The organism is Streptomyces sp. NPDC032198, from assembly GCF_040636975.1.
Classification (GTDB): domain Bacteria; phylum Actinomycetota; class Actinomycetes; order Streptomycetales; family Streptomycetaceae; genus Streptomyces.
The window spans coordinates 103,134-158,852 of the sequence record NZ_JBEZVL010000017.1; the positions used below are offsets into that span (position 1 = coordinate 103,134).

General features: G+C 69.0%; 53 protein-coding genes and 2 pseudogenes (1 of these 55 cut by a window edge). 33 read left to right on the top strand and 22 right to left on the bottom strand.

The window, feature by feature from the left end:
• Positions 1-205: 205 nt before the first annotated feature.
• Positions 206-928 carry a hypothetical protein gene (locus tag AB0E78_RS36105; RefSeq protein WP_361842076.1) on the top strand — a complete coding sequence of 241 codons (723 nt, stop codon included), beginning with the start codon at positions 206-208 and terminating at the stop codon, positions 926-928.
• Between the two features lie 245 nt (positions 929-1,173).
• On the opposite strand, the gene AB0E78_RS36110 is transcribed toward AB0E78_RS36105, so the two are convergent.
• The 3 genes from AB0E78_RS36110 to AB0E78_RS36120 all read right to left on the bottom strand — a co-directional run bounded on the left by AB0E78_RS36110 (position 1,174) and on the right by AB0E78_RS36120 (position 4,459).
• On the bottom strand, positions 1,174-2,214 hold the full coding sequence (locus AB0E78_RS36110) for a LacI family DNA-binding transcriptional regulator (protein ID WP_361842402.1): 1,041 nt from the start codon (positions 2,212-2,214) through the stop codon (positions 1,174-1,176).
• Positions 2,215-3,302: 1,088 nt separating this feature from the next.
• Complete coding sequence (locus tag AB0E78_RS36115; RefSeq protein ID WP_361842079.1) at positions 3,303-4,151, bottom strand: trypsin-like serine protease; 849 nt, start codon at positions 4,149-4,151, stop codon at positions 3,303-3,305.
• The gene (locus AB0E78_RS36120; RefSeq protein WP_361842082.1) at positions 4,148-4,459 is read right to left on the bottom strand and encodes a CU044_2847 family protein; all 312 of its coding nucleotides are present in this window, start codon (positions 4,457-4,459) and stop codon (positions 4,148-4,150) included. The genes AB0E78_RS36115 and AB0E78_RS36120 overlap by 4 nt, the downstream gene beginning before the upstream one ends.
• A gap of 519 nt (positions 4,460-4,978) precedes the next feature.
• Here AB0E78_RS36120 and AB0E78_RS36125 point away from each other — a divergent pair.
• From AB0E78_RS36125 to snpA, 4 genes are all read left to right on the top strand, one after another.
• The gene (locus AB0E78_RS36125) at positions 4,979-5,596 is read left to right on the top strand and encodes an RNA polymerase sigma factor (RefSeq protein WP_361842085.1); all 618 of its coding nucleotides are present in this window, start codon (positions 4,979-4,981) and stop codon (positions 5,594-5,596) included.
• Positions 5,589-6,575, top strand: a complete 987-nt coding sequence (locus AB0E78_RS36130; RefSeq protein WP_361842087.1) for a CU044_5270 family protein — start codon at positions 5,589-5,591, stop codon at positions 6,573-6,575. Before AB0E78_RS36125 ends, AB0E78_RS36130 begins: the two co-directional genes overlap by 8 nt.
• A gap of 395 nt (positions 6,576-6,970) precedes the next feature.
• Positions 6,971-7,450, top strand: a complete 480-nt coding sequence (locus AB0E78_RS36135; protein ID WP_361842090.1) for a hypothetical protein — start codon at positions 6,971-6,973, stop codon at positions 7,448-7,450.
• Between the two features lie 522 nt (positions 7,451-7,972).
• Positions 7,973-8,653, top strand: coding sequence for a snapalysin (gene snpA, locus AB0E78_RS36140; RefSeq protein ID WP_361842093.1), 681 nt, complete (start codon positions 7,973-7,975; stop codon positions 8,651-8,653).
• A 341-nt stretch (positions 8,654-8,994) separates the two neighbouring features.
• On the opposite strand, the gene AB0E78_RS36145 is transcribed toward snpA, so the two are convergent.
• From AB0E78_RS36145 to AB0E78_RS36165, 5 genes are all read right to left on the bottom strand, one after another.
• Entirely contained in the window at positions 8,995-9,423 is a 429-nt protein-coding gene (locus AB0E78_RS36145) for an FKBP-type peptidyl-prolyl cis-trans isomerase (protein WP_361842095.1), read from the bottom strand.
• Positions 9,424-9,699: 276 nt separating this feature from the next.
• Positions 9,700-10,437, bottom strand: a complete 738-nt coding sequence (locus tag AB0E78_RS36150; RefSeq protein ID WP_361842098.1) for a dienelactone hydrolase family protein — start codon at positions 10,435-10,437, stop codon at positions 9,700-9,702.
• A gap of 191 nt (positions 10,438-10,628) precedes the next feature.
• On the bottom strand, positions 10,629-10,886 hold the full coding sequence (locus AB0E78_RS36155; RefSeq protein WP_361842100.1) for a hypothetical protein: 258 nt from the start codon (positions 10,884-10,886) through the stop codon (positions 10,629-10,631).
• Positions 10,856-11,464 carry a hypothetical protein gene (locus AB0E78_RS36160; protein WP_361842103.1) on the bottom strand — a complete coding sequence of 203 codons (609 nt, stop codon included), beginning with the start codon at positions 11,462-11,464 and terminating at the stop codon, positions 10,856-10,858. The genes AB0E78_RS36155 and AB0E78_RS36160 overlap by 31 nt, the downstream gene beginning before the upstream one ends.
• A complete protein-coding gene (locus AB0E78_RS36165; protein WP_361842106.1) occupies positions 11,415-11,732 on the bottom strand; it encodes a hypothetical protein in 318 nt (105 codons plus the stop codon). The genes AB0E78_RS36160 and AB0E78_RS36165 overlap by 50 nt, the downstream gene beginning before the upstream one ends.
• 331 nt (positions 11,733-12,063) lie before the next feature.
• Here AB0E78_RS36165 and AB0E78_RS36170 point away from each other — a divergent pair, with 331 nt between their 5' ends.
• Genes AB0E78_RS36170 through AB0E78_RS36180 form a run of 3 tightly spaced genes read left to right on the top strand, consistent with a single transcriptional unit; the run spans position 12,064 to position 15,379 of the window.
• Positions 12,064-13,572, top strand: a complete 1,509-nt coding sequence (locus tag AB0E78_RS36170; RefSeq protein WP_361842109.1) for a hypothetical protein — start codon at positions 12,064-12,066, stop codon at positions 13,570-13,572.
• A 15-nt stretch (positions 13,573-13,587) separates the two neighbouring features.
• Complete coding sequence (locus AB0E78_RS36175) at positions 13,588-14,715, top strand: hypothetical protein (RefSeq protein ID WP_361842112.1); 1,128 nt, start codon at positions 13,588-13,590, stop codon at positions 14,713-14,715.
• A 4-nt stretch (positions 14,716-14,719) separates the two neighbouring features.
• On the top strand, positions 14,720-15,379 hold the full coding sequence (locus AB0E78_RS36180) for a TetR/AcrR family transcriptional regulator (RefSeq protein WP_361842115.1): 660 nt from the start codon (positions 14,720-14,722) through the stop codon (positions 15,377-15,379).
• A gap of 274 nt (positions 15,380-15,653) precedes the next feature.
• Here the strand turns inward: AB0E78_RS36180 and AB0E78_RS36185 are convergent.
• A pseudogene (locus AB0E78_RS36185) lies at positions 15,654-15,956 on the bottom strand (transposase); the annotation flags it as partial.
• A 237-nt stretch (positions 15,957-16,193) separates the two neighbouring features.
• Here AB0E78_RS36185 and AB0E78_RS36190 point away from each other — a divergent pair.
• Positions 16,194-16,829 (top strand): maleylpyruvate isomerase N-terminal domain-containing protein, encoded by a 636-nt coding sequence (locus AB0E78_RS36190; protein ID WP_361842118.1) that lies wholly within the window; start codon positions 16,194-16,196, stop codon positions 16,827-16,829.
• Between the two features lie 278 nt (positions 16,830-17,107).
• Here the strand turns inward: AB0E78_RS36190 and AB0E78_RS36195 are convergent, their stop codons facing one another.
• Positions 17,108-17,974 (bottom strand): GNAT family N-acetyltransferase, encoded by an 867-nt coding sequence (locus AB0E78_RS36195; protein WP_361842121.1) that lies wholly within the window; start codon positions 17,972-17,974, stop codon positions 17,108-17,110.
• 248 nt (positions 17,975-18,222) lie between these two features.
• Between AB0E78_RS36195 and AB0E78_RS36200 the strand changes: the two genes are divergently transcribed.
• On the top strand, positions 18,223-19,176 hold the full coding sequence (locus AB0E78_RS36200) for a threonine/serine dehydratase (protein WP_361842124.1): 954 nt from the start codon (positions 18,223-18,225) through the stop codon (positions 19,174-19,176).
• Positions 19,177-19,390: 214 nt separating this feature from the next.
• On the opposite strand, the gene AB0E78_RS36205 is transcribed toward AB0E78_RS36200, so the two are convergent.
• Positions 19,391-20,113 (bottom strand): DUF4386 domain-containing protein, encoded by a 723-nt coding sequence (locus AB0E78_RS36205; protein WP_361842127.1) that lies wholly within the window; start codon positions 20,111-20,113, stop codon positions 19,391-19,393.
• Positions 20,110-20,745, bottom strand: coding sequence for a DUF4386 domain-containing protein (locus AB0E78_RS36210; RefSeq protein WP_361842130.1), 636 nt, complete (start codon positions 20,743-20,745; stop codon positions 20,110-20,112). Before AB0E78_RS36210 ends, AB0E78_RS36205 begins: the two co-directional genes overlap by 4 nt.
• A gap of 599 nt (positions 20,746-21,344) precedes the next feature.
• Between AB0E78_RS36210 and AB0E78_RS36215 the strand changes: the two genes are divergently transcribed.
• From AB0E78_RS36215 to AB0E78_RS36230, 4 genes are all read left to right on the top strand, one after another.
• Positions 21,345-22,547: a pentapeptide repeat-containing protein gene (locus AB0E78_RS36215; protein ID WP_361842133.1), complete on the top strand. Its 1,203-nt coding sequence runs from the start codon at positions 21,345-21,347 to the stop codon at positions 22,545-22,547.
• Positions 22,548-22,661: 114 nt separating this feature from the next.
• Complete coding sequence (locus AB0E78_RS36220; RefSeq protein ID WP_361842136.1) at positions 22,662-23,306, top strand: sigma-70 family RNA polymerase sigma factor; 645 nt, start codon at positions 22,662-22,664, stop codon at positions 23,304-23,306.
• Positions 23,307-23,383: 77 nt separating this feature from the next.
• The gene (locus tag AB0E78_RS36225) at positions 23,384-24,220 is read left to right on the top strand and encodes a hypothetical protein (protein WP_361842139.1); all 837 of its coding nucleotides are present in this window, start codon (positions 23,384-23,386) and stop codon (positions 24,218-24,220) included.
• 408 nt (positions 24,221-24,628) lie between these two features.
• Positions 24,629-24,850, top strand: a complete 222-nt coding sequence (locus AB0E78_RS36230; RefSeq protein ID WP_361842141.1) for a hypothetical protein — start codon at positions 24,629-24,631, stop codon at positions 24,848-24,850.
• Positions 24,851-24,928: 78 nt separating this feature from the next.
• Here AB0E78_RS36230 and AB0E78_RS36235 read toward each other — a convergent pair whose 3' ends face one another.
• Positions 24,929-25,597: a TetR/AcrR family transcriptional regulator gene (locus tag AB0E78_RS36235; protein ID WP_361842144.1), complete on the bottom strand. Its 669-nt coding sequence runs from the start codon at positions 25,595-25,597 to the stop codon at positions 24,929-24,931.
• Positions 25,598-25,654: 57 nt separating this feature from the next.
• Here AB0E78_RS36235 and AB0E78_RS36240 point away from each other — a divergent pair, with 57 nt between their 5' ends.
• The 5 genes from AB0E78_RS36240 to AB0E78_RS36260 all read left to right on the top strand — a co-directional run bounded on the left by AB0E78_RS36240 (position 25,655) and on the right by AB0E78_RS36260 (position 29,091).
• Positions 25,655-27,103 carry an MFS transporter gene (locus AB0E78_RS36240; protein WP_361842147.1) on the top strand — a complete coding sequence of 483 codons (1,449 nt, stop codon included), beginning with the start codon at positions 25,655-25,657 and terminating at the stop codon, positions 27,101-27,103.
• Positions 27,100-27,495 (top strand): cupin, encoded by a 396-nt coding sequence (locus AB0E78_RS36245; RefSeq protein WP_361842150.1) that lies wholly within the window; start codon positions 27,100-27,102, stop codon positions 27,493-27,495. Before AB0E78_RS36240 ends, AB0E78_RS36245 begins: the two co-directional genes overlap by 4 nt.
• A 456-nt stretch (positions 27,496-27,951) precedes the next feature.
• Positions 27,952-28,224: a hypothetical protein gene (locus AB0E78_RS36250; protein WP_361842153.1), complete on the top strand. Its 273-nt coding sequence runs from the start codon at positions 27,952-27,954 to the stop codon at positions 28,222-28,224.
• A 211-nt stretch (positions 28,225-28,435) separates the two neighbouring features.
• The gene (locus tag AB0E78_RS36255) at positions 28,436-28,711 is read left to right on the top strand and encodes a hypothetical protein (RefSeq protein WP_361842156.1); all 276 of its coding nucleotides are present in this window, start codon (positions 28,436-28,438) and stop codon (positions 28,709-28,711) included.
• A complete protein-coding gene (locus AB0E78_RS36260; protein ID WP_361842159.1) occupies positions 28,708-29,091 on the top strand; it encodes a hypothetical protein in 384 nt (127 codons plus the stop codon). The genes AB0E78_RS36255 and AB0E78_RS36260 overlap by 4 nt, the downstream gene beginning before the upstream one ends.
• A gap of 437 nt (positions 29,092-29,528) precedes the next feature.
• On the opposite strand, the gene AB0E78_RS36265 is transcribed toward AB0E78_RS36260, so the two are convergent.
• Positions 29,529-31,010, bottom strand: coding sequence for an MFS transporter (locus AB0E78_RS36265; RefSeq protein ID WP_361842162.1), 1,482 nt, complete (start codon positions 31,008-31,010; stop codon positions 29,529-29,531).
• A 621-nt stretch (positions 31,011-31,631) separates the two neighbouring features.
• On the opposite strand from AB0E78_RS36265, the gene AB0E78_RS36270 reads away from it, so the two are divergent.
• Entirely contained in the window at positions 31,632-32,735 is a 1,104-nt protein-coding gene (locus AB0E78_RS36270) for a DNA alkylation repair protein (protein WP_361842165.1), read from the top strand.
• Between the two features lie 313 nt (positions 32,736-33,048).
• Here the strand turns inward: AB0E78_RS36270 and AB0E78_RS36275 are convergent, their stop codons facing one another.
• From AB0E78_RS36275 to AB0E78_RS36290, 4 genes are all read right to left on the bottom strand, one after another.
• A complete protein-coding gene (locus AB0E78_RS36275; protein WP_361842168.1) occupies positions 33,049-33,312 on the bottom strand; it encodes a hypothetical protein in 264 nt (87 codons plus the stop codon).
• A 188-nt stretch (positions 33,313-33,500) separates the two neighbouring features.
• Positions 33,501-33,863, bottom strand: coding sequence for an SDR family NAD(P)-dependent oxidoreductase (locus AB0E78_RS36280; RefSeq protein ID WP_361842170.1), 363 nt, complete (start codon positions 33,861-33,863; stop codon positions 33,501-33,503).
• A 51-nt stretch (positions 33,864-33,914) separates the two neighbouring features.
• On the bottom strand, positions 33,915-34,565 hold the full coding sequence (locus AB0E78_RS36285; protein ID WP_361842173.1) for an NAD(P)H-binding protein: 651 nt from the start codon (positions 34,563-34,565) through the stop codon (positions 33,915-33,917).
• Between the two features lie 52 nt (positions 34,566-34,617).
• Positions 34,618-35,049 (bottom strand): VOC family protein, encoded by a 432-nt coding sequence (locus AB0E78_RS36290; protein WP_361842176.1) that lies wholly within the window; start codon positions 35,047-35,049, stop codon positions 34,618-34,620.
• A 116-nt stretch (positions 35,050-35,165) separates the two neighbouring features.
• Between AB0E78_RS36290 and AB0E78_RS36295 the strand changes: the two genes are divergently transcribed.
• The 5 genes and pseudogenes from AB0E78_RS36295 (at position 35,166) to AB0E78_RS36315 (ending at position 38,744) form a co-directional block, all read left to right on the top strand.
• Positions 35,166-35,834: a GntR family transcriptional regulator gene (locus tag AB0E78_RS36295; protein ID WP_361842179.1), complete on the top strand. Its 669-nt coding sequence runs from the start codon at positions 35,166-35,168 to the stop codon at positions 35,832-35,834.
• 181 nt (positions 35,835-36,015) lie between these two features.
• Positions 36,016-36,592 (top strand): annotated as a pseudogene (locus tag AB0E78_RS36300) (MMPL family transporter); the annotation flags it as partial.
• A gap of 332 nt (positions 36,593-36,924) precedes the next feature.
• The gene (locus AB0E78_RS36305) at positions 36,925-37,503 is read left to right on the top strand and encodes a DUF5994 family protein (protein ID WP_361842182.1); all 579 of its coding nucleotides are present in this window, start codon (positions 36,925-36,927) and stop codon (positions 37,501-37,503) included.
• Between the two features lie 5 nt (positions 37,504-37,508).
• Complete coding sequence (locus AB0E78_RS36310; protein ID WP_361842405.1) at positions 37,509-37,784, top strand: hypothetical protein; 276 nt, start codon at positions 37,509-37,511, stop codon at positions 37,782-37,784.
• Positions 37,785-37,856: 72 nt separating this feature from the next.
• Positions 37,857-38,744, top strand: coding sequence for a slipin family protein (locus AB0E78_RS36315; protein WP_361842185.1), 888 nt, complete (start codon positions 37,857-37,859; stop codon positions 38,742-38,744).
• Between the two features lie 892 nt (positions 38,745-39,636).
• On the opposite strand, the gene AB0E78_RS36320 is transcribed toward AB0E78_RS36315, so the two are convergent.
• Together AB0E78_RS36320 and AB0E78_RS36325 are read right to left on the bottom strand one after the other, a co-directional pair.
• Positions 39,637-40,518 (bottom strand): carbon-nitrogen hydrolase family protein, encoded by an 882-nt coding sequence (locus AB0E78_RS36320; RefSeq protein ID WP_361842188.1) that lies wholly within the window; start codon positions 40,516-40,518, stop codon positions 39,637-39,639.
• A gap of 7 nt (positions 40,519-40,525) precedes the next feature.
• Positions 40,526-42,031 carry an APC family permease gene (locus AB0E78_RS36325; RefSeq protein ID WP_361842191.1) on the bottom strand — a complete coding sequence of 502 codons (1,506 nt, stop codon included), beginning with the start codon at positions 42,029-42,031 and terminating at the stop codon, positions 40,526-40,528.
• 118 nt (positions 42,032-42,149) lie between these two features.
• On the opposite strand from AB0E78_RS36325, the gene AB0E78_RS36330 reads away from it, so the two are divergent.
• The gene (locus AB0E78_RS36330) at positions 42,150-42,758 is read left to right on the top strand and encodes a TetR/AcrR family transcriptional regulator (RefSeq protein ID WP_361842194.1); all 609 of its coding nucleotides are present in this window, start codon (positions 42,150-42,152) and stop codon (positions 42,756-42,758) included.
• A 4-nt stretch (positions 42,759-42,762) separates the two neighbouring features.
• Here the strand turns inward: AB0E78_RS36330 and AB0E78_RS36335 are convergent, their stop codons facing one another.
• Entirely contained in the window at positions 42,763-43,377 is a 615-nt protein-coding gene (locus AB0E78_RS36335; RefSeq protein WP_361842197.1) for a TetR/AcrR family transcriptional regulator, read from the bottom strand.
• A 122-nt stretch (positions 43,378-43,499) separates the two neighbouring features.
• On the opposite strand from AB0E78_RS36335, the gene AB0E78_RS36340 reads away from it, so the two are divergent.
• Together AB0E78_RS36340 and AB0E78_RS36345 are read left to right on the top strand one after the other, a co-directional pair.
• Positions 43,500-44,810, top strand: a complete 1,311-nt coding sequence (locus AB0E78_RS36340) for an MFS transporter (RefSeq protein WP_361842200.1) — start codon at positions 43,500-43,502, stop codon at positions 44,808-44,810.
• 65 nt (positions 44,811-44,875) lie between these two features.
• A complete protein-coding gene (locus AB0E78_RS36345; RefSeq protein ID WP_361842202.1) occupies positions 44,876-47,188 on the top strand; it encodes a glycoside hydrolase family 3 C-terminal domain-containing protein in 2,313 nt (770 codons plus the stop codon).
• A gap of 14 nt (positions 47,189-47,202) precedes the next feature.
• On the opposite strand, the gene AB0E78_RS36350 is transcribed toward AB0E78_RS36345, so the two are convergent.
• Positions 47,203-48,129 carry a formylglycine-generating enzyme family protein gene (locus AB0E78_RS36350; protein WP_361842205.1) on the bottom strand — a complete coding sequence of 309 codons (927 nt, stop codon included), beginning with the start codon at positions 48,127-48,129 and terminating at the stop codon, positions 47,203-47,205.
• 86 nt (positions 48,130-48,215) lie between these two features.
• Here AB0E78_RS36350 and AB0E78_RS36355 point away from each other — a divergent pair, with 86 nt between their 5' ends.
• From AB0E78_RS36355 to AB0E78_RS36375, 5 genes are all read left to right on the top strand, one after another.
• Entirely contained in the window at positions 48,216-48,785 is a 570-nt protein-coding gene (locus tag AB0E78_RS36355) for a PadR family transcriptional regulator (protein WP_361842208.1), read from the top strand.
• The gene (locus AB0E78_RS36360) at positions 48,782-50,545 is read left to right on the top strand and encodes a sulfatase (protein WP_361842211.1); all 1,764 of its coding nucleotides are present in this window, start codon (positions 48,782-48,784) and stop codon (positions 50,543-50,545) included. Before AB0E78_RS36355 ends, AB0E78_RS36360 begins: the two co-directional genes overlap by 4 nt.
• Before the next feature lie 113 nt (positions 50,546-50,658).
• A complete protein-coding gene (locus AB0E78_RS36365) occupies positions 50,659-52,002 on the top strand; it encodes an MFS transporter (RefSeq protein WP_361842214.1) in 1,344 nt (447 codons plus the stop codon).
• A 69-nt stretch (positions 52,003-52,071) separates the two neighbouring features.
• Positions 52,072-53,274: a family 1 glycosylhydrolase gene (locus tag AB0E78_RS36370; protein ID WP_361842217.1), complete on the top strand. Its 1,203-nt coding sequence runs from the start codon at positions 52,072-52,074 to the stop codon at positions 53,272-53,274.
• 606 nt (positions 53,275-53,880) lie between these two features.
• Positions 53,881-55,719: the 5' portion of a molybdopterin-dependent oxidoreductase gene (locus tag AB0E78_RS36375; protein WP_361842408.1), read on the top strand. Its footprint extends 462 nt past the window's final position; the window shows 1,839 of its 2,301 coding nt (coding positions 1-1,839); its start codon is at positions 53,881-53,883; its stop codon lies off the right edge, out of view.

The following is a 55,719-nucleotide window of genomic DNA, read 5'->3' on the forward strand; positions in this document are numbered from 1 at the left end:
GTTGGCGAACCTCTGGGCGGAGTTGGCCTGGGTGCCGGGCTGCGCCTCGGCGCAGCCGGACACCGCGGCAAAGCCGCTGCCGAAGCCGCCCGCGTTCAGCGGGCGGTTGAGCCCCGAGGCGCTAGACATGGTGACCCGGTCGGGAAGTTGGCCGCGAGCCCAGCAGACCCTGGATACGGCAGTCAACAAGCTTGTCCACCGGTGCATGAAGGACAAGGGCTTCACCTACCCCGCCAAACGGGCCCCGCTCCCCACGTCGCTCGACGACACCGCCGCGGTCGTTGACCTCCCCGGCCGCAGGAGGCACGGCTACGCCATCTCCGCCACTCCCCGGCAGTCGGGACCGCCACCGGCCCCGTACTACACCGCCCTGCCACCGGACCGGAAACGCTCCTTCGACCTGGCCTTCTCCGGCCCGGCGGATTCTGGCGACGACGTCTCGACAGGCACCGGGACCGTACGAGTACGGCGCCAGGGCTGCGACGCCGAGGCCCGCCGCGCTCTGACCGGCGACGTCACGGTGTGGGCCCGCATGTACTACACACCCGAAGCCCTCAACGGCCGCCTCGACGCCAAGGTGCCCAAAGCCCGGGAGTACACAGCCGCGATGTCTGCCTGGCGTTCGTGCATGGCGGCACGCGGACACGCATACCGGACTCCAGAGGAGGCGCGAGATTCACTCAACCGGCGCTTCCTGGAGAACAAACACCGAAAGGGGTCGTCGAAGGAAGAATTCCGGAAGCGCGAGAAACAGGTCGCCGTGGCAGACGGAGAATGCGCCATCGAGGCTGATGTCCCCGGAGCAGCTGTGCGGGTGCGACGCGGACTCATCGCCACTCTTCCCAAGAAGGACCAAGCGGTCTTGGCCGAGTTGGCGAGTTACCAGAGCGAAGCGATCAAACGGGCAGAGGCGATCCTCGGCCGGTGAGGCGGCCCGCGGCAGCGGGGGGGCCTCGAAGATGCCGGGGCCAACGAATCAACGAGGACGGCTCGGTCCGCCGCAGCGAGGGCCGGGAGTCCAGTGACCCCCTGCTCGGCAGGGTGCTGAGTGAGTCCCGGCCCGTCGGCTTCGTCCTCGGCGACCGCTTTCCCCGCTCGCCGTCAAGCTGAGGTGCCTGCAGGCCAAGCGGACCCGAGGGCGCGGAGCTCGACCGTGGGGAAGGTGGGGCAAATTCAACGTCGCGACGAATGGCGCACCATGAGCTCGGTCGGTATCACGTGTTCGACCGGTTGGTGTGACTCGATCCCCTCGATGGCATCGATGAGGAGCTGGATCGCGGTCGTGCCGATGCGCTTCGGTTTGAGGGAGAGTGTGGTGACGGGCGGTTCGGTGGTGGCGTACATGGTGGACTCGCTGCAGCACACGAGCAGCAGGTCGTCCGGGACGCGCAGTCCATAGCGCCGGGCGGTAGCGAGGAGATCGGCGCCGTTCGGGTCGAAGAGCCCGTAGACGGCGTCGGGCCGGTCGGGGCGAGCCAGGAGCCGGTCGGCGGCGACGGCGCCTGCGCACGGATCGTGTGCGGGATAGGACTCATAGACCGGGTCTTGGCCCACACGCTCGCACCAGCGCAGGTATGTGGTCGTGGACAGGCCGGTGTACGTGTCCGTGGTCGTCCCGGTGAGCATGCCGATGCGGCGGGCGCCGGCGTCGGCCAGGTGGTCGAGGACGCCGAGTACGGCGGCCTCGTGGTCGTTGTCGACCCAGGCGGTGACCTGGGGTGCGCCGGCCGGACGGCCTACGGAGACGACCGGCAGTCCCTGCCGCATCAGTTCACTGACGACGGGATCCTGGTCGGAGGGGCCGATGACGACCGTGCCGTCGAGAGCCACGTTGGACCACACGTCGTGGCGCGAGGCCGCGGGCAGGGTGACGAGGGCATAGCCGCGGGCGAGAGCGGCCGAGGTGGCGGCGCGGGTCATCTCGGCGAAGCATGAGTACTCGGTGAAGGTGAAGGGCTCCTCTCCGTACGTGGTCACGGTCAGGCCGAGGAGCCCTGACGTGCCGGTACGGAGCATCCGGGCCGCGGCCGAGGGGCGGTAGCCGAGCCGGTCGGCGACTTCTCGGACATGGCGCCGGGTGGCGTCGGGAATCCGGCCCTTGCCGCTCAATGCATCGGACACGGTCGTGATGGAGACCCCGGCGGCCGCCGCAACGTCTCTGATGCCCGCTCGACCCGGGCGGCGTCCGGGACGTGCCAGCGGGGCCCGCTGCAGGGCCGTGGCCAGGGAGGCTGCGGGGGCAAGCCGTGCCCTATCTGCGTCTTCCGAAGGTGCTCGCCTTGGTGACGAGCTGCGTCGCTCCACCGGCCGCCGGATCGGTGCGTCCGCAGTCGGCCGATCGGCCTGCTCGTGGTCTTCGGCGGTTGCTGCCGGGCCGGGCGCGGACGGTCGTGCCGAGGATTCTGCCGCTTGCGCTGCGTCGAGGCTCGTCCTCTCTTGTGCCATCCGTGAGAGGTGGAGGCCGGCCGTGGCCAGGCCATCTGCACTCGTCAGACTCACGGGGTGGCGCGTACCCAATGTCGCGGAGGACTTCTGCGCGGCAATGGCAAGGACATCGGTCGATCGTTGCATCCGGTCCTGGTCCTGCGCGGCGAGAGCCGAGGCGAATTCGGCCTGGGCGAGAGCGACCAGTGCGGAGAGCGAGGCGGGGTGGTCGCCGCCGAGGTCGCGCACCAGACGCCGGACGCTGCTGTCGAGTGCGTCCAGCATGCGGTCTGCGGCAGCGTGGTCGCCCTGGCGGCGGCTCACCTCGCAGAGTACTGATTGCGCCAGCAGCCGGACCTCGCGGTGCCGCACGTGACGTCGCGATGTGTTGTCCAGGACATCGAGCATGCCCGAGGCCTCCGCGGCGAGGGTCCGGGCCGCCGGAAGGTGCCCCATACGCAATTGGAGCGCCGCGAGGTTCGCCAGCGACCGAGCGTCGGAGGCGCCGGCCGGGCCCCCGAGGCTGTGCGGCCCGGGGACCGCTGTCGTCGACAACACGGTGATGGCCGCCACGACACAGCCGCGTTCTGACAGTGCGGCGGCCAGTTCGTTCCTGATGTCTACTGGCAGCGTCAACGCCTTCGGGTCCCACAGGAGTCGGGACACCACGTGTTCAAGGAGTGTGTGCACCTCGCCGCTGCAGCCGAGGGCTTCCAGCAGTGCTGACAGCCGCGCGACGTCTTTGCCGATGCCGGGGTGCCGCAGTACGTCGGGATCACGGCACAGGTCTTCCACGGTTGCCAGGGCGCGTCGGCGTTCCCCGAACTGGCCCCGCAGAGCGTCCTCGGCTTCCGTGATGGCCTGTTGCCAGAGGCCGGTCATGCCGTGTCCTTCCCCAGCCGGCCTTCGATGGCAGCCTTGGCGGCCACGAACTTGAGGTCGGCGACCTGTGCTGGATCAAGGACCTGGCGACTGGCCCATATGTCGATCTGCCGGAACCACGACTCCACCGATGCCGCGGCCGCGTCGATGGCTGAGCACTCGACCGCTGCATCACCCGTGCTGTATTGGGCTCGCTCTACGCGGTGAGGCGGCGAATTCCTGGGACGTAGAACGTCGATGAGATGCTCCACGTCGAAGTGGTCGAAGCGGCGCATGGCTTCGCCGACCGTAGCGCCGAAAAGCACGTTCGCCGCTTCACCCACTGCCCCGCGCTTCGGGAGTTGTTCCAGGAGAATGCCGAGGACGACGGGATCCTCATCCTCGGGCCCGCCTTTGACCACCGGCCCTCCGGAGTAGCCCGAGTAGTCCCCCAGATGCTGCTCGACCGTCAGTTGCAAGGCCTCGATGACGGCTCCACCCTCGCACTCATACGTGGTTGCTCCGTGATCCACTCGGCCGGATAGCTGTGCCTCCATCTGTGCGGGACGATACGGCCCATGCCAGCCGTCCCCGCCGAAGGCGACCCCGGCTCGGGGGATGGGGACGCTGACCCCGCAAGCGGGAGAAAGCATGATCAGAGCCAGATCGGCGCTCTTGTCGTACTGACATACCCGACCGGAAAGACTGTTGCCGTCCGCTAGGACAACGTCCAGCTGGCTGTCCGACGCGGCCAGACCACGCAGGCAGTGGAGTGCGGTGAGAACGAAACGGCGCGTCAGCAGGAAGCCTGCGCCGAGCCGCTGCTGGGACACGTGGAGCTCGACCCAGTAGGCCTCATCTGTCACTGGGTCTCCGCAACCCGTTCCACGGTCAGGCTGACTTCGAAGGATGCCTCGGCCGACGCCTTGCTGAGCAGCACCCCGGCTTCCGCGGCCAGCGTCAGTCCGAATGTCACCTCCATACTGGCCACTTGCCAGCCGTTGCGCTGCGGAACCTGTGACAGAGAATCCTGCGCGATGGAGGCGGCTTGCGTGATCGCCTCTTCCAGCTCCGCCGCACGCTCGTGGAGAGCGGCACTGGTGCGAACACGGTTGGAGATCTGGCGAGTTCCTGCCTCCACCGTAACCGTCTCGACCCGGATTTCAGCCGCCATGCTTCCCCCGATGCTCCAGGCCGACAGACTGTCACCAGCCGTGTGGAAAGCGTAGCTAGGGACGTATGCCTACGCGACCGGTTCGGCGCACATCGGTACGACGGCTTGGCCGGACCTGCGGCGTGCTCGGTGAGCGACACCATCTCCTTGAGCGCCTCGCGATCATGGGCGCTACCGACAACGGCCGTCACGGGGGAACGACGGTTCACCCGCCACAGGCGAGCGACGGGCGTGTGTTTTGGAAGTAGGCGACCAGAGTGCGTATGAGCCACCCGAGGAGAAAGGCAAGGAGGGACGCAACGAGGTTGACCAGCAGCGGTTGCTCCCGGGCGCTCTGGCCGGGCGTCGTCTCAACAGCGATGCGCCGGCGCCGCCCGCTGGCGCAGATCAGCGGCCGGGGGAGCAGCGAGTGAAGGACAGGTGTCAGGGCTCTGGAGGGAACTCGATGGGGGTGAGCGGCGAAGGAGAGGTGTGAGCCCAAGCTTTCGGAGCGTGTTGTGGTGGATGAGAGGAGCCCCGATGACCGTCGAGCCAGGTGTCCGCGCGGGGGCGGAGAGTGATGCCTCGGTGATTGCGCGGTCCCGGGATGAGCCCGAGGTATTCGCCGTGCTCTTCGACCGGTACGCGGATGCGGTACACCGCTATCTGGCCCGCAGGCTCGGCGGTGAGCCGGCCGATGACCTCATGGCGGAGACCTTCACCACCGCCTTTCAGCAAAGGCACCGGTATGACCCGTCGCGGGCCACGGGCGAGGGTGCCCGGCCCTGGCTGTTCGGCATAGCCACCAACCTGGTCGGCCGGCACCGGCGGGCCGAGGCCCGGCGCTTCAGAGCCATGGCCCGTATCCCGGCTCCTGCCGATCATGAGGAGCCGCTGGCCGACCGGGCCGCGGCACGGGTGGGGGCACAGGCCCTGCGCCAGGAGTTGGCGGGGGCGCTGGCCGCGCTGCCCGCGCGGCACCGGGATGTGTTGCTGCTGGTGGCGTGGGGCGGTCTCGGCTATGAGGAGGCTGCCCAGGCCCTCGATGTCCCCATCGGCACGGTCAGATCACGGCTGCACCGGGCTCGCGGCAAGCTCCGCGAAGCGTTGGGCGGATCCGATCCGACACTACTGCGAGAGGTACCCGGCCATGACTGACGAACTCGAACTCCTGCGGGACTGGGACGCGGACACGGCCCCGCTGAGCGAAGCGGCGCGAGTGAAGGCCCGCCACCGGCTGCTCAACACGATGGCGCACGTGCAGCGCCGCCCCGACAGTGCCCCCAGCCGCCGCCACGCGCTGCGCCTCGCGACCGCCGCAGTGGTCGCTGTGGCGGTGACGGGAACGGCGGTGCTGATGACCGAGGACGGTGCCGCCGAGGGTGATCGCCCCGACCGTGCTGACCGCGCACCGGGCGCGGCGAGCCCGCGGATGGGCAACGTCAGTGCCGCAACGGTACTGAACGGTGCAGCAGCGCAGACGGGTGAGGACGAGAAGACCGTGGCGCCGCGCGACGACCAGTTCGTCTACTCGAAGCGGATCATCAAGGAGACGGAGCGCAAGACCGGTGCGGTCAAGACGTACGAGGATGTCAACTGGGACTCGGTGGACGGCTCCAAGCGCTCCTTGACCATGGAGCTCGGCCGGGTGATCTGGGAAGAGCCCCTGAAGAAGGGCGAAGGCGTGTGGCCCCCTCGGGAGTGGAGCAAGCTGAAGAAGCTGCCCACCGACCCGAAGAAGCTCATCCCGGTCATCGTCGGTGTCGGAACGTCCAGCATGCGCCTCAGTGACTTCACCGCACATGAGTGGTTCGACGCCTACTTCATGCTCGGTGAGCTCCTGAAGTCGCCGGTGTTGCCCCAGGGGCTGCGTCCGGCCGCGTACGAGGCGCTGGCCCTGATCCCCGGGGTCAAGGCGATTGCGGGGGTGAAGGACTCCGCCGGGCGCATGGGGGTGGGGATCTCCTTCCCCAAGAGTCCGTTGGGGAAGGGCAGGTACCTCATCTTCGACGCGAAATCCTACGAATTCCTGGGCTTCCGTGACGAGCGGACTTCAGCCTCCGGCGACAAGACGTACATCCAGCTGTCGCACGTGGTGGACTGGGCGATCGTAGACCGGTTGAAGCAGCTCCCCTGAAGAGCTGTCCCGTAACCGTTGGCCGGTGTGGACGGGTTATGCCGGCCAACGGTTACCAGACAGCGGGCCGGCGTCCCTCTCGACGCAGTGCTGGGAGGGGAGCGAGCGGGGAGACGGTGATGCTCGGCCGGTGGCCGCCGACAGCAGGATCACAGACACCGGCCTCCAGCCCCCGGTCGTCAGCACGATGGCCACCGTGCCCGGTGTCCAGCGTGGACGGGCCCGCGCCGAGGCAGGTCTTGCCCGGCTGGTGCAGCGTGCGAAGCGTCCGCCCGGGGGGCGAGCCGGAACGGATGCGCTCGCTCCCATTTGGTGAGACCACCGGCTGCTGTGTAAGGGCCTGTGGGCGCTCTCTATGGTGAGTGTGTTCTGGCTGGCCCGGGGTGGGGATATGAGTGAACGCTTCAGTGAGGCGATGGTTGTTTCTGGTCGCCGTTTTGGCATGGGGAGGCGTTGCTTGCGCCCACGCGGGCGGAGAGGCGGCCCGCGTTGATCGGTCGCTGCTCGCGGGAGGGTGGAGCAATGCGGGCGGCGAACGTCTTCGCCTGGGCGCCGACGGCAGCATGGAGTGGGAAAGGCTGAACAGCGCGGTGCTGGGAGGGGCAGCGTGCCCTGACGCGGCGGCCGGGAACTGGAAGTTCTTCACCCCGCCGAACGAGGTGGGTCTCTCCGTCGTCGATGACGCGGCCACCAGCGGCGACACGGTCGCGCTGAACATCGACGGGGCGGAGGACACCTGCCTGTTGTCGGCTCAGGTCCGGCGAGACGGGCAAGGGCTCAACCTCTGCCTGGTAGTTGATGATGACTCGGACTGTTCCACCGAAGAGCTTCTGCGCCGTGAGTCGGCGAGGCCCACCGAGCGGGGAGCGAAGTAGCTCAGCTTTCATGCCCCACTGGCCGGCACAGATCAGGGACAGAGCTCGTTTTCCGTACACGCCACCATTGAGGTCGTCGGCGGGGAGGGGGCCGCTGCCGGATGCCGCGCTCGGTGACGATCGCGTCGGATATCTCGCGGCGGCACCATCGCGCTTCATGCCCCCACCGCACCCAGGGGATGGAAATCTGCGACACCCATCGCCGCCACTGTCCTGGGCCTGTGCCGCTTCTGCGCGCGTGGCATCCACCGGGCCGGGTGTCACTGACAGGCGCAGCGCCGGGCATGCGGGGTGGCAAGTCGCCGATGGCGCATACCAGTTGATGCTCTGCTCCTATCGCCGGATGGTATCGGTGCGAACGAGCCCTCCCTTCTCGATACTCGTCCCGACCACAGGCCGCACCCGCGTGCCTCCGGTCCCGGGATCCGGGGCGCCTTCGTGCTCCCGAGGTTCCCGGACACCCCGGCCCCCCAAGGCCACTGGCCATCCCGGCCACCGGACATCCGGAAGGGACACACCCCCATGAACAGATCCCGCACCAGCCTCCTCGCCATCCTGGGCGCCGCCGCCATGGTCGGCTCACTGGCCGCCGCGCCCTCGGCGTTCGCAGCGCCCGCGCCCGACGCGGTCAAGGCCGCCTCCGTGAACGCCACGTCGGCGTACGCGGGTTCGGCCGAGGAGCAGGCCGCAAACCGGGAGTTCTTCGACGCTGTCATGAAGTCGGCGCTGAAGAAGCAGGCGGCGCAGCCGGGCATCCAGGTCGTCACCGTGCGCTACCGCACGTCGCGGGCGCCGAGCTTCCGCAGCCAGATATCGCAGAGCACGCAGATATGGAACTCTTCGGTCAGCAACGTGAAGCTGCAGGAGACCAGTTCGAGCGCGGACTTCGAGTACCGCGAGGGCAACGACTCGCGCGGCTCGTACGCTTCCACCGACGGGCGCGGGCACGGGTACATCTTCCTGGACTACCGGCAGAACCAGCAGTACAACTCCACGCGGGTGGCGGCCCACGAGACGGGTCACGTGCTCGGTCTGCCCGATCACTACTCGGGCCCGTGCAGCGAGCTGATGTCGGGCGGCGGCCCCGGCACGTCCTGCACCAACGCCTACCCCAACGCGCAGGAGCGCCAGCGGGTCAACAGCCTGTGGGCCCAGGGGGTTGCCACCCTCCAGGACAAGGGTGAGCTGACCAAGGTCCGCTGACCCCCGCACACCACCGCCGGGCGCCCAGTCACCTTCCGCAGACGGCCTGCGTGCCGACCCCGGCCGCGTGCGGCGCGGCCTCCTCGCCACTTGGGTACGCATACTCGGGGGAGGAGGTCGTGCCGCCGTGGCCGACGGAGGTTCGTGGACTGTCCGTGTGCCGCCGATCGGTGGTCGGGCAAAGTGGGGATGCAGGCATGGGCGCCTGGGAGGGCAGGGTCGGTTGCGCGGACAGCGGCGCGGGAGTGCTGGCTGCCGGTGCTCCTTCGGCTGCGCCTGTTCCGCGGTGCTCGAAGGGCCCCGGGCAGCTGATCGAGGTTGCTGACACCGGGGCGTCGGGCTCAGGACGGTCCGGGCGCGCGGGCCGGGCCGGGGCGTGCTGGGGTGGTGCCGTCGGCGACCGAGAGCAGGTCCACGATGAAGATCAGTGTTGAGCCTGCGGGGATCAGCGTGGAGGGTGATTGCTGGCCGTAGGCGAGGCGCGGGGGGATGATGATCTCGCGTCGGCCGCCGGCTTTCATTCCTCGGATTCCCCGGTCCCAGCCCTTAATGGCCCTGCCGCCGCCCAGGGCGAACTTGAACGGCCGGTCCTCTTCCCAGGACGAGTCGAATTCCTTTCCGGAGGCGAAGGTGGCTCCTACGTAGTGCACTCGCACGACTGCGCCCGGCTTGGCCTGGGGCCCGTCTCCCACCACGAGGTCCCGGGTGGTCAGTTCGGCGGGTGCTTCACCTTCCGGAACTGTGATGGTGGGCTTGGTCGGTTCGCTCATCTCGGTCCCATCGCTCGCCACCGCCACCCAAGTCTCTTGTCCGGGGCCGGCCGGCTGCATTCGCTTTCCACGCGTTAGGCGATCACGCTACCGGCTACGCCTGCCTGTCAGGTGCCCCCGTGCCACGGGACACGGCGCTCGGGCATTTTGAGCAGGGCGAGAAGAACTCGATGATCGCGAAAGACCTTCACGTGAGTGTCCGTTCGGTTGAGCGGTGAGGGCGGGCGTGGAGGGAGAACAGCACTGCTGGCCTGCGCCGTTCGACGTTCGCCTGGGTCATGTCCCCAAATCCTCCGTCACGGGCAGGCACTCGGCGAGCAGGTCGACTACATCGCGCCAGGCGCGCTGCGCGTGCCGTGGGTGGTAGCCGACGCCGGGGACCGTGGGGTGGTCGACCGGCGGGTGGTGGAAGGCGTGCAAGGCGCCGCCATAGACCGTGAGGCGCCAGTCGACGCCCGCGTCCTGCATCTCAGCGGTGAACGCGTTGCGTTGCGCGGGCGGCATGATCGGGTCTTGTGACCCGACCCCGGCCCACACCGGGCAGCGAATGCGCGCTGCCTCGCCCGGTCGGCCCGTGGTAGTTGCGTTGACTGTGCCGATCGCGCGCAGGTTGGCGCCGTCGCGCCCGAGTTCCAGCCCGATGGCGCCCCCGGTGCCGTAGCCGATGGCGGCGATCCGGTCGGAATCGGTCCGCGGTTCGGCGCGCAGCACGTCGAGCGCCGCATGGCCGATGCCCCGCATCCGGTCGGGATCAGAGAGCAGCGGCATGCAACGGGCCAGCATCTCCTCGGGGTCACCCACATAACGCCCGCCGTGGAGGTCGAAGGCCAGCGCTACATATCCCAGCTCGGCGAGAGCATCGGCCCGGCGGCGCTCGACGTCACTGAGCCCCATGCCCTCTGGTCCGAGCAGCACCGCGGGCCGGCGGTCGACACCTGCCGGGAGCGCGAGGTGCCCGATCATCGTCAGACCGTCGGCCGGGTACGCGACCGTACGCGTCGTAATCGTCGTCATGAGACGGGACTGTAGTGATCGTCGAGCCCGGTCCAGCCGTTGTTCTGCCGCTGGCAGAGCAGCGCGGGTATTCCCTTGCAATACGGCGAGGGCTCACAAGAACCGTCACAAACCGCGTCCCCACGGCCGCTATCCATCCTGTTGCCCCTTTGACCCGTACCTCGGGCAGGCCTCTCACCGGCGCGGGGCGCTCACAGGTCGTGGAAGTCCTTGGCGGCGGGGTAGGTGATGTGGGTACAGCCGCGTCGAGTGGTGATGTCGTCGACGTAGGCGCGGAACAGGGAGCGGCGCGCCTTGTAGCCGAGGACGTCGCTGTAGAGGCGGTCGGCCGTGAGGGCGTGCAGTGCGGGCTTGCCGTCGCAGATCGAGGACGCCCACCAGATACCGTCGCCGCCTCCTGCCGTACCCGGCTCGAGTCTTACGTCGTCGCCCGTCGCGTCGTAACCCACGGAGTTGGCGTGACCCGAACGGGGCCGACCGCCAGCAGGTAGCCTTCGACGGGGTTCGCCTCACGGGCGGGGATCGTCAGAGCGCGGTCGGGCAGTCGGCCTGGGCCGTGCTCCTTGCCCAGTTGGCCGGCCCAGCGGCAGGAGCCGGTGGCCGAGGCGGCCGGGCGCAGTTTCAGGGAGACCGCGGTCATCCGAGCGGACAGGGAAGGGAGTTGGGTCCGGCAGCCGATCCGTGGGGTGAGTTGCTGCATGGCCGAGCGGGCCAGGCGTTGGCGGTCCTCTGCGGAGACTTCCGGGTACCGGCCCACGGCAGTCACGTGCAGCGGCCTCGGCACCGCTTTGCCACTGGCGGGCCGGCACTCGGCACGGATGGTGGTGCGGATGTTCGTGTAGGAGCCCAGCGTGCCGTCGCCCAGCGGCCATGCTTCAGGCTCGCGGTCGGCGGCCGCGGTGACGTTGCCCTTCGGGTAGGAGCCGTCGCGGGTGAAGAACGGGGAGCCGTTGCCGATCATGTTCACCGGCTCGGCATCATCGCTGCTCTCGACGATCAGCCGGAACAGATGTCTCCCGCGAGCCACTCACCCTGTAGATGGTGCAGGCGCTGGGCAGATGCCGCGCATCGAGCCGGTAATCGTCATCGTCGTCGGACCGTGCTCGGACCATGCCGCCCTGCAGATCCATCACCTGCGCCCCCGACACCAAGTGGTCGCAGGCCGCGGCGATGTCGCGTTCGCTGGAAGCCCGGTCGCGGAAGTCGTCGACGGTCAGCCAGAGCGCGTACAAGCTCAGCCCGATCCCGCCCACAGCCATCGTCAGCCACAGCCGGCGCCGGCCCGCACCCATCATGGTCTTCCCCCCCGTCACTCCCTGCCGCGGCGGCCACCGCGTCGATCACCGAGGGCAGAGGGGGTCGCCTGAGCGCCATCATCGGCCCGGCCGGCCGGGCCCACACCAACCGCTGCGAGCGGAGACTCCCCTCTCGAAGTGCTCGGGGACTTGGACCACTCCGGCAGATAGCCCCGCGGGCGGACCCGGAACTCGCGCCGGTCCCCGTCCAACGGCCTCCGGGCGTCCAGTGGTTCACCTCGTGCGAAGTCTGGCTCGTTGCGGCCGCCCCTGTTAGCCTCCCCACCCACTGATCATACATTCACGCGGTATGTGTATGAATGGAGGAAGTATGCGAGGACAGAGAGCCGTGGTGCTCGGCGGAAGCGTGGCGGGGTTGTGCGCCGCGGGAGTGCTCGCCAGGCATTTCGACGAGGTGATCGTCCTGGAGCGGGACCGGCTCCCGCCCGACGCGCAGCATCGGCGGGGTGTGCCGCAGAGCAAACACCCGCACTTCCTGCTCAACTCCGGGCGTCGTGCGATCGGCGAAATCTTCCCTGGGTTCGAGGAAGGACTGATCGCAGCGGGCGGGATGCACCTGATGCCGTCGATGGACGCGGCGTACTGCGAGAACGATGGCTGGGCCCCGCGCAAAACCGGGTCGATGACGATGGTCTACAGCTCCCGCGTGCTCATCGAGCGGGTCCTGCGCGACAACGTGCGTGGGCTTCCGGCCATCGAGATCCGCGAAGGCGTGACGGTCACCGGACTTCGTTCCACCGCGGGCGGCACCGCGTTCGGTCGCGTCGAAGGAGTCGAGTACCGCATGGGCGACGACGCGGTGCACCTCTCCGCCGACCTGGTCGTCGACGCCCTCGGGCGTGGCTCCTCCGTCGCCGAGTGGCTGCACACGGCCGGGTGGCCGACACCGCCGGAGAAGACTCTCGACGCCAAGGTCACCTACACCTCGCGGTGGTACGACCTGCCCCCCGCCGGCCGGCGTCCGCAGTCGTGGTGGTGGAAGCACCTGGTCGTCACTCCGGCACAGGACACCCGCGAACAGCCCGAGGAGCACGAGTTCCTCAGCAACTTCTTCCCGATCGAGGGGGACCGCGCCATCGTGTGCATGGGGTCGTGGGGCATCCGGATGCCGCGCGAAGTCACCACCTTCGAAGCCTCGGTGGACCGCGTGCGTGCCACGGCCTTCGGCGCCGCGACGCGTGCCTGCACTCCGACCTCCGAAGTGCACCTCACCCGTTCGACCGGCAACAAGTGGCGCCGCTTCGACCTGCTCGAACAGCACCCGCTCGGGCTGGTCTGCGTCGGTGACTCGATCTGTGCGTTCAACCCCTTCTACGCCCAGGGAATGAGCTCGGCAGCCCGTTCCGCCCTCATTCTCGCCGACTTGCTGCAGAGCCGCGACGTTCTCGATGTCGCCTTCTTCCGCGAGTTCCTGGCCCGGCAGAAGAAGTCCCTCGACGTGCCGTGGATGCTCGCGATGGCCCGTGACCAGGCCTATGACTTCGCGACCGGGAGTGAGGTCGTCCCCGCCTGGCGCCGCAGGCTGGCCGCCCGGTTCAGCTGGCCGGTCTTCAACGCCATCACCGCCGCGAGCCGCGAGGACGCGTACGTCGAGCGGACGTTCGCCCAGGTCTTCAACCTCGACAAGTCGCTGAAGGAGATGGCCACCGACCCGCGGTTCTGGTTCGGCATCGTGCGCCACAAGGTGCGTCAGCGCCTCGGGCGCGCGGTCGTGCCCGGCGGGTTCGACGATCAGCAGGATCCGCCCGGCACCGACTACAGCAACCGCACCCGGACCGGCACCGAGCCGTCCGCCGCGACCGGACTCGTCGACCACTGACCCGAGGAGCTGGCAATGGGTTACTCCTGCGACGCAGCGGCCGAGCGCCTGGCTGAGAGGCTTGGCCACTCCTGTCACCACGCCGACCCCATCGTGGACTTCCGCAACCCGTTCGGCCTCGAGAACGCCACCATGCCGTTCCTCGAGCTGCTCATCATCGGCGGCGCGGTGTTCGCCCTCGTCCATGCGTGGCGACGGTGGCGCCGCGACGGCGACCCGATCAACATCTCGCTGTGGTTCGCCTCGATCGTCTACCTGGCGGTGATCGAGCCGCCGCTCTACTTCCCGGGCTGGTTCGGCCTGCAGGAGCACGTCGGGCTCATCTTCTCCCACAACGTGTTCACCGTGCAGTTCATGTACGACCGGCTGCCTCTCTACATCGTGGCGTTCTATCCGGCGCTGTCCCAACTCGCCTACGAGGTGATCCGCGCCCTCGGCGTCTTCACGCGACGCGGTCCGCTGGCCGGGTCCCTGGCGGTCGCGTTCACCTGCCAGGCGTTCTACGAGATCTTCGATCAGGTCGGGCCCCAGCTGAAGTGGTGGGCCTGGAACCCCGGCAACGAGATGATCAACGCTCCCGCGCTCGCCTCGGTCCCGATGAACAGCATGTTCCTGTTCGCCTCGGTGTCGTTCGGCGCGATGACCTACCTCGTCGTCCTGCTGACCGGCGCGAAGGCGGGACGGGGCCCGCTGACCGGCCGGCAGATCAGCCTGCGCACCGTCGCGGCCGGTGCCCTTACCCCCTTGGCGATGGCGGTCGCGGGCGTGCCGAGCAATCTCTTTCGCGGCGGGGACCAGCTCGGCATACAACAGGCCATCCTCACCACCGAACTGGCCCTGGTGTGGATGGTGGGTCTCAGTCTCCTCGCGGACGCCTGGCGCGCGCCGCGGACCGGTCAACCTCCGCTTCCCTCACCGCAGTTCGCGCGGATCTATCCGGCGCTGTACCTCGGCGTCCACATCGCTCTGTGGCTGATCGCATTGCCGGCCTACTTCGCGGCGGCCGACGGCATCACCGAGCAGGGCACCCCCATCGGCAGCCTCTGGTACACCGTGCTGTGCACCATCGCCGCGGCCGGGCTCATCGCGGCTGTACTCCGCGCGACCACCTCCCGAAGAACCGAGGAGCCTGTGCGATCCTAGGGCCATGGGGCACCACGGCTGGGGAGGCAGGCCTCCCGCATCGGACGCGGAGGCCCGGCAGCGCATCGTTGACGCGACCGCCCGTTGCATCGACCGGCACGGCGTCACGAAAACCACCCTGTCCGACGTCGCCGGCGAGCTCGGCGTCACCCGCCAGACCGTTTACCGTCACTTCGGCCGTATCAGCGACATCATCGGCGAAGTGGCGGCCCAGGGCGCCGAGTCGTTCGTAGACCTGATGATCGCGCACCTGAACGGAATCACCGACCCAGCCGAAGCCGTGGTCGAAGGCATGGTTTTCTGTATACGGACCATCCCCGCCGAGCCCCGCCTGAGCCTGCTGCTGCAGCTCAAAGACACCACCGCTTTCGGCCGCGGCACCACGACCCAGGACACCATCGCCTACGGCGCCAAGATGCTGCAGCGCTTTCCTGTCGACTGGGCCGCCGTCGGCATCGAAGAGGAAGAGCTCCAAGGGCTCGCCGAGATCATCATGCGTCTTCTGGCGTCGCTGCTGCAGCACCCGAGCGAACCGCCGCACGACGAAGACCAACTCCGCACGTTCCTCAGCCGCTGGCTCGCCCCGGCGCTGTCCCGGACCGAGCCCGCCAAGAAGCGGGGCACGCCTCATCGAGGATCGTCGTCAGCCCCGACTTCAGCATGATCCAGCCGCCACCGACACCCCCGGGCATCGTGGAGTAGGCCGAGGCGAAGCCATCGTGGGTGCCGCTCAGCAGATGATGCGGCCGATCAGGCGAAGGGAGTTAAGCCGGACGTCTCCTGCGCCACCGACTCCCTGCGCCCGGGCCGCAACCCGGTGGCTCCGCACGCTCGCAGAATGCCCGGCCGCCGGATGGGCCGGTGTCACCGGCACTGGATGCACCCGCCCGCTGCTCTGGTATGCGTGATTCCTCCCCCTCGTGAATGGAGACTTCTCGCTATACCGGTTGGGCTTCGCGATGGACCAGCCCGACCCCTAGAACGTTGCGTGCCCCAACCTGGTCGGCATGCGCCTGGTGGCCGCAACTGACGCGGTGGAACTTCTCCTGGGCGGGCCGGTTGTCCTTCGCGACGTGCCCGCATGCGGGGCAGGTCCGGGAGGTGTTGCGGGGGTCCACAGCGATCACTTCCCGTCCGGCGCTTTCAGCCTTGGCGTGCAGGATCGTCAGGAAGACCCCCCCTCCGGCATCCGAGATGGAACGGTTGAGGCTGCCCTTGGCGCTGGCCCCGTTGGGCAGGAAGAGGGCCACCGCACCATCACTGTCCCGCTCCTGGCCCCATAACAGACGATCGCAGGTGGCCGTGCTCGCCGGCCGCGCCGACACGCACGACGCTGCCGACCGCATCCCCTCCACACGCGGCGCTCCGGCAGGGCGGGAGCCCATCCGGCTATGGTTGGGCTGATTGCCGTACGGCACAGGGCTGCGGCTCCCAGCGGCACTGCGTAATCTGGGAGCACCGGATCATGGGGGGGGCTCGTGAGTCTGAAGAACGCTTACTTGGAGACCGCGGCGCAGGCCGTGGCTTTGCTGGACACGCCGGAAGTGGCCGCCTTGTGGGGGAAGCCCAGCGTGTTGACGGAGTGGTCTGTCGGTGGTCTGGCAGGTCACCTCATCTACCAGATCTTCAGCGTGGCTCCCGTGCTTCAGGAACCTGAGTCCGAGCGCGATCCGATCTCTTTGCTGGACCACTATGCACGTGCCGTGTGGATCGACGCTCCGCATGACGGGGAGGCCAACTCTGGCATCCGTGCGAAGGGTGAAGACATTTCGTCCGAAGGGGTGCAGCCGTTGCGGGAGCGTGCCCGCGCCGCACTCGACGAGCAGCGAAATGGTCTCGCGCAACTGCGCGGGGACCGCGTCGTCTTCATGCCGCAGACAGGGTGGGCGCTGACTCTCGATGACTTCCTCGTGACGAGGATGGTGGAACTGGCTGTGCACATAGATGACTTGACAGTCAGCGTGGGCGGCCGGGTGGCAGAGCTTCCCCGTACTGCTTTCGCTCCCGTGGCTGCGCTGTTGACTGAGCTTTCCGCCCGACGGCATGGCCAGGCAGCGTTGCTGCGAGCGTTGACACGCGTGGAGCGGGCACCCGCTGCGATCAACGTGTTCTGAACCGTGCTTCAACTGGAGTCAGCCGACTCGGCCTGAGCTTTGGTGAGGGCCAGGCGATGGGACTCCGTGCGGGTCTGGACGATGGTGCATGGCCACTGACCGGCCCAGTGGACGCTGCACCTGAGAATGCGCTGCAGCCCCCAGGCCGCATCGGTCAATTCACCACGACGAATCATCCAACCATCATCGAACCCCGACCTACCCCATGTCCTCAAAGGGTGTTTGGGCCCAGCCAGGGTCAGCGATGCGACCTGCCCGACGCCGCCGTCGGATCATTTTCAGGCGGCTCGGCTGACGTCCAGCCGTTCGGACGACGGCTGGTATCCAGCCGCCTTGTAGGTGGCGACGGCGGCAATGTTCGAGCTCTCTGCGCTGACGAGTGCGCTTGACGCACCCATTTCACGCAGCGCCGCCGCAGCTGCGACGCTGATCGCCGTCCCGTAGCCGTGACCGCGATGCTCGGCGTGCACGCCCATCGGCTCCAGCAGACCGGGCTTGCCGGGCCCGGCCGACCAGACCGTCGCCGCGGCCACCGCGTTGTCCTGGTCGTCGTACCCGATCAGACAGCGGGCGTCGGCATAGACCGGCCCGGCCGCGAGGACGTGCCAGACCTCCTCGGTGAACTTCTGGCCGCCGAAGGCCGAGCGGTGCACTGCGGTCCGCACCCCCGCCGTCTCCGGACCGGCCACCTCGATGCGCAGGCCGGAGTCCTTCACCGGCTCGGCGAGGTCGCGGCGCAGCGGCGTCCACGCCTCGTCCAGAATCCAGCCCGCCTCCAAGAGGACCTCGCGGAGCAGGGCGCCGTTGGGGAGTTCCAGGCCGACCTTCCCGGGCGGCAGGACCCTGCGCTCCGGATCATCGAGATCCGCCAGCAGCCGGCGCGCCAGCTCACCGTCCTGTCGCAGATCCGGCGCGGTCGTCAGGCGCAGCACATCAGGGCCGTCCAGGAATCCGACGGCAACGATCCGCCCGTCCACGCTCCAGGTACGGACCTCCGCGGCCAGCTTCTCTGCACCCAGCGCCCAGGCCCAGCCGAGGTCTCCCGGATGGAGTTGCAGCGGCGTACGGTCGTCCTGCCATTCCCGGAGGGCACCCACGGCCCCGGTCAACCCGTCAACACCCGGCTCGTTCAAAACGATCGTCATGTCCCGCATCTCACACCGCCGCGGCGACCGGCCGCACCTGGTTTTACTCAGCCAGTCAGACCGACAGGACGCGCCCTGGTCACGCGGCCTCCGGCCGCGAGCGCATTCTCATGTGCACACCCCCCCTGTTGCCCGATCGGACGCAATCGGATCACGCATTCAAGTACCCGATGTTCATGGTCACAGGGACCGATCGCCCGCGTAGTGTGCAGAGGGATACGGCGTGTGAGAGATCCCGGAGGGGCGCCATGGTCGGTGTTGAGGACGTGGAGAGCGCGGCAGCGCGGATTGCCGGGCATGTGGTGCGCACTCCCACGTTGCCCAGCCCGGGGTTGACCGCGTTGCTTGGGGTACCGGTCACGGTCAAGCTCGAGCTGCTGCAGCGCACGGGTTCGTTCAAGGCGCGGGGAGCCGTCGCCAAGCTGCTGGCGATGACCGGTGAGCAACGCGCGGCCGGCGTGGTCGCGGTGTCCGGCGGCAATCATGGTGTCGCCGTGGCGGAGATGTCGGCCGCGCTGGGTGTGCGCGCCACCGTGGTGATGCCGCGCACCGCACCGGCACGCTCGGTGCAGGCTGCCCGGGCCGCCGGAGCCGATGTACGGCTGACTGCCACCATGGCCGAGGCCTTCGCGACGATGGACCGGCTGGAGGGGGAGGGGTTCACGCTGCTGCACCCGTTCTCCGATCCGGTGGTCATTGCGGGGCAGGGCACAGTGGGACTCGAACTCGCCGCCGACGCGGGGGAATTGACGGACGTCCTGGTTTCCATCGGTGGTGGTGGCCTGATCGCTGGTGTGGCGGCGGCACTGCGGGCACGGCGGCCGGGGGTGCGTGTGTGGGGCGTGGAGACGACCGGCGCCGAGGCGATGTCCAGGGCGTTGGCCTGTGGTGGGCCGGTCCAGGTGGATGTGGACTCACGCATCAGCACGCTGAGTGCGCCCACGGTGTCCCCACTGACGTACACGATGGTGCGTGACCTGGTCGACGAGGTGCTGGTCGTGCCCGAGGCGGAGGCATACGCGGGCGTGCTCGAACTGGCCGAGCACGCCCGCGTATGGGCGGAGCCGGCGGCGGGCTGTCTGCTCCCGGCGGCCCGCCGCATCCTGGCCAAGACCGGTGAGTCGACTCGGTTCGGCCTGGTGATCTGCGGCGGCAACGCATCGGTGGAGGACGTGACCGCGTACGCGGGAGCGGCCGTCTGAGTCGGGTTCTCACTGCCGCTGGAACCAACATCATCAGACTGAGCGGCTACCTCCTGCCCGGCGATCCTCCACCACACCCGCCTCGTCCGGAGGGCTGCTTCCACCACCTTTGCCGAACCCTGCCCGCCTGAACATCACCTCTTTCCGTTTGCGCTCAGCACGGGCGATTCGCATTTCGGGATACGCGGAAGCGTGGCGCTTACGCGAGCGCCTCTCAGGGCGCCGTCCCGGCCTGTATCGGAAGCCGTGAGCCGATGTTCCTGCCTTTGACCAAGAGCCAGATCATGAGGATGAGTTCGCCTACGCCGGTGAACACGGATGCCTCGGCCGCGTACTCGGAGGAGAGGAAGGCGCCGAGGCTGTCCACGAGATAGCCGAGCCCCGCGAGGGCCAGCAGGACGCCCAGCACCCGGGGTACGTAGCCCGACCTGAAGGCGAGCAGCCCCAGCAGCAGCAGGTGGACGCCGAAGAAGATGAGCCCGGCGTCCCAGATGTCGTGGAAGGCATCGACGCGCATGAGTGCTTCGGCGTCCAGTTGCTCCGCGCTGTACGCCCCCAGGGACTCGGCGTCCTTGGCCGGGGGCAACGCCCCGACGAGTTGGGTGACGGCGACGAGGAGCACTGCGGCGTAGGCGAGCCTGAACCAGGCCGCGAGCGTCGCGATTCCTTCGTGCGCCGGTTGGAAGAAGACCCTCAGTGCCCAGGCCACCACCACGTCCAGGACAGCGACCAGGAACAGGGCGACGGCACCGAAGCGGAACAGTGCCTCGGAACCGCGGATGTCCTGTGCGGTTCGTGCCGCGTCGTCCTCGGTGACAAGGTTCTCCAGCACGCCGAAATTGGCGAAGACCGCCAACGGGGCCATGGCCAGGATTCCCGTTCCCGCGACCAGAGCGGCGTCGCGGACCGCCCGCGATGTCACGCCGGGCGGGGTCATCCGCGGGCCCCCTCGGGCATCGGCCGCGCATCACGATCGCTCGTGCCTGGCGCCGGCACGATGAGGCGGAATCCCTTGAAGATCAGCAGCAGCGGAAGCACTGCTTCGAACAGGCCACCAGGAACGTAGAACGCCGTCCCGGCGCCGGAGTTGATGTCCACGAGCCCCAGCAGGTCGCTCGCCACCCCCGCCAACAGAACGCCGTAGCCCACGAGTCCGAGTACCGAAAGCCACCGTGCGACGAGCCCGGAACGCAGCAGGAGGCAGGACAGGACCAGACCACCGGCGCCGGAGAACGCGTAGACCAGCAGTTCGTAATCCGTCAACTCGTTCCTGCTCACGAGGAAATAACACCCGACCGCAATGATGGCAGCGCCTTCCGCGCACCTGAGGGTCAGATACGCGACCGAGAGGCGCATACCGTGCGGCTTCAGCACGGGGAACAGCGCGACCCCGATCCCGGCGACCGCAAGAGCTGTATAACTCTCCAGCAGCACGCCCGCGAGGAGCCCTCCCTCTCCGGCATCCGTACCGGAGAAATAGTCCTCCAGGAGCGAACTGCCAACGGAGAAGGTGAGCGTCGACGAGAGGAACAGCAACCCCACCAGCACAGCGGTCTTCCTGTACGGCATGCTCTCGCCCCTTCCGCCCCCAGCCCACCCGGGGGAGCCTGGAACGTGAGCCTGGCTGCGCCCGGGCCACGAGTCGGGCGCAGCCAGGCCATCGAGCGACGGCTTGCTACCCGAGAAGTGAGCTTCTTGGCCCCCACTATCCTCCCTTTGCAGGCATACGCGCCGCCCGTGCGCGAGGAAACACCCGGGCCCCGCAGGCGGCACGCCAACGGGGCCGGCCTATGCACGGCTCCCGGCCATCGCACCCCGCCCGTGGCGTGCGCCGCGGCCAGCGGAATCGACCGGGTGCCTCCCGGAACTCCTCGACATGCGGCTGCTGCCCTTCCCGGTCGTCCGGGTGTCGGCGTACACGTGAACGTCCTCACCCGCCTTCGGATGGTGAACTTCAGTGCCGCGGTGTCCTCCGGCGGTGCGGTGTACTTCAGCGGAATGGCCTTCGCTGACGGCACGGTGTACTTCCGCGACGTGGTGCTCTCTGGCGGCGCAGTGAACTTCTCAGGTGCGACGGGCCCGGTTCCCGAGGGACTTCTTACTGCGGTCGGCACTCCTGTTTCTGCGAGGGTAGTCCTTGCTTCCGCTTGGTTGCCTGAGGGAGCTTGATGGCCTGGCCGGGCTTCGCGGTCTCTTTCGTCAAGTCGCTGCACCCGAACGCTGTCAGGCTCCATGCTCCTGACGTGGCCTTCTCACCGTGGCGCAAGCATCAGACCTCCCGGGGTCGCTACACCCCGAACCTCTGGCCGGTCTGGCTCGTCGCCCCCCTCGCCGTGGTGCTCGTCCTCCTCCTTGGCCGGGGCATCTACGAGTATGCCTACGACTACTTCGCGCAGGCGGCCGCCGACCAAAAACCACCCGAGCCGGTCAATGTCAACGACGTCCTCAAAGCCACGGTCACCGCGCTGACGCTGGTCGGTGCCGTCCTCGCCGGTCTCTACGCCTACCGGAAACAGCTTCTGGCCGAGGGCGACGCACACCGCGCCGACGCGAGCCAGCTCGCCGACCGGTACACCACGGCCGCCGAACAGCTCGGCCACGACCAGGCAGCCGTACGCCTCGCCGGCGTCTACGCTCTGGCCCGCCTCGCCGACGACTGGGAAGATCAACGCCAGGTCTGCATCGATGTCCTGTGCGCCTACCTACGCATGCCCTACCAGCCCGACTCCGCAGGACCGGGCCACAAGGCCGGTGAACGGGAAGTCCGTTGGACAATCATTCGCGTGATCCGTGACCATCTGCGCGACCCCGCCGCCCCCGCCTCCTGGTGCACATACTCCCTCGACTTCACCGGTGCGACCTTCGACGGCGGCGACCTATCGCGCAGCCGCTTTCTCGGCAACGTCATCTTCAGCGGCGCGACGTTCTCCGGCGGCACGGTCAACTTCGACGGCGTGCTGTTCTCCGGCGGCAGGGTCAACTTTCACGAGGCTGTGCTCTCCGGCAGCACGGTCACCTTCAGCTACGCGAGCTTCTCCGGAACCGAGTTCACGTGGGGGCCGTTTCCAATCCCTGCAGGGGCTTGGGGCGCGTCTGGTGGACCTCCAACACGGCGTACGTCGCAGGCTAGTTCCGGCCGATCGGGCAGCTCGGGAGGGTGCCACCGGTGCGCTGATGGCAGTCTGCATTCGACCACGCGGCGGGCTGGCTGCGCTCACCCCCTGCAGGTCCTTCACCTGGCAGCCGGCCAGCAGCAAACCCTGGCCGCACTGTTGTGTCGTCGGCGTCGGCGTCGGCGAGCGTGGGTGGCCAGGCTAATATCGCGCGCCTGCTCGGCAACGTCCTGCAGTGGGCAACGAGCATGCACATAGGCACAAGCAGCGACAGGTCGGCAAGGACATGACTTCGCGGCAGGTCACAGCTGTCTCTCGGAGCGGATGTGGCTTGGTGGGAACCTTCGGCCGGGTGCCGGACACGGATAGGGCATGGAACTGAACGACGCTGGTCCTGCCATGCCGGTCGGCGGGATATCTGACCGGGAGCTGTGGGCGAGGGCCGTCGACGGCGATCGCGAGGCGTTCGGTCGGATCTTCGACCGTCATGGGAAGGCCGTCTATAACCATCTGTTCCGGCGGACGGCCGACTGGTCCGAGGCCGAGGACCTCACGTCGAGCGTGTTCTTGCACGCCTGGCGACGGAGATCGGAGACGGTACTCGACCGGGACTCGGCTCTGCCGTGGCTGCTGGGCATCGCCAATGGCCAGTTGTCGAACACCAGGCGGCGGCTGAGACGGGTCGAGGCGTTGCTGCACCGGCTTGTCTCGCATGACGAGTCGGTGGGCGACCACGCGGACAGCGTCGCCGTCCAGATCGACGACGAGCGTCGTATGTCGGAGATCCATCGGGCGCTTGCCCGGCTGCCGCGTCACGAACGTGAGGTCCTTGAGCTCTGCGTCTGGTCGGGCCTTGACCAGCAGGCGGCCGCGGCGGTGTTGAAGGTGGCAGTCGGAACCGTGAAGTCCCGGCTGCACCGGGCGCGGCAGAGGCTGGGGGCCGACCTCGGCGGAGCCACGGCTCCAGCGTCGTTCAGTTCGAAAAATCCCGTCGCCACGAAGGAGATCGCACGATGAATGACTCGCAGGGCATTCCGGCGGCTCCTTCCGATCGTGATCTGCCGAACCACCGGCGGACCCGAGAGGAACTACTGATGAAGATCGGTCCACAGGACAACGGGGCTTCGCTGCGACGCAGATGGGGAGTACCGCTCAGCGTCGCCACCGGAGTGACGGCATTGAGCGTCGCGGCTGTGGTCGTCCTCGGGGGGACAGAGGACGCCGGACCGAGTGCCGCCGACCCCGCGCACAGCGGCGGCAGCCCGGTGGAGTCCACTCCGGCACCGAGTCCGAGCGCGTCACACGGTGCCACGTCGGGGGGAGACGGTTCCGCACCGTCTTCGCACCGTGGGGCGTCGCCCGAGGCGGCCTTCGCCATCACCGACGCGACGACGACCCCGATCGACACCGGGTCCGTCACCAAGATTCTTTCTGCTTGTCTGGGGCCGGAGGCGTCGCAGTACCACGCCGTGATCGCGGTCCGCACGCCCGTCGCCTCACGGGACCGGGACGGCGTGGTGGTCGCCGTCAACTCCGCCGGTCAGTATGTGCAGTGCCAGTCGAAGGGTGACAAGGGCACCAGCCAGGACTCCCCGCCGACGTTCATCAACGACCGGCTGTGGGGGACCGGTCGTGTGGTCGAGTATTTCGACTCCATGCTCGAGCCCGTCGGCGCGGGTAAGTACCTCATGCTGGGCGCCGGGCACTACACGTCCGAGGTCGCCAAGATCACCATCAGTTACGGCGACGACCCGAAAGAGTACCCGGCTCGCATGGCGGGCGGCGCGTTCGTCTATGGGGCGGCCCTCTCCCCGGACACGCCACCCGGCCCGCGCTACATGGGCCCGAGTCCCTACGTCCATGCCTACGACGCAGCGGGCAAGGAGATCTACAACCAGGCCAAGGACCCGAAGTTCACCGGCAAGCAGTAAGCCGGCCGCGGTGCAGGTGGTGAGGGTTGGCCACTCGTGCGGCGGGTTTACCAGCAAGCTTCACTTGACCTTTCCCCTCGTAGCGTAGAGACCGTGACTGCAGGGGAAGTTGAGCGTCATGGCGGGCAAGAGGCGAAAGTTCGACGCGGAGTTCCGTGAGGGTGCTGTGCGGATCGTGGCCGAGGCCGGCAAGTCAATCCCCTGTCCGGCCTTGCGCCCGCCTTCCCGTGATGGCGGGCGCTTGTGCGTCAGTCGCCGTACTCCTGGACCTTCCAGCCGTCAGGCACGTCCCGTACAGGGAACCCTGGCGCCATGATCTGATGCGGGCCACAGCTCTCGCGGGTCCACCCAGGGCCTCGATGGCTCTTCCCGGGCATGGTCCCGGGCAAGCCGATCTCGACACACGGCATGACCCAGAAACTGGGCCGCCACGGCATTCCGGTCCGCACCGCCCGCAACGCGGCGCTCGCCGCCCTCGCTGCCGACCTCCCCAGCCCCATCCTCGCCGACCTGACCGGCATGCACCGCCACACCGCACTCCGCTGGGTCGCCTACGCCCGACGCGACTGGGCCGAGTACCTCGCCGCCCGCGCCGAGGAGGTCACCAGCAGCAGATCGCAGCGATCATGAGATCGGCTTCGTGAGCCTTCGGGGCAGAGGCGTTGGCACCGGATCGGTGCTCGGGCAGACATGATGCGAATGAGCAGGTCAACGGGGAGCCAGGAGGCCGTCCACCAGGGCACGGAGCCCGTCCAGGTAAGTGTCCTCGCCGGTCAGTGGTGCCCAGCGGTCCGCGACCTGCGCCAACCTGGGCAGGTCACCCGGGTCGAGATCGCCGAAGACTTGTTCCCGGTAGGTCGCACGGTCATCGTCTGCGCGCCGCCGGGCCGCTGTCGCCCGGACCACGATCTCTCCAGCGGTGTAGTACCAGATCGCGCGGTAACCGTGCACGGCTCGCTCGGGGGACAGTCCGCATTCGACCAGTCCGTCGACTATCTGCTCGACGAACCACAGCGCGGACGCTGACATCAGGTCATCGGCGGTCAGCACCTCCACGATCCAGGTACAGGCGGCGAGCGCTTCGTGGATCGCGGCGGCGGCAACGATGATTCGCTCGCGAGGGTGGGCGGGCAGTTCAGGTCGACGCAGCGCCCCCGCGGCGTAGTCGTCCAGCAGCAGGACCAGCAGTTCTTCCTTGTTGCGGACGTGGTGGTAGAGCGCCATCGGCGTACTGCCGATCTCCGTGGCCAGCCGCCGCATGGTCAGCCGATCCACGCCTTCCTCGGTCACGATCCGGCGGGCGGTCCCGATGACCTCCTCGCGGGAGATGCGGGGAGGTCGGCCAGGGGATTTGCGCGGTGCGGACGGCTGCGGCATGCCCCCATCATTCCTCAGGTGTCGACAACGGCGATCCCCTGACGCTAGTTTCCTTACATGTATAAAAACTCAAGGAGGCGACCCGGAGTGGTGCTGGCGGCGGCAGCCGTCGCCCAGTTCGTCTTCGCCCTGGACATGTCGGTGGTCAACGTCGCACTACCCGCAATCCGCACCGCGTTGGGATTCGCGCCGCTCGACCTGTCGTGGATCGTGCACGTCTACGCGCTCACATTCGGCGGACTGCTTTTACTGGGCGGCCGCGCATGTGACCTGTACGGTCACCGCCGGCTGTTCGTGGGGGGCCTGGTCGTCTTCGGGCTGTGCTCGCTGGTGGGCGGACTGGCACAGGCGCCCTGGCAACTGATCGCCGCCCGTGCCGGCCAGGGGCTGGGTGCCGCCGGGGCCGCCCCGGCGGCGCTGGGCATGCTCACGACCACCTTCCCTGAGGGTCCTCGGCGTGTCCGGGCGCTCGGGGTCTGGAGCGCGGTGAATGCCGCGGGGGGAGCACTGGGCGTGCTGGCAGGTGGTCTGCTGACCGAGTACGCGGGTTGGCGCTGGGTGATGCTGGTCAACCTCCCCATCGTGGCGGCGGCTCTCGTGTTGGTTCTGGCAGGCGTGCCGACCGGAGCACAGCCCGACCGGCGCGCGAGGCTGGACGTGCTCGGCGCGGTCCTGGCGACCGGAGGAGTCGGGCTGCTGGTGTTCGGCGTCGTCCGCACCGACGTCCGAGGATGGGCATCCCCGGCCACCGTGGCTACCCTCGCCGCGGCGGCCGCGCTCCTGGCTGCCTTCGCCTTCGCCGAATCCAAGGCCCTCGCGCCGCTGCTGCGCCTCGGTCTGCTGCGCAGTCGCTGGGTGGCCGGCGCCAACGTGCTGGTGTTCCTGGCCGCAGCCGGGCAGTTCGCGGCGTTCTACTTCGTGTCCCTGTACATGCAGCAGGTCCTGGGCATGGGGGCCGCAGCGACTGGCCTCGCGTTCCTGCCGTTCTCCGTGAGCCTGGTCGCGGGTACCGTCATCGCGACCCGCGTCACCGCGGCACGCACCCCCCGAGTTGCCCTGGTGCCCGGTGCTCTGCTGGCCGCCGTCGGCCTGGCGTGGTTCGCGTTCATCAGCCCCGGCGGCGGTTTATTCACCGATGTGCTCGGACCCTGTCTCATCACCGGCGTCGGCGTGGGACTGGTCCTGGCCCCAGTCGCCGCCGCCGCGACCACCGGCGTCGCCTCCCACGAGGCCGGCATGGCCTCGGGCCTTTTCAACAGCTCCCGCCAACTCGGCGGCTGCGTCGGCCTGGCCGCCCTGGCCACCATCGCCGCACTCCGCACCGGCCCCGCCACCGGCCCCGCCGCACTCAACGACGGTTACGCCGTGAGTCTTGCCGTCAGCGCCGGTCTCTTCCTACTCGCGGCAGTCGTGGCGATCGGGGTGCTGCCCCGTCATCAGGCCGCCGTGCCTGACCCGCAACCCTCCGTCCCCACAAAGAATCGACTGGAAGGAACGCCATCATGACGACGGCCCCCATTGACCTGTTCGCCTCCGCGCTGCAGTTCCACCCCGCCGGTGATGTCCGAGCCGCCGACCGGCAGATGACGAGCAGAGACTCCGGCGCCTGGCAGATCGCAACCTTCCACGTGGAGACCGACGTCGACGTCCACGCCGACCACTGGGAGATGCACCCGGAGGCCGAAGAGGCAGTCTGCTGCCTGACTGGCGGCGTCCGCCTCTACTTCCGTGCCACCACGCCCGGCGGTGCCGAGGACATGGTGCAGTTGCAGGCAGGCACCGCAGTGATCGTCCCCCGCGGCCGCTGGCACCGTCTGGAGCTGAACACCCCCAGCGACCTGATGTCGATCACCCTTCGCCACGGCACCCGCCTCGAAAAGCGCACCGACACTCGCTGATTGCAGTGGGGCCCGGCGACCCTGCTGCCGGGCCGCCCTGCGGCGACTGCTTCGGGGGAAGGGCGGTCTCCGCGGGATGCCTGATCGTTGATTCGCCTCCACGGGATCTGCCCGACCCGAGGTAGGACCACGGGGCGTCACATCCTCAATGTCATGAGTCGGTGGCGAGCGATCTTGAGGAATAGTGCACGGTCGGAATAACCCCCTCCCGCCAGTAATCAAGCACCTGCGCCCCGGCGGCACCCGGCCCCTCCTCGACACTTCCGGCGACCCCTACCGCTGGACGATCAGCAGTCTCGCTTCCAAGGGCGAGCACGACCCAACGGCGCCACCGCTACCTGGATCATCGGTGCCCCGGCCGCCCGAGCCGTCAATGTCCTCGAACGCCTCCAACCGCCGGGCACCGTCCTGCTCTTCCGCAGCCTGGACACGCGCGCCTGCATCAAACTCGGCGCGATGACCCTGCGCTCCAGCAACGAACTGACCAACCACGTCATCACCTGGATCAACGCCTACTGCCGCCACCACCGCCTCACCGACACCGTCCCCGACGTCGACGGCGCCCCCTGGAACCTGACCGCCCGCCAGTTCCGCCGCACCCTGGCCTGGTACATCGCCTGTCGTCCCGGTGGTGTGCTCGCCGGAGCCGTCCAGTACCGCCACCTCGGGATCCAGATGTTCGAGGGGTACACCGGCACCAGCGATTCCGGCTTCCGCGCCGAGGTCTAGGCCGAGCAGGCCCTGCAGCGAGGCGAACACCTCCTGGCCCTCACCACCGACCACCAGCACGATCTGCGCGGTCCCCGAGGCCGCCGCCCGACTCAGCGACTTCCGCCAGCGCACCAACTTCGCCGGCTCCGTCGTCACTGACCCCCGCCGCCTGCGCCGGGTTCTGGCCCGCCACGATCCCGAGATCTACCCCGGCACATATGCCACCTGTGTGTTCAACCCTGACCAAGCGCTGTGCCACCCCCGCGCCGACCACGGCGGCGAACTCCGTCCGGTTCTGCTGGAGTGCCGACCGTCGGAATGCCGCAACATCACTCTCACGCCGGACAACACCGGCACCCTCGCGGCGGAAGCCGACCGTCTCGACGCTGAGGCCCGCACCCGCCCGCCTCTCCCGCCTCTCCCGCCCCTCCTGCTGGCCAACCTCACCCGCCGCAGCGAAGCGATCCGCGACTTCCTTGCCTCCACGGCCGGGACCACACCATGACCGGCTACCGCCGCCTCCTGCCTGGCCGCGCCGACGTCCAGGCCGCCATCTACATCCTCACCGCCGAGACCGGACGGACCCCGAGCGTGCTGGCCCTGGCCACCCACCTCGGGCTCGCTAACACCACCTTCCGCCGCAACTTCCCCGACACCTGCGCCGAACTCTCCGCCACCGCCCGAGCCTCAAACGGCGCACAGGATGCGGACGCCTACACCAGGCTCAAGACCGACAACGCTCGGCTCCGCCGAGAGAACCGCGACCTCACAGCGGAGCTCGACCTCGCCATCGCGGCCATCCAACGCCTCAGCACAGACAACGAGCGCCTGCGTACCGCCCTCCACGATGCCCGAGCCGTCACTCCACTGCACCGGCGTCCCTGATAGACCGCGGCCCGCAAGGCCAAGTACGGCGGCCGGCCCCCGGTCATCACCGTCGATATGCTGCACATCGTGCTGCGGCGCAAGGCGCAAGGCACTCGGCGAGTCCGTCGAGCAGTTCCAGCCCGACCTGAGCATCTCCACCGGCAAGCGCAAGGGACAGAACTCCTCAGTCGCGAGCATCTACCGGGCGCTCGCCGAGTAGGAGAAGACCCAGGCGTACCCGGAGGCAGTCGAGACTGGCTATGTCGACGGTTAGGGGAGGCAGTTGTCGGCGGTTGTGGGAAGCGTCCTCAGCGTGATGCCCTGATCAACATCGGTGTATTTGGGCGTCGCCAGGAGTGCATGGGCTGCCGTTCAGTGACCTGCCCCGGGAATCAAGGGAGGGCCAAGCGGCGGCGGCGCCCAGGGTGCAGGTGCCGCCGCCCGTGGGAAGTGGCTCAGTCGGCCTGGTGGTCGGCCTGCTTGGGCAGGCAGAACATCAGGGCCCACATCAGGGCGAGGAGGCCGCCGACCCACCACAGCACGGTGACGAACGCGTCGCGGTTGACCGCGCCGTCGGGAGAGCCGCCGGTGATGGCGAAGAACACCACGGCGGTCAGCGCGGTGCCCAGCGCGATGCCCAGGTGAATGGCGGTGTTGAACAAGCCCGAGGCCGAACCGGCGTCCTCGTGCGGGACCCTGGCCAGCGACAGATCGGCGAGCGGGCCAGAGACCATGCCCAGGCCGAAGCCGATCAGCACCACCGGACCGGTCATCGCCAGCAGGGGCAGGTCCGCCTGGTGGCTGCCGATCTGGAGTCCGTAGGTGACCATCGCAGCGGTCGTTATGAGGGCTCCGGCCTGCGGCAGACGGCGGGCGAAACGGCCGGCGGTCTTCGCCGCGATCGTCGCGCCGCCCAGTTCTCCCACGGAGAGCAGCACGAAGGCCACGGCTGCTTCAAGCGGGCTCAAGCCCAGTCCGCGTTGCAGGTACAGGGTCCAGGTCATGAAGAACAGCCCGCACAGCAGGCCGTGCAGCAGGTCCGCGGCCATGCCCCCGGAGAACTGCCTGACCCGGAAGAGGGACAGGGTCACCAGCGGAGCGCTGTCCTGCCTGCGCCACTGGTGGCGCAGGAAGACACCGAGGACAAGGACGCCGGCGGCGAGCATGATGAAGCACCACAGCGGCCATCCGTGGGTGTGGCCCTCGGTGAGCGGGAAGAGGATCAGGACGATGGCCAGGCCGGACAGCAGCATGCCGACCAGGTCGAGCCGGTCTGCCTTGCGGACGGTCGATTCGGGGATGAATGTGCGTCCGAGGAGGAGTACGGCCAGCCCGACGGGCACATTGACCAGGAAGATCGGCCGCCAGGACAGCCCGAACAGGTCGGCCTGGGTGAGCACGCCGCCCAGGACCGGACCCAAGACGTTGGCGATGGCCAGGACGGCCCCGTACAGGCCGAACGCCTTACTGCGGTTCTGGCCCTCGAAGGTGACGTGCATGGTCGCCAGGACCTGCGGGATCATCACGGCCACGCCGACGCCCTGGAGCAGGCGGGCGCCGATCAGCACGCCCGGGCCGGTGGCCACACCGCACAGCAGCGAGGCGCCGGTGAACACGACGGTGCCGATGAGCAGGATCCTGCGGCGGCCGTAGATGTCACCGAGCCGTCCGCCGGTGATCAGCCCGACGGCGACGGGCAGGGAATAGGCGGTGGTCAGCCACTGCACCGCGACCGGTCCTGCGCCGGTCGACTCCTGGATCGCGGGCAGGGCGGTCAGGACGACCGACTGGTCGAGCATGTTCATCAGCTCGGCGGTCAGCAGCACCAGGAGGGCGATCCAGGCCCCCATGGCCATCTTCGACGGTCCAGGTGATGGGTGGGCCGGGGTCTGGGTGGTGGTGTGCTCTGGCTCGTTGCCGAGCGCGGAGGAAGACAAAACGGGAACTCCTGATCCAAAGGAATCGGGGAGCCCTGCCGACAGCCGCACCGGGGCCGGTAAACACCAAAAGCCCGGGGCAGACGGCAGAGCTGCACCCGGGAAAGAAAACTGCGGGGAGGGGTGACGCAACTCAGGCCAGCGCGACGTCCGCCCCCGGACACGTGCGACAACACAGCACGCGGGGAACACGGACGACTACATGGCCTGGTTAATAAGACGTCACCCCAAGATCGACACAGAAGGAACAGGAAGTCCGGTCACTGCCACCGAAACCCTGGCGCAGGAACTCGAACACATTACAACATCCCCACGCCGCGCCGCACACCAGAACGGACCCGCCCCCTGTCCGGCCGCCACGCTCAGCCTCCTTTGTCAGAAAGGGTTCTTCGTCCATCACGGCAGGCTGCGCGAAGCGGGGAGTCGTCGCAGCTCAGAGCACCTGAGGTACCGGCCGTGTGTCAGTGGTGCGTGGCAGACTCGAAACCATGATGCCCAGGTCGAGATTCACACCGCTCCCGAACGAACAGTGGGAGCGCATCGAGCCCCTCCTCCCGCCGGCCAAGAGCTGTACGGGGCGAGCGGTCGGGGGCCTCGACTTGACCGTGGGCGGGCGTTGAGATGGCCGATTTCAAAGATGAACTGTCGCCGGAGCTCATCGGGCGTCTCGCGGGTGACCTCGCGGGTGCCTCGGCCTCGTTCGACAGGACGACGTTCGAAGAGCTCGCGTGCACCGGTATCGGTGACCTGGAGCTGAAGGCCCGTATCGACTGGATCGCCCGTGCCCTCGCGGCGACGATGCCAGCGTCCCCCGAGGACGCCGGCCGGGTGATCCGTGATGCTCTCGACAGCGGGGGGCTTACGGGGTGGGCTTCCATGCCCGTCAACGCCTACGTCGCCTCGGCGCTGCTGGACCGGCCCGATGTCGCGCTGCCGCTGCTGGCCGCGCTCACTTCCCGCTACACCGCCGAGTTCGCTATCCGCCCGTTCGTCGAAGCCCACTACGAGGTCACGATGGACCAGCTCAGGGCGTGGACCACCGACCCGGACGAACACGTACGGCGGCTCGTCTCGGAGGGCACGCGCCCGCGGCTGCCCTGGGCGTCACAGCTCTCGCGGTTCGTCGCCGACCCCGCTCCGGCGCTGGCGCTCCTGGAGCCTCTCGTCAATGACGAGTCCCTCTACGTGCGCCGTTCCGTGGCGAACCACCTCAACGACATCAGCAAGGACCACCCCGACCTCGTCCTCGTCACCGCCCGGCGATGGTTGCGCAGCAGCACGCAGGGCGATTTCGTCGTACGCCACGGCCTGCGGACACTCGTCAAGCGAGGACACCCGGAGGCTCTCGCGGTTCTCGGGTTCGATCACCGTGCCCCGATCGAGATCACGGACCTCGCCTGTTCGCCCTCCACCATCTCCATCGGGGAGGCGACCACCGTCACCTTCACGCTGCACGCCACCGACGCGACGAGAGCGGCGATCGACTACATAGTCCACTACCAAGGGGTTCGCGGCCCCAAAGCGGGCAAGGTGTTCAAGCTGACCGCCCGGGACCTCCCCGCGGGCCAGGCAGTCCCCTTCTCACGCCGGCACCGGTTCGAATGCCTCTCGGTCCGCACGATCCACCCCGGCCCGCACCGCATCGAGGTCCAGGCCAACGGCCGCGTCCTCGGCGCGACCGAGGTCCACATCACCGCCGCCGAAACGTCGGAAAGCCCGGCCTGAGCCTGCTGAACGATGGTACTGCGGGAGACAGCGAGGAACTTCGCGATCGGGGTGACGCTGCTCTCCGGGCGGGCAAGCAAGTCGCGGGCGTGACATACCTGTTCGTCAGTCATGGCCGTCGCACGTGCGGGTCGCCTCAGCTGTTCTGGATACACGTACGGCCCTACGGCGAGGTGCGGGTGAACATGTGCAGCCGCCGAAGATCTCCGTTCCGCCCCCCACCCCACCCCACCACGGATGCAGCCTGACCAACCTGGGCCGCCTGCGTTGGAATCGGCGTCGTAGTGGTCAAACGGTCAGCTCCAAACCGTGGCTACAAGACGCCCTCAAGGCCCTGAGCCGGCAGGTACTCGTACCGAGCGAGCGCCACGTCGATGTCGTCGGTTGCTGCGGTCGCCTGGATCGGCGGTGGCACGCCGGCGAGCACGTCGAGTAGGGCAGCCCGACGCTCCGTGTACGGGCGCCCGCGTAGATCCTCGCCGTCGGCCATCAGGCAGTCCCACACCCAAGTGCGTGGGTTTGCAGATTCCTGTTGCCGTTCGAGGAGGAACTCGGACGGAAGTAGGGCCGCGGGCAAGGGGAAGTGACTGGTTCCGGCTGCGGGAGACGCCGGTGCTTACCGTCCGGGGGCGTGCGGTGAGTCCCTTTATGGGGAGGTGGACGTGCGGGTTCGTCCGAGCCACTGTGAGGAACCAGGGCGACGGCGGGTTGGCCCGATGTGGGTCGTCCCGCCGCCGCAGGGCCCCTTGTTCGGGGCTCGCGGTGTTACCAGTTCTGGTGGGTGGGGGAGATGACGAGGTCGTTGACGGTGACGTCGGGGGGCTGGTCGAGTGCGTAGACGACGGCGTCGGCGATCGACTCGGGGCTGATCGCGATGGCGTTGAGCTCTTGGGCGGCCTTGCGTCCGGCGGGGTCGGTGACCTTGTCGGTCCAGCCGGTGTCGATGACGCCGGGGCTGATCGTGGACGCCTTGATGCCCTCGCGGACGCCGAGTTCCCGGCGCATGGACTCGGTCATGGCCTGCACGAAGAATTTCGTCGCGCTGTAGACACCAGCCCCGTCGCCGACCTGGTGACCGGCCACTGAGTCCATGTTGAGGATGTGGCCGGACTTCTGGCGGAGCATCACGGGCAGGACGGTCTCTGGTGGAGGATGCGGGGGCGAGCGGGGACGCCGGGCTCAGGCGGCCAGGCGGGCGACCGCGTCCGCGACGGGGGTGTCGCCGGAGGTCAGCTCGACGATGACGCGGCTGAGGGCGGGCTGGTGCAGGGCGGCGTCAATGAACGCGGCGACGTCGTCGCGGTGCACGTCGCCGTACTCGACGGCCGGGCCGGCAGTGACCCGGCCGCTGCCGGGGGTGTCCAGGAGAGTTCCGGGACGGACGATCAGCCAGTCGAGACCCGTGCGCGTCAGGTACACGTCGGCGCTCTTCTTGACCTTGATGTAGTGCTCGAAGCCCTCACCGGCCTCACCGCCGCGCAGCGCGTCGGGGAACACCGAGATCAGCACGAACCGCGTCACGCCGGCGAGCGCGGCCGCGTCGGCAGCCTTCTGAAGGCCTTTGCCGTCAATGAGGGTCGTCTTGTCCATGCCGGTGCCGTGCGCACCGGCCGAGAAGACCACCGCGTCATGGCCCTGCATCTTCTGCGCGAGGTCGTCGACGGTGTCGGCGATGAGATCACCGATCACCGGTGTCCCGCCGGCCTCGCGCACGGTCCTGCCCTGATCGCCCCCGCGGTGCATGCCGGTCGCAGCGTCCCCGCGCGCGGTGAGGAGTTGGGTGAGGCGGCGGCCGACTCCACCGGCAGCGCCGATCTGGAACACCTTCATGAGTTCGTCCTGTCTTTCGTGGGTGGGTGCAGGGGGCTGGGGTGTGCGCCGGTCAGGCGGCGAACACCTGGGAGTCGTCGGCGAACGCCTTGAACTCCAGGGCGTTGCCGGCCGGGTCGAGGAGGAACATCGTGTGCTGCTCGCCCTCCTGGCCCTCGAAGCGGACGTAGGGCTCGATGACGAACTCGACGCCCGCCGCGCGCAGCCGCTCGGCGAGCCCCTGGAAGGCGGGGATCGTCAGGATCAGCCCGAAGTGCGGGACCGGGACGTCGTGGCCGTCGACCGGGTTGTGGATGCGCTGGGGGCGTTCCGGTGCGAGGTGGGTGACGAACTGGTGGCCGTGCAGATTCCAGTCCACCCAGGTGCCCGCGCTGCGGCCCTGCTCAAGGCCCAGCACCTTGCCGTAGAAACGGCGCGCGGCGGTCAGGTCGTCGACCGGCATGGCCAGGTGGAACCGCGGGATCGGGGAGCGGAGAACAGTCACGGCACTTCCTTTCCGGGAGTGGGTCCAGAGGGGTTAACTCATTGTCCTAATGTCAACAATGAGACAAGAGCGTGATGTTAACATTAGGACGTACCTTGAGGAGGTGCAAGCCAGACATGAGTGATCAGGGCAAGGTGTCCCCGGCCCGCCGCCGCGGCCTGTCGGACGAGGTCGCAGACCGGATCCGGGAAGCCATCTTCAGCGGGCTGTACGCCCCTGGCGCCCAGCTGCGCGAGGTGGAACTGTCCGCCACGATGGATGTCAGCCGCGGCCCGGTACGTGAAGCACTGCGCGTACTGGAACGCGAGGGACTGGTCCACTGCGCGTGGCACCGCGGGACGACAGTGACGACGGTGTCCGCTGAGGATGTCGCTGAGCTCGACAGCCTGCGTGGTGCACTGGAAGACCTGGCTGTCCGCCAAGTGATCACACGCGCCTCGGACGAGGACCTGGCATCCCTGGCCAAGGCCGCCGAGGTCATGAAGCACGTAACGGACGCCCACGAGATGGTGCGGCTGGACATCGCCTTCCACGACGCCGTCTTCGCCGCCGCCGGCCACCAGCGCCTCGCCGACGCGTGGGACGGCATCCGCTGTCAGGTCCACCTGTTCCTGCTGACCCGGATCAACCTCAGCACCGACGGATACCTCGGCTGCATCCCGCAAGAACACCACGGGCTCGTGACCGCACTGCGTTCCCGCGACACCGAAACCGCGCTCGACCTCTTCGCCGTACATCGCCGCCACGCCGTCGACGTAGTGACCGCGAACGCCGACCCGAACTGAGTGCCGGGGCAGCCGCCCGCAGCCAATCGGCCCGGAGTGCCTGGGGGCGGGCCGCTGCCCTGCCAACACGGACGTCGCCTAGCTGGGCTCTTCGGATTGCCATCAGCGGCATGACGACGGGCGCTTCCATGATCGGGATTCTGGTGGGGCACCGAATCCCCGATCTGGAGGCCTGCCTGACATGGCCACACTTCTCTACCGCCTGGGCCGCACGGCCTTCCGACGGCGCTGGTCCGTCACCCTGGTGTGGCTCGGAGTCCTGGCCGACGTCCGCTTCGGCGCGACCACTGCGCCGGGCGCTGCCGACGATGCGGGCGGCATGCCCGGCATCGAGGCGCAGAAGGTCACAGCCGCCGACAACCGGGCGGCCATCGACAGGTTCGTGGACCAGACGTCCGGGGGCGGGCAGGTGGCCGGCGTCGTTGGCCCGGTCCAGCCCGGTGCCCGAGTGGTGAGCAAGGACGCGTCGACGGCGTATGCGACCGTCGTACAAGGTGAAGGCGGACGACCTCACGGCCGCCACGAAGACGACGTTGGAGGAGGCGGTCGACCAGGCCCGCTACTCGGGGTTGATCGTTGACGTCGGCGGCACGGCGCTGGCCACGCAGCTCGCGGCGGGCGGGGTCGGCGAGCAGATCGGCATCGCGATCGCCGCACTGGTGCCCCTTGTCACCTTCGGCTCGCTGGCCGCAGTCGGCCTTCCGCTGCTCACCGCCGTCCTCGGTGTCGGCATCAGCATGGCCGGGATCATGGCTCTGCCCTGTCTCCACCCTCCTCCGTCGCCCGCCCTCGAAAGAGTGAACGCCCGCGTATCTTTGCTACGCCAGGAGGCTGGGTGCGCGTATGCACGGCAGTTACTCGACCGGATCCTCCTCCGCACGCCGCACCGCCTTCTTCTTCGCGGCCATCTCGACCAGATGCCGTGGCTGCCCCATACCGGTGTCTTCGCGCGGTCCGTTGCGCCTGGCCGGGAGTAACCTGGAGATACCGAGAGCATGTCGTACACCGGCCAGCGCGCCCTAGTCGTTCTCGGCGAGCAAATACACCAGGCAGCTACCCTCGGACCGCTGCCTGGAGACGGGTTCGCGCCATGTCCGCGACCATCAGCCTTCTCCCTCCGCCGCCCACGGACCCCGCCGTACTGGCCGCCCGCCTCTCGCTGAAAGCCCCGGAAGCCCTCCGTGGACTGCTGGACGGCGCGTGGTGGCCCCGCTCGCACGACCTGCTACGTGAACTGCCCGATCTGACCGATGTGCTGGACCCGCACTGGGGACGCATCACCCGCATCGCCGTCAATCCCACCCACTGGCCCGTGATCCCGCGCAAGGTGCCCGTCCACGGGCACGTGGTGAAGGTCGGCTGGTTCACCCCGGAGCTCGACCCGCACAAGCTCCTGCTGCTCTCCTACAGTGTCGGACGCTGGGACCTGCTGGTGATCCCACCGGAGACCCGCCCTGCTGCCGCCGCCCGGCTGATGGCCGCAGCGAGCGACCCCACGGGGGCGCCGCTGACCGCGAGCGCGCTGCTGGCCGCGGAGGAAGCCCGCCACGGCGACTCGTCCGCCCGCCGGGTACAAGACCCCGAGGAGGTGTGGGAGTACGAGGGCGGCGCGTCCTCGACCCTTGCGGCAGCCATGGCCCTGGCCGGCCCTCCGGGAGCAGGGACGTGATCGCCATGGACACGTACCTGACCGCCGGTGTCCTGCTGATCCTGATCATTGGAGCGGCGTACGTGATCCAGCGGCTCACCGCCCAGCGTGCCGACAGGATCGCACTGCACCATTACAGCCACTCTCAGCCCACTGGCCGAGGAACTCGCGGCAGCACCGAACGGCCGCTCCCGAGCCCCTCCGAGCCGCGCTCCGCTCCCGAGCGCCGCGATCACCGGGACGGGGGCCGAGGGCGCCTGCGCCCACGGCGCCGCATCCGCATGCCACACGGGCAGCGCTGACCCGACGCACTTCCTTACTGGGACGTGCAGTTGACCGCTCGATTGCACGGCCCCCGCCGAATAGAGGCGCACATGCAGCTCCTGATCATCCTCATCGTCGTCATCGGCCTGCTCGCCCTGCTGGGGCTCGCGATGGCCCTCAAGATTGTCAAGCAGTACGAGGAAGGGGTCCTCTTCCGGCTCGGACGCCTGGCCGGAACGCGAACTCCCGGTCTTCGCACCATCGTTCCGATCGTCGACGTCCTGCACCGGGTGTCGCTGCGCATCGTCACGATGCCGATTCAGTCGCAGGGCATCATCACCCGCGACAACGTCAGCGTCGATGTATCGGCCGTCGCGTACTTCCGCGTCGTGGACGCGGTGAAGTCGGTCGTGGCCATCGAGAACGTCCACGCCGCGACCAACCAGATCGCCCAGACCACTCTGCGCAAGGTCGTCGGCCGCCACACGCTGGACGAGACCCTGTCGGAGACCGACCGCATCAACCTCGACATCCGTGCGATCCTCGACGTCGCCACCGCCGAGTGGGGCGTGGAGGTCACCCTGGTCGAACTCAAGGACATCCAGCTGCCCGACAGCATGAAGCGCGCGATGGCCAGGCAGGCCGAGGCGGAACGGGAGAAGAGGGCGAAGATCATCAACGCGGAAGGCGAATCGCTCGCCGCCGCGGCACTCGGAGACGCCTCGGACACCATGATGGCGCACCCCCTGGCACTCCAACTCCGCAACCTGCAAAGCCTCGTGGAGATCGGCGTCGACAAGAACACCACCGTCGTCTTCCCCGCCCCGCTGATGAGCACCATCGGAGAACTGGGCGCCTTCCTCAGCAGGGAATCCGCAGCCGCCACGCCGGCACCGGTATCGGCCCCATCCACGCCTGCGAGCCCGGCCGACCTCGCTGAGCCGAGTCACGATCCTGGACCGAACCACAGGCCCGACCCGGCCCCGCAACAGGCCTGACCCCGAGCCCTCGGTCCCTGCCCTCACCTCGACCAGGGTCAACTCCCGCCTACCGCGCGGGCATCGACGTACCGGCCGGCTTCCACGGCGACCGTTGGTGCTGAAGCAGGCGCGCACGCAGCAGCGCGACCTGAACAACCCGTGTGGGATCTCCTCGGCCTCGACGGACCAGCCGCCCCCGTTCTGAGCCGATGCTCCCACAGCCACACCGGTCTCACGCGCCGGACGGCCCCGGTCCAGAGACGATTCCGTTCGCGGCGAGCGCCGTCCTGAGGGGTGTTCTTGCCACCGGACAACAAGAGCCAGTGCGTGGTGCTTCCCGTCCGTGCCACAGCGATCAGCTGCTGTCGCAACTCGTCCGGAGCGAGGGCAGCCGACCATAGATCCGGCCAATGGGTAGCTCCGCGGTGATGCGGGCCAGGAAGCCGATGTGATCGGCCGACTCACCGTGCAGTGTGCCGCCCTTGGACCACCAGAGGATCTCCTCCGCGTTGTAGTACGTCTCACTGGGTGCGTGAGAGGTCAGGACTCACGCACCCGGCCGCATCGGGTCAGACCGTGCCCGGCTTGCCGGTGCCGATCTGGTCGGGCCGCAGGGGTAAACGTCGGCACGCCCATGTCGCTGCGGTGTTCTCCGTGACGGGGACCGCGCTCTCCGCCGACGCGTTCCCGCCGCGGTCGGCGGCTTTCCCCGGCCTGCTGAAGTGAGTCAGGAAGTGTTACATCGTGAGGTGCCCCGGGACACCTTCCACCTGGCCAAACAGTCGCAAGAGCTGGGAGGTCACGTCCAGGGACGTGACCTTGATCAGCTGCACGTCAGTCGCCTCAGCGCTCCCAGCCAGCGGCCGACTCCTTCCGGCCGAGCCGCCCATGGAAGTGCCTCAGGGAGGCGTTACGGGGTCTCGTCCTTGAGCCAGTCCGGTGTGTGGATGCCTTCGCCGCCGTACATCGGGAGCCTCACTGACGTTCCGTAGCGGGCGAGTTGGGTCCAGGGGCGGTTGATGCCGGCGCTGCCGTAGCGGCGAACTCGGGTGACGGTGTCGAGGTCGAGGACGTCGACGAGGGTCTCCTCGCCCGGGCCGGCCTGTTGGCGCACGATGCCTTCCGGGTCGACGACGGCGCTCTGTCCGACGCCGGCGGGGTCACCGGCGTTGACGTTGACGACGTAGACCTGGTTGGTCCAGGCGTTGGCCCGCGCGCATACCAGTTCCATCTCCCGGTCGCGGGTGGGGGTGAGGGTGGGCTGGATTACGATCTCCGCGCCCAGCCAGGCCAGTTGGCGCACTGTCTCGGGGAACGAGCCGTCGTAGCAGATGGCCAGGCCCACGCGACCGGCGCCGGGGATGTCGAAAACGGTGAACTCGTGGCCCGGGGTGGTCTTCTCGTACGGCTGCCACGGGAAGACCTTGCGGTAGCGGGCGACGATCTCGCCTTCCGGGGAGATCACCACGGCTGTGTTGTAGATGCGCCCGTCCTCGGCGCGCTCGTACACGCTTCCCGGGATCAGCCACAGGCCGGTCTCCACGGCCAGGGCGCAGATGCGGTCGGTGAGCGGGCCCGGGACCGTGACAGCGGCCTGTTCCATCCAGTCGTCCGGAGCCGGCTGCAGCAGAGCGTCCTCGGCGGCGAGCAACAGCTCGGGGGCGACGACGAGTTGTACGTGAGGGAACAGGGCGCGGGTGGACCGGACCTGGTCGGCGAAGCGCTGCCAGCTCGCTTCGAGGTCGTGGGGTATGGGGGTGGTCTGCAGGGCGGCGATGGCGAGCGTGCGCATGGGCGGTTCAGTCCTCGATGATGGTCAGTTCGGCCACGGTGGTGCGGCCGTCGCGGAAGAAGCGGTGGAAGCGGGTGCGGACGACGGCCAGGGCCAGGACTCCGGTGACGATGGATCCGGCGCCGAGGAGAAAGACCCCGCCGATGCCGTGGAAGGAGGTGCTGCCGTAGGCCGGGTCGTACATGTCGTGGGCGCTGCGGGCGAAGGCGGCCAGCATCATCAGCCCGCCGAGCAGGGGCAGGATTCCGCGCAGGAGCAGGTCGCGGAGCGAGTCGCGCAGTCGACTCCGGAAGTACCAGACGCAGGCGAGCGCGGTGGTGCCGTAGTAGCAGGCGATCAGCAGACCGATGCACAGGATGGCGTCGCCGAGGAAGTCGGTGGAGACGAGCGTGAGCACGACGAGGAGGCAGGCGGCCGTCGCGCCGATGAACACGGTGCCGAAGCCAGGGGTGCGGTGCCGGGGGTGGACGCGGGCGAAGGCCGAGGGCAGGGCGCCATGGGCGGCCATGGACAGGGTGCCGCGGGAGGAGCCGACGAGGCTGGTGAGCAGGGCGGAGACCGCGGACACGCAGACGGCCAGCTGCATCACCTTGGCCAGTGCCGTGCCGAGGACCGGCGGGGCGAGGGTGGACAGGATGTCCGCGGCGTTGTCGGGGTTGCCGAGCCCGGTGCCGCCGGTGCCGGTGCCGGTGCCGGCGAAGCTGATCGCCGCGAACGCGGTGAACAGGTAAGTCCCCAGGAGGACGAGGGTGGAGATGACGGCGGCCTGGCCCGCGACGCGCTCCCCGTCGCGCGTCTCCTCGTTCGCGGTGATCAGTGCGTCCCAGCCCCAGTAGATGAACAGGCACAGCATCACCGCCTCGGCGAAGGGGCCGGAGCCGTCGAAGGCGAACGGGTTCAGCCAGGCCAGGGACGGGGTGACGGCGCCGTGCCGGGCGAACGCGGCGGCGCCGAAGCCGAGCAGGGCGGCCAGTTGCAGTCCGAGCAGTACGTATTGGACGGAGGCCGCCAGTTGCAGGCCCCGGTACGCGATCGAGGTGACCGCCGCGAGCAGTGCCACCGCGGTGATCGCCACGGCGGTGCTGCTGTCGGCGAGGGAGTGCAGGCCGAGCAACTGGAGCAGGTAGGTGGCGCCGACCTGGGAGAGGGCCGTCATCGCGATGAGCGTGGCGGTCTGCACCACCCAGCCGCCGGTGAGCCAGCCGGTCAGAGGCCCGAACGCGCGGGTGGTCCACACGAAGGTGGTGCCGCAGTCCGGCATCTCGCGGTTCAGCTCACGGAAGGCGAACGCGGTGAGCAGGATCGGGACGAAGCCGAGCAGCAGTGCGGCCGGCGCGAGATCCCCGACGGTCAGGGTCACGAAGCCTAGGGTGACGGCGATGCTGTAGGCCGGGGCGACACAGGACAGCCCGAGGGTGATGGAGGCGAGCAGGCCCACCGAGCCGCTGCGCAAACCCTTGTCCGGGGCGGGCTCGGGCCCCGTTCTGGCCTCGGCGTCGGTCGGGTTGGGCATGGTGCCTCCGTAGGCCGCAGGTTTGTTAAACGCAGATTTAAGACGTGCGTCAATGGCACGTCAATAGGTGCCGGGCTATCTTTAAATCCGCGTACAACAGAATGGTGAAGGGGACGGCGTGGCCGCGAGGAAGGGCAGCAGCAAGGAGGCCCGTCGGGCCGAGCTGGGCAAAGCGGTGGAGCGCGCTCTCGTGGCGCGCGGGCTGGAGGGCCTGCGGCTGCGCGACATCGCGGACGAAGCGGGGGTCACCCCCGCCGCGGTGCTCTACTACGGCGACCTGGACGCTCTGGTCCACGCGGCCTATCAGCAGGCCATCGAGCGCTACAGCCAGGAACGCGAAGAGGCCGCGAACCGCTTCGCCGACGCCCGCGATCAGCTCGGTGCCTGTATCGACAAGGGAGTCGCGAGCGGCCCCGACGACGTGCTGACCCGGCTCCTGTTCGAGTACTGGCCGCGCTGTCTGCGCGACGCCAGGGCCGCGGCCCTCGACAGCGCACTGACGGAACGCCAGATCGCCGTGTACTCAGGAATCCTGGTCCTCGGGCAAGGTCAGGGACACTTCACCCTCCAGGACCCACCGCGCCTGCTCGCGGCGAGTTTCGTCGCCATGGAGGACGGCTACCAGATGGAGATCCTTGCCGGCCGCCGCTCCCGCACCGAAGTGATCACCGCCCTGTACGCCTATGCCCGCGCGGTCACGGGCCACGACGTGGCCGACCGTGTCTGAGGTGCTAAGTGCGTGATGCGTCGGCGTCCGACGGGCCGGGCGCCGCAGTGAGCTTCCGCCAGACGCGGCGGACCTGTTCGGCCATGTCGATGTCGGGGTCGCTCAGCCACTGGAGCTGTATGCCGTCGGTTGCGGCGATGAGGGCTGAGGCGGTGAAGTGCGGGTCGAGCCCGGAGCTCGCCCGGCCGGCCCGTTGCTCGGACTCGAGATGTTCGGCGATCGTGGCGCGCAGCAGGGCGAAGCGTTCCCTGAAGTACGTGTGGGCCGGGTGCGCGGGGTCGGTCGAGGCTGCGGCAAGGGTGACGTAGAGCCGGACGCGGGCGGCGTTCGCAGCGTTCACCGTCAGGGCCCTTGCCAGGAACTCGCCCGGATCGTGCACGCCGCCCGGGGCGCGGAAGCGCACCTCGGCCGCTCGGTCGTTGGCGCGCAGGACCTCGGTGAGCAGATGGTCCTTGGACTCGAAGTAGTGCATCAGTCCGGTCAGGCTGATGCGACTTTCCTTGGCGACCATCCGCAGGGTGGTGTTCCGCTCGCCCTCGCGGCCGAAGATCTCGAGGGTGACCCCGAGGATCTCCTCCCGTTTGGCGACCCCTTTGGGGTAGGAGCTTCTGGCTGTCACGCGCCCACCCTATGCGGCGGGAATCCCGCCCGCGCAAAGCCTTGTCCTCAAAAACAGTACGCCGTACTGTTTCTCGCCAGTCGCAGGTGCGGCCCCGTGCGGCCCACTGAAAGAAGGTCCCGATGGCGAGACCCTCCGGGGAGCTCCGTGCTCCCTACCCGCTCCCTGCCGAGCCGGCAGGATCGGCCGGACCGGCAGGATCGGCCGCCCCGCCGGTCGACGGCCGGGTGCTGCGGCGCCTGATGGCGTGCATCGGTCCCGCCCAGCTCGGCATCGCCCTCGTATGGGGAGCCGTCCCAGGCACCCTGCTGGCCCTCCAGATCCAGCGCACGGTCGGCGAGGATGCGAAGGTCGGCACGCTCGCGGTCGTCACCACGGTGGGCGCGCTCGTCGCGATGGTCGCCCAGCCCGTCGCGGGAGCCCTCTCGGACCGGACCCGCAGCCGTTTCGGCAGGCGCGGGCCCTGGATCGTGGCGGGTGTGGCGATCGGTGGCCTGGCGCTGATCGGCATGGCATTCGCGCGCTCCATACCGGCGATGGTGGCCCTGTGGTGCCTGGTGCAGATCGGCTACAACGTCGCGGCGGGCCCGCTCTCGGCCGTCATGCCCGACCGGGTGCCGCCCGAGAAGCGCGGCCTGTTCTCCACCGTCACCGGCCTCGGCTCCCTGTGCGGCTCGCTCCTCGGCCAGACCCTCGCCGCCGCCTTCGAGGACCGGATCACCACGGCGTACGTGGCGCTCGCGCTGCTCGCCACGGCCCTGGCGGTCATCCTCGTGACCCTCAACCCCGAGCGCCCGAACCGGAACGCGCCCCAAGAGCCCTTCCAGATACGTGAGTTCCTCGGCGGCCTGTTGCCGAATCCGCGCACGCACCCCGACTTCTTCTGGGTGTTCATCAGCAGGCTGTGCACCAACCTGGCGTACTTCCTGGTCTTTGGCTACAAGCTCTACATCCTGCAGGACTACATCGGCCTGCACGACGAGGCGATCGACCGCGTACCCGTCCTCGCGCTGACCGCCGTCGCGGGACTGGTCCCGGCCGCCGTCATCACCGGACCCCTGTCGGACCGGCTCGGCCGGCGCAAGGTGTTCGTGGTGGCCTCGGCGTCCCTCATCGGCTGCGCCATGCTCCTCCCGTTCACCGTCCCCACCATGACCGGCATGACCGCGATGGCCTTCCTGGTGGGTATCGGCTTCGGCTGCTTCCAGGGCGTGGACACCGCCCTCATCTCCCAAGTGCTCCCGTCCGAGCGGTCCTTCGCCCGCGACCTCGGCGTCGTGAACGTCGCGGCCACCCTGCCGCAGGTCCTCGCGCCCGCCGTCGCCGGAGCCGTCGTCCTGAGGCTCGGCGGATACCGCACGCTCTTCCCTCTCGCCCTGGCCTTCGCGCTGCTCGGCGCGGTGGCGGTGCTGCGCGTGAAGAGCGTCCGATGACCACGGCCGACCCACCACCGCCTACGCACCGCGCACCAACCCGCACCCCGCTCCAAGGAGAAGACATGAACACCCCGAACCAGCCGACGTGGACGCCGACGCCCGGCGAGGCGGTGGCCCAACTGAGCCTCGCCGAGAAGGCCGACCTGACCAGCGGCGCGGGCTGGTGGCACACCACTGCGGTCCCGGACGCGGGCGTCCCGGCGGTCCGCCTCTCGGACGGCCCGCACGGGCTGCGGCTGCAGAACGACACCCACGCCGACCACCTGGGCATCAACGGCAGCGCCCCGGCCACCTGCTTCCCGCCCGCCGTCACCCTGGCCTCCACCTGGGACAGCGACCTCGCGGGACGGGTCGGCGGCGCGCTGGCCCGCGAGTGCCTCGCGCACGGCGTGCACGTGCTGCTCGGCCCCGGCGTCAACATCAAGCGCAGCCCGCTGTGCGGACGCAACTTCGAATACCTCTCCGAAGACCCGCTGCTCAGTGGGGTGTTGGGGGCGGCCTGGGTCAAGGGACTGCAGGCCCGTGGGGTCGGGGCCTCGGTCAAGCACTTCGCCGCGAACAACCAGGAGACGGGCCGCATGTCGGTCAGCGCGGACATCGACGTACGGACCCTGCGCGAGATCTATCTCCCGGCCTTCCACCGCGTCGTGACAGAGGCCGATCCCTGGACCGTCATGTGCGCCTACAACCGGGTCAACGGCGTGCACGCGTCGCAGAATCCGTGGCTCCTTACGGACGTCCTGCGCGGCGAATGGGGCTACGACGGCCTGGTCGTCTCCGACTGGGGCGCCGTCGTCGACCGGGTGCGGGCCCTTGCGGCCGGGCTCGACCTGGAGATGCCGACCTCGTCCGGCGTCGGCCCCGCGCGAGCCGTCGCGGCCGTGGAATCAGGTGAACTCGCCGAAGAGGCGCTGGACCGCAGCGCTACGCGGGTCGTGGCGCTCGCGCGCAAGGCAGCCGCGCACGCGCGCCCCGACGCCGCTTTCGACCCGGCCGCTCACCACGACCTGGCCCGCGAGGTCGCCACGCGCGGGGCGGTGCTGCTCAAGAACGACGGCGCGCTCCTCCCGCTGGACCCTGCCGCTCCCCAACACATCGCGGTCATCGGTGAGTTCGCGCGCACTCCCCGCTACCAGGGTGAGGGCAGCTCACGCGTGACCCCGACCCGGCTCGACGACGCTCTCACCTCGGTCATTGAGGCCGCGCCCGCGGCGCGCGTCACCTTCGCTCCCGGCTTCCCCGTTGATGTTCCGGACGCCGAGGCGGCAGCGCTGCACGAGGAGGCTGTCCGCGCGGCCGACAGCGCGGACGTGGTCGTGCTGTTCCTCGGTCTGCCGCCGAGCTTCGAGTCCGAGGGCTATGACCGCGGACACATCGAACTCCCGGAGGAGCAGACCCGGTTGCTCGCCGCCGTCGTAGCGGTGAACCCGAACGCCGTCGTGGTCCTGTCCAACGGTGGCGTGGTCCGGCTGGCCGGCTGGATCGACGACGTACCGGCCGTCCTGGAAGGCTGGCTGTCCGGCCAGGCCGGTGGCTCGGCCACCGCCGACCTCCTGTTCGGCCGGGCGAACCCGTCGGGGCGCCTCGCGGAGACCATCCCGCTGCGGCTCGCCGACACCCCGGCCTACCTGGCGTGGCCCGGCGAGAACGGCCATGTCACCTACAGCGAGGGACAGTTCGTCGGCTACCGCCACTACGACGCCCGCGACATGGCGGTCTCCTTCCCCTTCGGGCACGGCCTCTCCTACACCACGTTCGACTACGCGGATCTGCGGGTGGCCCCGGACGCGGACGGGCTCGACGTCACCGTGGGGGTCACCAACACGGGGGAGCGGGCCGGTCACGAGGTCGTCCAGGTGTACGTGGCCGCGCCGGGGGAGCGGGCCCGGCGTCCTGTACGGGAGCTGAAGGGCTTCGGCACGACCTGGCTGGCGCCCGGCGAGACAAGGGACGTCACCGTCCGCATCGCCCGCGCCGACCTCGCCTATTTCGACACCGCTGCCGATACCTGGCTCGTCGAGGACGCCGACCATCGCATCGACGTCGGGGCCTCAAGCCGCGACATCCGGCTGACCGCGACGGTCCGGGTCGACGGCGACGCCTATGCCGACCTGCCCGACGCCGACTCGACCGTCGCGGTATGGCTCGCCCATCCCGTGGGCGGCCCGGCCGTCGAGGCGCTGCTGAGCCGGGTCCGGACGTCCATGGGCGACGCCTACCCCGAGGAGGGAAGCTCCCGTCAGCGCATGGTGGCCAACATGCGTCTCAGCCAGCTCGCCCAGCTCCCGATCGTTCCCCTGGGCTTCGGCGACGTACAGGAACTGGTCGAGACGGTGCGGTCGGCCGCGGGCGCCGGGAAGGAGGAGACTTCCTGACCCCCCGGCGCCCCTCACACGGTGACCGTGCGGAACCCGCAGTTCCCGCTGCTGGACGCCGGCGTGTTGGCCGAGCGGGCGGCCACGCGATAGCGGTGGCAGTAGGAGTGGTGGCACAGGTAGGAGCCGCCCCGCATGACACGGCGCTCACCGCTCCGCGGACCCTGGGGGTCGGCGGCGGGGGAGTGGGCGTAGTAGTCGGGGGCGAACCAGTCCGCGCACCATTCCCAGACGTTCCCGGCGACCTCGTACAGGCCATGGCCGTTGGGCGGGTACGTGCGGACCGGGGCGGTCGCCAGCCAGCCGTCCGCGCCGGTGTTGGCGTACGGGAACGCGCCCTGCCAGATGTTGCACAACCACCGTCCGTCGGGGGTGAGTTCGTCGCCCCACGGGAAGCGGCGGCCCGCGTGTCCGCCGCGGGCCGCGTACTCCCACTGGGCCTCGGTCGGCAGACGGCGGCCCGCCCACGCGCAGTACGCCAGGGCGTCGTCCCAGGACATGTGGACCACGGGGTGGTCCGGCTCCGCGGCGGACAGCGGCCCGTGGGGGTGGCGCCAGTCGGCTCCCCGTACCTCCAGCCACCAGGGGGCAGCCGGGTCTGCCCCGAGGAGGTCCGCGCGCTCGGCTGCGACGGCCAGGTGGAACACGGCGGAACTGCCCTCCCGCTCGGCGACGGTCACGTACACGGTGTCGGCGACGAACGCCTGGAACATCGCCACGGTCACCGCCGTGACATCGATGGCGAACGGGGTGACGCGTACCGCGTGCACGGGCTGTTCGCCGTCGGCCGGGTAGCCCTCGCCGAAGGCGTCTCCCATCAGGAAATCGCCGCCGGGGAGGGCGACTTGGTCGTGGACGGGCGGTACGCGGGCCGGCGTGGGCAGCGGTCCTGTGGAGCAGATCCGGGTTTCCGGTGCGCAACATCCCATTGACGTCTCCATGACGTAAGTATATGAATTCTCACCTAGGTGAAACTGCACATAAGAGAGCGTCGCACACAGCTGACGCACTGAGGGAGTCCACGTTCGTGAAGTTCGAGTACGTCCTGCTCGGCCTGCTGGCCCGTCGCCCCTACAGCGGGTACGACCTGCGCAAGTGGCTGGAGATCGAAGGGCAGTTCCTGTGGGCGCGGGCGCACCACAGCCAGATCTACCGCAAGCTCGGGCAGATGGAGGCCGACGGCTGGGTGCGGCACGAGGTCGACGCGCGCGAGGGCCGCCCGGACGCCAAGGTGTACCGGCTCACGCCGCGCGGGCGTGAGGTCCTCCTGGAATGGGTGCGCTCGCCCTACGAGCCGCCCAGCCGCTTCCAGGAGATCGACTTCCTCGCGCGGTTCAGCGTCGCGGCGCCCCTCGACAAGGACGCCGCGATCCGGATCGTCGCAACCGAACTCGATCACCGCCGCGCGCAGATCGCCAAGAACCGGGACCGCGACCGCACCCTGCACTACGAGGGCCCGGCGCCCGGCCTCGACCAGGACCTCGACCTACAGGTCCACGACGCGCTCCACACGCTCGGCGCGGCCGCCATGGACCGCTGGGTCGCCTGGCTGGAGCAGACCCTGCGCAGCCTGACAGAAGGGAAGCCCGTCCGATGAGGGCCATCATGGTGATGTTCGACAGCCTCAACCGGCACATGCTGCCGCCCTACGGAGGCGACTGGACGCACGCTCCGAACTTCGCGCGGCTCGCCGAGAAGGCCGTCACCTTCGACAACGCCTACGCGGGCTCGATGCCCTGCATGCCGGCCCGCCGCGAACTCCACACCGGGCGGCACAACTTCCTGCACCGCAGCTGGGGCCCGCTCGAGCCGTTCGACGACTCCATGCCCGAACTCCTCAAGCAGAACGGCGTCTACACCCACCTCGTCAGCGACCACCCGCACTACTGGGAGGACGGCGGCGCCACCTACCACGGCCGCTACAACACCTGGGAGTTCTTCCGCGGCCAGGAAGGCGACCCCTGGAAGGGCCAGGTGTCCGACCCGGAGATACCCGGCGACCTGAAGCGGATGCGGTTCGGCTCCTACCGCCAGGACTGGGTGAACCGGCCCCACATGGCGACGGAGGACCGGCACCCGCAGACCCTCACCTTCGACGCGGGCCTGGAGTTCGTGCGGACGAACCAGGACGCCGACCGGTGGTTCGTGCAGATCGAGACCTTCGACCCGCACGAGCCGTTCTTCAGCCACCAGCCGTACAAGGACCTCTACCCGCACGACTACGACGGCCCGCACTTCGACTGGCCCGACTACAAGCGCGTCGTCGAGACCGATGGCCAGGTGGAGCACGCCCGCTTCGAGTACGGGGCGCTCCTGTCGATGTGCGACCACTCGCTCGGCCGGGTCCTGGACACCATGGACGAGCTGGAGTTGTGGGACGACACCCTGCTGATCGTCAACACCGACCACGGGCTGCTGCTCGGCGAGAAGGGCTGGTGGGGCAAGAGCGTCCAGCCCTGGTTCAACGAACTGGTCCACCTGCCGCTGTTCGCCTGGGACCCGCGCAACCGCCGCGCGGGCGAACGGCGTTCGGCGCTCGTACAGACCGTGGACGTGGCACCGACCCTCCTCGAGTTCTTCGGCGTCGACCGCCCCGGCGACATGCAGGGCGCGCCCCTCCCGGTCGCCGAGGACACGCCGGTGCGCGAGGCGGGCCTGTTCGGCATCCACGGCGGACACGTCAACGTCACCGACGGCCGCTATGTCTACATGCGGGCGCCCGCCGCACCCGACAACGCGCCCCTGTACGAACACACCCTGATGCCGACCCACATGCGGGGCCGCTTCTCGCCCGCCGAACTCGCGGACCTGGAACTGGCCGAGCCCTTCGACTTCACCAAGGACATCCGCACCCTGCGCGTGCCGGGCCGCACCCTCGTCAACCCCTACCACCACGGCACGCTCCTCTTCGACCTGGAGACCGACCCCGAGCAGCACACCCCGCTGGTCGACGACGACGCCGAACTGCGCATGGTCGACCTCCTGGTGGAGCTGATGCGCGCGTGCGACGCACCGGCCAGCCAGTACGAACGCCTCGGTCTGCCCGCCCACGGCCCGGTCACGGAGAAGCACCTCCTGGTGCGGGCCCAGCGCGAGCAGGCCGAACGGGCCGCCCAACCGCTGCCCCGCGCCGAGGACTTCCCCGAGGGACGCCTCTCGCTGCGTACGCCCCTCGCGGCGCTGATCTCCGACCCGGTCGCCGTCGAAGTGCTGCGCAGGCACCTGCCCGGCGTCGCCGACTCCGAGCTCCTCCAGATGATCGGGGCGACCCCGCTCATCGATGTCGCCGCGATGGCGGGCGCGCTGTTCCCGCCGTCGAACCTCCGCCTGGTGGCCGAGGAACTCGCCCAACTCTGAGGCCGTAACGGCCATGTGAGCCGGTGACGGGGTTGCCGCCCCGTCACCGGCGATTGCCCTCTCCCTCCCGCAGCTCTCCCGCCAAGAAGAACGCAGAGAAAAGAGAAGGCGCGATGCCTGAGCTTAGCCAGAGCCCCGTCACGCCCAAAGCCGAGGTCCAGGTCGAGGGGCGCTGGCGGCAGCTGTCCCTGCTCGGCGGCACGATGCTGGTCGACAGCACCGAGTCGAGCCTGGTCAACAGCCTCTTCCCGCTGATCCGGCAGTCCCTCGGCGTCTCGCTGGGCGCGCTGGGGATGCTGACCGCCGCGGCCAAGATCGTGGGTGCCTTCACCGGCCCCTTCTGGGTGTGGGCGGCGCAGCGCTGGTCACGCAAGAGCGTCCTCGTCGTGGCCACCGGACTGTGGGGCGTCTGGGGCGTGGCCGCGGGCTTCTCGCAGAACTTCACCCAACTCCTCATCCTCTACACCGTGTTGGCGGCCGGTTACGCCGCCGCCAACCCCATCATCACGGAACTGATCGGCGACCTCTTCGGCGGCTCGTCCCGAGGCCGCGCGGTCGGCGTGGTCTACGGCGCGGTCTCCCTGGCCACCGCCGTGATCGGCCCGCTCAAGGGCCAGCTGGCCGGTGTCGACGACGGCTGGCGCTGGGGCCTGTGGGGCGTCGGCGTCTTCAACATCCTGCTGGGACTCGCCCTTTGGACGGGGTTCCGCGATCCGGGGCACGGCGCGGCCGAGGAGCAGCTCGCCGATCTGGACCGCGCCACCCGCGACGCCCAGGCGAAACTCACCTGGACCAAGGCGCTCTCCCTCCTCAAGATCCGCAGCCTGGTGATCCTCCTCGTCTCGCGCCTGCTGTCCGGACACCTCCTGGTGGGCACCTTCGGCGTGGTCTTCCTCGTGGACGTCTATGGCTTCAGCACCCAGAAGGCGTCGATCGTGCTGCTGCCCTTCGGCGTCGGCTACTTCCTCGGCACGCTCCTCGGCGGCTTCGCGGCAGACCGGGCCACCCGGCGCAGCCCGCGCCACGGCCCTGTCGCGGTCCTCCAGGCGGCCCAGTTCACCTTCGCGCTCTTCGCCTACTTCGGCACCCAGTTCGACTACGGCGGCATCGCCCTGTTCTGCGTCTTCTTCGCCCTCATGGGCGCGACCCAGGGCATCAACCCGAGCGTCAACCGCCCCATGGTCATGGCCATCACCCCACCCGAACTGCGCGGCGCCGCGTTCGCCCTCTACCTCTCCATCGTCGAGGCGATCGCCTGGGCCGCCTACAGCCTCGGCGCCGGCTTCCTCGGCGACGCCGTCGGACTGCGCACCGTCTTCCTGTGGGTCCTCGTCGTCCTCATGCTGATCAACGGCGCCTTCCTGACGCTCCTGCACCGCTCGTACGCCGATGACGTGGCGCGCGTCCAGAAGGAACTGCACGCGCGCCGCGAACAAGCCCTCGACCCCACCGCCTGACGCTTCGCCCCTTTGCACACTCCCACCCACCGCCCCCGCACGCGGACACAGAGAAGAGAGAACCAGCTCATGACGCACGAACGACGACTGCCCGAGGGCTTCCTGTGGGGCGCCTCCACCGCCGCCCACCAGATTGAGGGCGGCAACACCAACAGCGACTGGTGGGAGTTCGAACACAGCGGAATCCCCTACGTCAAAGAACCCAGCGGCGACGCCTGCGACAGCTACCACCGCTGGCGCGAGGACATGGACCTGCTCGCCGAACTGGGCTTCACCGACTACCGGTTCAGCATCGAATGGGCCCGCATCGAACCGGCCCCGGGTGAGTTCTCCCGTGCCGCCATCGCCCACTACCGGCGCATGGTCGAAGGCGCCCGCGAACGGGGCCTGCGCCCCATGGTGACCCTGCACCACTTCACCGCACCCCGCTGGTTCGCCCAGCGCGGCGGCTGGGCCGCCGCCGGGTCGGACGAACTCTTCGCCCGCTACCTCACGGCAGCCGCACCCATCTTCGCCACGGACGTGGCCCACGTATGCACCATCAACGAGCCCAACATTCTCGCCGTCATGGCTGCCGCGCAGACGGCCCTCGCCTCCGGTCAGCCCGTCGACTTCGCCGAGAACCCGCCGGCCCCGGACGAAGCCACCACCGACGCCCTGATACGCGCGCACGCCCGCGCCGTCGACACGGTCAAGTCCCATGCGCCACAAACGAGTACGGGCTGGTCCGTCGCCAACCTGGTGTGCCAGCCCCTGCCCGGAGCCGAGGACGTTGCCGCGGCCTTCCGGCACCCCCGGGTGGACGTCTTCCTCGAAGCCGCCCGCGGCGACGACTGGCTCGGAGTACAGGCGTACACCCGCACCCTCATCGGCCCGAACGGCCGGCTGTCCGTGCCCGAGGGCGCGGAACTCACCCTCATGGGATGGGAGTACTACCCGCAGGCGCTCGGCCACGCCCTGCGGCACAGCGCCGCCGTCACCAGCGGCACCCCGCTGATCGTCACCGAGAACGGCATCGCGACCGCCGACGACTCCCGCCGCATCGACTACACCACAGGCGCCCTGGACGCCCTGGACGCCGCCATGCGCGACGGCATCGACGTCCGCGGCTACTTCCACTGGAGCGCTCTGGACAACTATGAATGGGGCCGCTACGCGCCGACCTTCGGCCTGATCGCCGTCGACCGAGGGACCTTCGTCCGTACCCCCAAGCCCTCGGCCGCCTGGCTCGGCGCCATCGGCCGCACCCGCGTACTGCCCGGTGAGGTGTGAGGGAACGGAACGACGGGCGACCGGGCCTTGCCGGCAGCGAGAGCCGAGGTCATGCCGGTACCTCCCATCAAGGACGACCTGACCGAGGCGCCCGGCGCCCTGGCCCTGTTCAGGACCGGGGGTGGATGCGGCCGGGGCGGGCAGGGCCACGATGGGTCGGCGCGGGTCGGGGTCGGCCGGGATGACGTCGGACGTCTTCACCAGCCAGCGCAGCACGGCATCGTGCCGGCGCCGTTCCGCGTCGGCGTGTTCGGGACGGCCCGCGAGGTTCGTGCGCTCGTGCGGGCCCCTCGACGGTGACCGTGACAGTTCCGCGCCGGCTCCGGCGCTCCAACCGTCCCTCGACGCCTTGGAGCGAGGTGGTCCAGGACCTAGACGCTGGTGTCGGACTATGGTCAGTCAGGTCGCGGTCGACAGAGGCGCTCCGGGCTCCGCTTGGATGGCGGCGGTAGGAGTCCTGCGCACCGTCGGGGTTGGGCAGCATCCGCCAGGGGGAGCCTGTGTCCTGCGGACCGCTGACTGACGCGGAACCCCGATGGTGTAGCGGCCGTTGTTCGAGAGCCGGAGAAACTTCAGGGATGGAGTTGATGCACGGTGGAACGACGCATGCCGGTGGCGACGCACTGGGGCAATTTCGTAGCCGTGGTCGATTCGGGTCAACTGGTGCGCATTGAGCCCCGAGGTGATGACCCCGCGCCGTCGCCGATCGGCCCGAGCATGGTGACGGCTGCTGAGGACAGTGCGCGTGTGCTGCGTCCCGCGGTGCGCAAAGGGTGGCTCAATGGTTTGCCGCGCGCCGATGAAACGGCCAGAGGTGCGGACGGCTTCGTAGAGGTCAGCTGGGACGACGCGCTCACGCTGGTGAGCGAGGAATTGCGCCGAGTGCGCGCACAGCACGGGGACAGCGCGGTGTTCGGCGGCTCGTACGGCTGGGCCAGTGCGGGCGGGTTCCACCATGCGCAGGGTCAGCTCCAGCGGTTCCTGGCGTTGGGCGGGGGCTACACCGACTCGCGCAACACTTACAGCACCGCCGCTCTTGAGGTCGTCCTTCCGCATGTGATCGGCGGGGCTCCGTGGAGCTACCAGTCCCGGATGCCGATGTGGGACGAGATCGCCGAGAGCTGTGAGCTCGTGGTGGCGTTCGGGGGGCTGGCTCTGAAGAACAGCCAGATCAACCCTGGCGGGCTGGCCCGGCACCAGACGCAGGACCTGCAGCGGAAGTGCCGTGAGGCCGGGGTGCGGTTCGTGAACGTCAGCCCGATCCGCAGTGACACCGCCGACTTCCTCGACGCAGAGTGGCTGCCGGTCATCCCCAACACCGACACTGCCTTGATGCTCGGCATCGCGCACACGATGCTGGTCAACGACTGGCACGACGAGGACTTCCTCACCCGCTGCTGTAAGGGGTTCGACCGCTTCGCCTCCTACCTAACCGGCGACGTGGACGGCGTCGTCAAGGACGCCGACTGGGCTGCGAGGACCACGGGCATCAGCCGCGACACGATCGCCGATCTCGCCCGCCGCCTGTCCACACAGCGTTCCCTCATCATGGTCAACTACGCGATACAGCGGGCGGACCACGGTGAGCAGCCGATCTGGATGTCGGTCGTGCTGGCGGCCATGGCGGGTTCGCTGGGCCGGCCCGGCTGCGGCTGGGGCGCGGGCTACGCAACGATGGACGCTACCGGTGTTGCCCCGGGCCGACCGTCGGTCGCGTCGATGCCGCGGGTGGCGAACCCTGTTGCGGACTTCATTCCGGTCGCCCGGATCGCCGACACCCTGCTGGAACCGGGCGCGACCATCGACTACGACGGTCAGCGCCTGACCCTGCCGGACCTGCGCCTGATCTACTGGTGCGGAGGAAACCCCTTCCACCACCACCAAGACCTCCACCGCCTCACCCGAGCCTGGCAACGCCCGGACACGGTGGTGGTCCATGAAGCCTGGTGGAATACCACGGCGAAGTTCGCCGACATCGTGCTTCCCGTCGCGACCAGCCTGGAGCGTGACGACTTCGCCGCGGGGTTCTCCGACCCTCACCTCGTCGCGATGCCGAAGGTCCGCGAGCCGGCCGGCGAGGCACGCACCGACCACCAGATCTTCGCCGCTTTGGCTGCCCGGCTCGGCTATGAGCGCGAGTTCACCCAGGCGCGTTCCGAGATCGAATGGGTCCGGCATCTGTACGTCCAGACACGGGCGAGCCTCGGCGGCGACGCGTCCCTGCCAGACTTCGACGACTTCTGGCAACGCGCCTGCGGTGTCGAACTGCCGGCACTCAGCGGGCCGTTTCCTGGCAGCTTCGAAGCACTGCGCTCTGATCCGCAGCGCTTCCCCCTGACGACACCGTCGGGCCGGATCGAGATCTTCTCCGAGGAGATCGACTCGTTCGGCTACGACGACTGCACCGGACATCCGACGTGGTTCGAACCCGTGGAGTGGCTTCGC

Coding starts and splice junctions, on each gene's coding strand:
- AB0E78_RS36360 (WP_361842211.1), top strand. CDS start 48,782: ATGAGGGCCATCATGGTGATGTTCGACAGCCTCAACCGGCACATGCTG.
- AB0E78_RS36165 (WP_361842106.1), bottom strand. CDS start 11,732: ATGATGGGTGCGGGCCGGCGCCGGCTGTGGCTGACGATGGCTGTGGGC.
- AB0E78_RS36120 (WP_361842082.1), bottom strand. CDS start 4,459: ATGGCGGCTGAAATCCGGGTCGAGACGGTTACGGTGGAGGCAGGAACT.
- AB0E78_RS36220 (WP_361842136.1), top strand. CDS start 22,662: ATGGAACTGAACGACGCTGGTCCTGCCATGCCGGTCGGCGGGATATCT.
- AB0E78_RS36230 (WP_361842141.1), top strand. CDS start 24,629: ATGACCCAGAAACTGGGCCGCCACGGCATTCCGGTCCGCACCGCCCGC.
- AB0E78_RS36270 (WP_361842165.1), top strand. CDS start 31,632: ATGGCCGATTTCAAAGATGAACTGTCGCCGGAGCTCATCGGGCGTCTC.
- AB0E78_RS36235 (WP_361842144.1), bottom strand. CDS start 25,597: ATGCCGCAGCCGTCCGCACCGCGCAAATCCCCTGGCCGACCTCCCCGC.
- AB0E78_RS36180 (WP_361842115.1), top strand. CDS start 14,720: ATGGGGCACCACGGCTGGGGAGGCAGGCCTCCCGCATCGGACGCGGAG.
- AB0E78_RS36295 (WP_361842179.1), top strand. CDS start 35,166: ATGAGTGATCAGGGCAAGGTGTCCCCGGCCCGCCGCCGCGGCCTGTCG.
- AB0E78_RS36105 (WP_361842076.1), top strand. CDS start 206: ATGAAGGACAAGGGCTTCACCTACCCCGCCAAACGGGCCCCGCTCCCC.
- AB0E78_RS36195 (WP_361842121.1), bottom strand. CDS start 17,974: ATGACGATCGTTTTGAACGAGCCGGGTGTTGACGGGTTGACCGGGGCC.
- AB0E78_RS36130 (WP_361842087.1), top strand. CDS start 5,589: ATGACTGACGAACTCGAACTCCTGCGGGACTGGGACGCGGACACGGCC.
- AB0E78_RS36245 (WP_361842150.1), top strand. CDS start 27,100: ATGACGACGGCCCCCATTGACCTGTTCGCCTCCGCGCTGCAGTTCCAC.
- AB0E78_RS36370 (WP_361842217.1), top strand. CDS start 52,072: ATGACGCACGAACGACGACTGCCCGAGGGCTTCCTGTGGGGCGCCTCC.
- AB0E78_RS36340 (WP_361842200.1), top strand. CDS start 43,500: ATGGCGAGACCCTCCGGGGAGCTCCGTGCTCCCTACCCGCTCCCTGCC.
- AB0E78_RS36125 (WP_361842085.1), top strand. CDS start 4,979: ATGACCGTCGAGCCAGGTGTCCGCGCGGGGGCGGAGAGTGATGCCTCG.
- AB0E78_RS36365 (WP_361842214.1), top strand. CDS start 50,659: ATGCCTGAGCTTAGCCAGAGCCCCGTCACGCCCAAAGCCGAGGTCCAG.
- snpA (WP_361842093.1), top strand. CDS start 7,973: ATGAACAGATCCCGCACCAGCCTCCTCGCCATCCTGGGCGCCGCCGCC.
- AB0E78_RS36240 (WP_361842147.1), top strand. CDS start 25,655: ATGTATAAAAACTCAAGGAGGCGACCCGGAGTGGTGCTGGCGGCGGCA.
- AB0E78_RS36145 (WP_361842095.1), bottom strand. CDS start 9,423: ATGAGCGAACCGACCAAGCCCACCATCACAGTTCCGGAAGGTGAAGCA.
- AB0E78_RS36150 (WP_361842098.1), bottom strand. CDS start 10,437: ATGACGACGATTACGACGCGTACGGTCGCGTACCCGGCCGACGGTCTG.
- AB0E78_RS36225 (WP_361842139.1), top strand. CDS start 23,384: ATGAAGATCGGTCCACAGGACAACGGGGCTTCGCTGCGACGCAGATGG.
- AB0E78_RS36170 (WP_361842109.1), top strand. CDS start 12,064: ATGCGAGGACAGAGAGCCGTGGTGCTCGGCGGAAGCGTGGCGGGGTTG.
- AB0E78_RS36320 (WP_361842188.1), bottom strand. CDS start 40,518: ATGCGCACGCTCGCCATCGCCGCCCTGCAGACCACCCCCATACCCCAC.
- AB0E78_RS36260 (WP_361842159.1), top strand. CDS start 28,708: ATGACCGGCTACCGCCGCCTCCTGCCTGGCCGCGCCGACGTCCAGGCC.
- AB0E78_RS36205 (WP_361842127.1), bottom strand. CDS start 20,113: ATGACCCCGCCCGGCGTGACATCGCGGGCGGTCCGCGACGCCGCTCTG.
- AB0E78_RS36200 (WP_361842124.1), top strand. CDS start 18,223: ATGGTCGGTGTTGAGGACGTGGAGAGCGCGGCAGCGCGGATTGCCGGG.
- AB0E78_RS36325 (WP_361842191.1), bottom strand. CDS start 42,031: ATGCCCAACCCGACCGACGCCGAGGCCAGAACGGGGCCCGAGCCCGCC.
- AB0E78_RS36310 (WP_361842405.1), top strand. CDS start 37,509: ATGGACACGTACCTGACCGCCGGTGTCCTGCTGATCCTGATCATTGGA.
- AB0E78_RS36215 (WP_361842133.1), top strand. CDS start 21,345: ATGGCCTGGCCGGGCTTCGCGGTCTCTTTCGTCAAGTCGCTGCACCCG.
- AB0E78_RS36305 (WP_361842182.1), top strand. CDS start 36,925: ATGTCCGCGACCATCAGCCTTCTCCCTCCGCCGCCCACGGACCCCGCC.
- AB0E78_RS36285 (WP_361842173.1), bottom strand. CDS start 34,565: ATGAAGGTGTTCCAGATCGGCGCTGCCGGTGGAGTCGGCCGCCGCCTC.
- AB0E78_RS36210 (WP_361842130.1), bottom strand. CDS start 20,745: ATGCCGTACAGGAAGACCGCTGTGCTGGTGGGGTTGCTGTTCCTCTCG.
- AB0E78_RS36345 (WP_361842202.1), top strand. CDS start 44,876: ATGAACACCCCGAACCAGCCGACGTGGACGCCGACGCCCGGCGAGGCG.
- AB0E78_RS36315 (WP_361842185.1), top strand. CDS start 37,857: ATGCAGCTCCTGATCATCCTCATCGTCGTCATCGGCCTGCTCGCCCTG.
- AB0E78_RS36250 (WP_361842153.1), top strand. CDS start 27,952: ATGACCCTGCGCTCCAGCAACGAACTGACCAACCACGTCATCACCTGG.
- AB0E78_RS36350 (WP_361842205.1), bottom strand. CDS start 48,129: ATGGAGACGTCAATGGGATGTTGCGCACCGGAAACCCGGATCTGCTCC.
- AB0E78_RS36175 (WP_361842112.1), top strand. CDS start 13,588: ATGGGTTACTCCTGCGACGCAGCGGCCGAGCGCCTGGCTGAGAGGCTT.